The sequence below is a fragment of the Kitasatospora sp. NPDC056138 genome (genome assembly GCF_042264695.1).
Taxonomy (GTDB): Bacteria; Actinomycetota; Actinomycetes; order Streptomycetales; family Streptomycetaceae; genus Kitasatospora.
In genome coordinates this window covers 36,608-94,278 of sequence record NZ_JBHJVK010000024.1, presented here as the reverse complement: position 1 = coordinate 94,278, position 57,671 = coordinate 36,608, and the positions used below count along the sequence as shown (strand labels likewise).

At 71.5% G+C, this 57,671-nt stretch carries 53 protein-coding genes and 2 pseudogenes (1 of these 55 cut by a window edge); 47 read left to right on the top strand and 8 right to left on the bottom strand.

All coding sequences use genetic code 11. The features are described from left to right. From ACFC1R_RS17360 to ACFC1R_RS17350, 3 genes are all read left to right on the top strand, one after another. On the top strand, positions 1-219 hold the end of the coding sequence (locus ACFC1R_RS17360) for a lysophospholipid acyltransferase family protein (protein ID WP_375939357.1). Its footprint begins 642 nt before the window's first position; 219 of the gene's 861 nt are visible here — the last part of the coding sequence; its start codon lies off the left edge, out of view; its stop codon occupies positions 217-219. Next, a complete protein-coding gene (locus ACFC1R_RS17355; protein WP_375939355.1) occupies positions 216-1,217 on the top strand; it encodes an NAD(P)H-dependent glycerol-3-phosphate dehydrogenase in 1,002 nt (333 codons plus the stop codon). Before ACFC1R_RS17360 ends, ACFC1R_RS17355 begins: the two co-directional genes overlap by 4 nt. A 101-nt stretch (positions 1,218-1,318) precedes the next feature. Continuing rightward, positions 1,319-2,470 carry a D-alanine--D-alanine ligase family protein gene (locus ACFC1R_RS17350; protein WP_375939353.1) on the top strand — a complete coding sequence of 384 codons (1,152 nt, stop codon included), beginning with the start codon at positions 1,319-1,321 and terminating at the stop codon, positions 2,468-2,470. Between the two features lie 24 nt (positions 2,471-2,494). Here ACFC1R_RS17350 and ACFC1R_RS17345 read toward each other — a convergent pair whose 3' ends face one another. Together ACFC1R_RS17345 and ACFC1R_RS17340 are read right to left on the bottom strand one after the other, a co-directional pair. Further along, positions 2,495-3,019 carry a DUF3515 domain-containing protein gene (locus tag ACFC1R_RS17345; RefSeq protein ID WP_375939351.1) on the bottom strand — a complete coding sequence of 175 codons (525 nt, stop codon included), beginning with the start codon at positions 3,017-3,019 and terminating at the stop codon, positions 2,495-2,497. A 19-nt stretch (positions 3,020-3,038) separates the two neighbouring features. Beyond that, complete coding sequence (locus tag ACFC1R_RS17340) at positions 3,039-3,272, bottom strand: Lrp/AsnC family transcriptional regulator (protein ID WP_375939349.1); 234 nt, start codon at positions 3,270-3,272, stop codon at positions 3,039-3,041. A gap of 224 nt (positions 3,273-3,496) precedes the next feature. Between ACFC1R_RS17340 and ACFC1R_RS17335 the strand changes: the two genes are divergently transcribed. The 3 genes from ACFC1R_RS17335 (at position 3,497) to thiD (ending at position 6,674) form a co-directional block, all read left to right on the top strand. After that, a complete protein-coding gene (locus tag ACFC1R_RS17335) occupies positions 3,497-4,465 on the top strand; it encodes a thiamine-phosphate kinase (RefSeq protein ID WP_375939347.1) in 969 nt (322 codons plus the stop codon). A 299-nt stretch (positions 4,466-4,764) separates the two neighbouring features. Next, positions 4,765-5,790, top strand: coding sequence for a 6-phosphofructokinase (locus ACFC1R_RS17330; protein WP_375939345.1), 1,026 nt, complete (start codon positions 4,765-4,767; stop codon positions 5,788-5,790). Positions 5,791-5,864: 74 nt separating this feature from the next. Beyond that, positions 5,865-6,674, top strand: a complete 810-nt coding sequence (gene thiD, locus ACFC1R_RS17325) for a bifunctional hydroxymethylpyrimidine kinase/phosphomethylpyrimidine kinase (RefSeq protein ID WP_375939343.1) — start codon at positions 5,865-5,867, stop codon at positions 6,672-6,674. Positions 6,675-6,794: 120 nt separating this feature from the next. Here thiD and rpmB read toward each other — a convergent pair whose 3' ends face one another. Next, positions 6,795-6,980 carry a 50S ribosomal protein L28 gene (gene rpmB, locus ACFC1R_RS17320; protein ID WP_014138233.1) on the bottom strand — a complete coding sequence of 62 codons (186 nt, stop codon included), beginning with the start codon at positions 6,978-6,980 and terminating at the stop codon, positions 6,795-6,797. A gap of 310 nt (positions 6,981-7,290) precedes the next feature. Here rpmB and ACFC1R_RS17315 point away from each other — a divergent pair, with 310 nt between their 5' ends. From ACFC1R_RS17315 to mutM, 10 genes are all read left to right on the top strand, one after another. Then, positions 7,291-8,931: a DAK2 domain-containing protein gene (locus ACFC1R_RS17315; protein WP_375939341.1), complete on the top strand. Its 1,641-nt coding sequence runs from the start codon at positions 7,291-7,293 to the stop codon at positions 8,929-8,931. Positions 8,932-8,967: 36 nt separating this feature from the next. Further along, the gene (gene recG, locus ACFC1R_RS17310) at positions 8,968-11,184 is read left to right on the top strand and encodes an ATP-dependent DNA helicase RecG (RefSeq protein ID WP_375939339.1); all 2,217 of its coding nucleotides are present in this window, start codon (positions 8,968-8,970) and stop codon (positions 11,182-11,184) included. A 115-nt stretch (positions 11,185-11,299) separates the two neighbouring features. Next, positions 11,300-11,812: a hypothetical protein gene (locus tag ACFC1R_RS17305; RefSeq protein WP_375939337.1), complete on the top strand. Its 513-nt coding sequence runs from the start codon at positions 11,300-11,302 to the stop codon at positions 11,810-11,812. Between the two features lie 168 nt (positions 11,813-11,980). Then, positions 11,981-12,565 (top strand): 16S rRNA (guanine(966)-N(2))-methyltransferase RsmD, encoded by a 585-nt coding sequence (rsmD, locus tag ACFC1R_RS17300; RefSeq protein WP_375939335.1) that lies wholly within the window; start codon positions 11,981-11,983, stop codon positions 12,563-12,565. A 28-nt stretch (positions 12,566-12,593) separates the two neighbouring features. Beyond that, the gene (gene coaD, locus ACFC1R_RS17295; protein ID WP_375939333.1) at positions 12,594-13,088 is read left to right on the top strand and encodes a pantetheine-phosphate adenylyltransferase; all 495 of its coding nucleotides are present in this window, start codon (positions 12,594-12,596) and stop codon (positions 13,086-13,088) included. 223 nt (positions 13,089-13,311) lie between these two features. After that, positions 13,312-14,565, top strand: coding sequence for a cell division initiation protein (locus ACFC1R_RS17290; RefSeq protein WP_375939331.1), 1,254 nt, complete (start codon positions 13,312-13,314; stop codon positions 14,563-14,565). A 172-nt stretch (positions 14,566-14,737) separates the two neighbouring features. Further along, positions 14,738-15,382, top strand: coding sequence for a DUF177 domain-containing protein (locus ACFC1R_RS17285; RefSeq protein ID WP_375939329.1), 645 nt, complete (start codon positions 14,738-14,740; stop codon positions 15,380-15,382). Positions 15,383-15,384: 2 nt separating this feature from the next. Then, positions 15,385-15,558 carry a 50S ribosomal protein L32 gene (gene rpmF / locus ACFC1R_RS17280; protein ID WP_030275709.1) on the top strand — a complete coding sequence of 58 codons (174 nt, stop codon included), beginning with the start codon at positions 15,385-15,387 and terminating at the stop codon, positions 15,556-15,558. 19 nt (positions 15,559-15,577) lie between these two features. Further along, complete coding sequence (rnc, locus tag ACFC1R_RS17275; protein WP_375939327.1) at positions 15,578-16,351, top strand: ribonuclease III; 774 nt, start codon at positions 15,578-15,580, stop codon at positions 16,349-16,351. Positions 16,352-16,361: 10 nt separating this feature from the next. Further along, positions 16,362-17,225: a bifunctional DNA-formamidopyrimidine glycosylase/DNA-(apurinic or apyrimidinic site) lyase gene (gene mutM, locus ACFC1R_RS17270; protein ID WP_375939325.1), complete on the top strand. Its 864-nt coding sequence runs from the start codon at positions 16,362-16,364 to the stop codon at positions 17,223-17,225. 201 nt (positions 17,226-17,426) lie between these two features. Here the strand turns inward: mutM and ACFC1R_RS17265 are convergent, their stop codons facing one another. Next, positions 17,427-18,347, bottom strand: a complete 921-nt coding sequence (locus ACFC1R_RS17265) for a hypothetical protein (protein WP_375939323.1) — start codon at positions 18,345-18,347, stop codon at positions 17,427-17,429. A 166-nt stretch (positions 18,348-18,513) separates the two neighbouring features. On the opposite strand from ACFC1R_RS17265, the gene ACFC1R_RS17260 reads away from it, so the two are divergent. The 6 genes from ACFC1R_RS17260 (at position 18,514) to ftsY (ending at position 26,855) form a co-directional block, all read left to right on the top strand. After that, on the top strand, positions 18,514-19,863 hold the full coding sequence (locus ACFC1R_RS17260) for a hypothetical protein (protein ID WP_375939321.1): 1,350 nt from the start codon (positions 18,514-18,516) through the stop codon (positions 19,861-19,863). 144 nt (positions 19,864-20,007) lie between these two features. Beyond that, on the top strand, positions 20,008-20,496 hold the full coding sequence (locus ACFC1R_RS17255; RefSeq protein ID WP_375939319.1) for a winged helix-turn-helix transcriptional regulator: 489 nt from the start codon (positions 20,008-20,010) through the stop codon (positions 20,494-20,496). A 29-nt stretch (positions 20,497-20,525) separates the two neighbouring features. After that, entirely contained in the window at positions 20,526-20,819 is a 294-nt protein-coding gene (locus tag ACFC1R_RS17250) for an acylphosphatase (protein ID WP_375939317.1), read from the top strand. Between the two features lie 403 nt (positions 20,820-21,222). Continuing rightward, a complete protein-coding gene (locus ACFC1R_RS17245) occupies positions 21,223-21,426 on the top strand; it encodes a hypothetical protein (protein ID WP_045301185.1) in 204 nt (67 codons plus the stop codon). Between the two features lie 276 nt (positions 21,427-21,702). Continuing rightward, positions 21,703-25,365 (top strand): chromosome segregation protein SMC, encoded by a 3,663-nt coding sequence (gene smc / locus ACFC1R_RS17240; protein ID WP_375939314.1) that lies wholly within the window; start codon positions 21,703-21,705, stop codon positions 25,363-25,365. Positions 25,366-25,628: 263 nt separating this feature from the next. Next, positions 25,629-26,855, top strand: coding sequence for a signal recognition particle-docking protein FtsY (gene ftsY / locus ACFC1R_RS17235; protein ID WP_375939313.1), 1,227 nt, complete (start codon positions 25,629-25,631; stop codon positions 26,853-26,855). 282 nt (positions 26,856-27,137) lie between these two features. On the opposite strand, the gene ACFC1R_RS17230 is transcribed toward ftsY, so the two are convergent. After that, the gene (locus ACFC1R_RS17230) at positions 27,138-27,827 is read right to left on the bottom strand and encodes a bifunctional DNA primase/polymerase (protein WP_375939311.1); all 690 of its coding nucleotides are present in this window, start codon (positions 27,825-27,827) and stop codon (positions 27,138-27,140) included. 577 nt (positions 27,828-28,404) lie between these two features. Here ACFC1R_RS17230 and ACFC1R_RS17225 point away from each other — a divergent pair. From ACFC1R_RS17225 to ACFC1R_RS17195, 7 genes and pseudogenes are all read left to right on the top strand, one after another. Continuing rightward, on the top strand, positions 28,405-29,859 hold the full coding sequence (locus ACFC1R_RS17225; RefSeq protein ID WP_375939309.1) for a hypothetical protein: 1,455 nt from the start codon (positions 28,405-28,407) through the stop codon (positions 29,857-29,859). A gap of 381 nt (positions 29,860-30,240) precedes the next feature. Continuing rightward, positions 30,241-31,662 carry an ammonium transporter gene (locus tag ACFC1R_RS17220; protein ID WP_375939308.1) on the top strand — a complete coding sequence of 474 codons (1,422 nt, stop codon included), beginning with the start codon at positions 30,241-30,243 and terminating at the stop codon, positions 31,660-31,662. After that, positions 31,659-31,997, top strand: coding sequence for a P-II family nitrogen regulator (locus ACFC1R_RS17215; protein WP_375939306.1), 339 nt, complete (start codon positions 31,659-31,661; stop codon positions 31,995-31,997). The genes ACFC1R_RS17220 and ACFC1R_RS17215 overlap by 4 nt, the downstream gene beginning before the upstream one ends. A gap of 153 nt (positions 31,998-32,150) precedes the next feature. Further along, positions 32,151-34,595, top strand: coding sequence for a [protein-PII] uridylyltransferase (locus ACFC1R_RS17210; protein ID WP_375939304.1), 2,445 nt, complete (start codon positions 32,151-32,153; stop codon positions 34,593-34,595). A gap of 343 nt (positions 34,596-34,938) precedes the next feature. Continuing rightward, positions 34,939-36,504: a signal recognition particle protein gene (ffh, locus tag ACFC1R_RS17205; RefSeq protein WP_375939302.1), complete on the top strand. Its 1,566-nt coding sequence runs from the start codon at positions 34,939-34,941 to the stop codon at positions 36,502-36,504. 203 nt (positions 36,505-36,707) lie between these two features. Next, entirely contained in the window at positions 36,708-37,253 is a 546-nt protein-coding gene (locus ACFC1R_RS17200; protein ID WP_375939300.1) for a GNAT family N-acetyltransferase, read from the top strand. A 36-nt stretch (positions 37,254-37,289) separates the two neighbouring features. Beyond that, positions 37,290-38,110: pseudogene (locus ACFC1R_RS17195) on the top strand (cell division protein FtsH); the annotation flags it as partial. Between the two features lie 174 nt (positions 38,111-38,284). On the opposite strand, the gene ACFC1R_RS17190 reads toward ACFC1R_RS17195, so the two are convergent. Beyond that, positions 38,285-39,118 carry a class I SAM-dependent methyltransferase gene (locus tag ACFC1R_RS17190; protein WP_375939298.1) on the bottom strand — a complete coding sequence of 278 codons (834 nt, stop codon included), beginning with the start codon at positions 39,116-39,118 and terminating at the stop codon, positions 38,285-38,287. Between the two features lie 218 nt (positions 39,119-39,336). Between ACFC1R_RS17190 and proS the strand changes: the two genes are divergently transcribed. From proS to ACFC1R_RS17100, 18 genes and pseudogenes are all read left to right on the top strand, one after another. After that, a complete protein-coding gene (gene proS / locus ACFC1R_RS17185; RefSeq protein WP_375939296.1) occupies positions 39,337-40,749 on the top strand; it encodes a proline--tRNA ligase in 1,413 nt (470 codons plus the stop codon). Positions 40,750-41,135: 386 nt separating this feature from the next. After that, positions 41,136-41,714 (top strand): hypothetical protein, encoded by a 579-nt coding sequence (locus ACFC1R_RS17180; protein ID WP_375939294.1) that lies wholly within the window; start codon positions 41,136-41,138, stop codon positions 41,712-41,714. A 653-nt stretch (positions 41,715-42,367) separates the two neighbouring features. Beyond that, complete coding sequence (gene rpsP, locus ACFC1R_RS17175) at positions 42,368-42,799, top strand: 30S ribosomal protein S16 (protein ID WP_375939292.1); 432 nt, start codon at positions 42,368-42,370, stop codon at positions 42,797-42,799. A gap of 2 nt (positions 42,800-42,801) precedes the next feature. Beyond that, positions 42,802-43,041, top strand: a complete 240-nt coding sequence (locus tag ACFC1R_RS17170; RefSeq protein WP_030275689.1) for an RNA-binding protein — start codon at positions 42,802-42,804, stop codon at positions 43,039-43,041. Positions 43,042-43,162: 121 nt separating this feature from the next. Continuing rightward, a complete protein-coding gene (gene rimM / locus ACFC1R_RS17165; RefSeq protein WP_375939290.1) occupies positions 43,163-43,789 on the top strand; it encodes a ribosome maturation factor RimM in 627 nt (208 codons plus the stop codon). 5 nt (positions 43,790-43,794) lie between these two features. Next, positions 43,795-44,613 (top strand): tRNA (guanosine(37)-N1)-methyltransferase TrmD, encoded by an 819-nt coding sequence (trmD, locus tag ACFC1R_RS17160; protein WP_375939388.1) that lies wholly within the window; start codon positions 43,795-43,797, stop codon positions 44,611-44,613. 153 nt (positions 44,614-44,766) lie between these two features. Then, a complete protein-coding gene (rplS, locus tag ACFC1R_RS17155; protein ID WP_045301282.1) occupies positions 44,767-45,117 on the top strand; it encodes a 50S ribosomal protein L19 in 351 nt (116 codons plus the stop codon). 443 nt (positions 45,118-45,560) lie between these two features. Then, positions 45,561-46,163 carry a signal peptidase I gene (lepB, locus tag ACFC1R_RS17150; RefSeq protein WP_375939288.1) on the top strand — a complete coding sequence of 201 codons (603 nt, stop codon included), beginning with the start codon at positions 45,561-45,563 and terminating at the stop codon, positions 46,161-46,163. Between the two features lie 106 nt (positions 46,164-46,269). Beyond that, the gene (lepB, locus tag ACFC1R_RS17145) at positions 46,270-47,199 is read left to right on the top strand and encodes a signal peptidase I (protein ID WP_375939286.1); all 930 of its coding nucleotides are present in this window, start codon (positions 46,270-46,272) and stop codon (positions 47,197-47,199) included. Positions 47,200-47,428: 229 nt separating this feature from the next. After that, positions 47,429-48,433, top strand: a complete 1,005-nt coding sequence (gene lepB, locus ACFC1R_RS17140) for a signal peptidase I (protein ID WP_375939284.1) — start codon at positions 47,429-47,431, stop codon at positions 48,431-48,433. A gap of 145 nt (positions 48,434-48,578) precedes the next feature. After that, positions 48,579-49,343 carry a signal peptidase I gene (gene lepB / locus ACFC1R_RS17135; protein ID WP_375939282.1) on the top strand — a complete coding sequence of 255 codons (765 nt, stop codon included), beginning with the start codon at positions 48,579-48,581 and terminating at the stop codon, positions 49,341-49,343. Between the two features lie 178 nt (positions 49,344-49,521). After that, on the top strand, positions 49,522-50,145 hold the full coding sequence (locus ACFC1R_RS17130; RefSeq protein ID WP_375939280.1) for an NUDIX hydrolase: 624 nt from the start codon (positions 49,522-49,524) through the stop codon (positions 50,143-50,145). Continuing rightward, positions 50,142-50,468 (top strand): DUF2469 domain-containing protein, encoded by a 327-nt coding sequence (locus tag ACFC1R_RS17125; RefSeq protein ID WP_045301221.1) that lies wholly within the window; start codon positions 50,142-50,144, stop codon positions 50,466-50,468. Before ACFC1R_RS17130 ends, ACFC1R_RS17125 begins: the two co-directional genes overlap by 4 nt. A gap of 160 nt (positions 50,469-50,628) precedes the next feature. After that, on the top strand, positions 50,629-51,108 hold the full coding sequence (locus ACFC1R_RS17120) for a YraN family protein (protein ID WP_375939278.1): 480 nt from the start codon (positions 50,629-50,631) through the stop codon (positions 51,106-51,108). A gap of 1 nt (position 51,109) precedes the next feature. After that, positions 51,110-51,841 (top strand): annotated as a pseudogene (locus ACFC1R_RS17115) (magnesium chelatase domain-containing protein); the annotation flags it as partial. Continuing rightward, positions 51,750-53,405 (top strand): recombinase family protein, encoded by a 1,656-nt coding sequence (locus tag ACFC1R_RS17110; RefSeq protein WP_375939277.1) that lies wholly within the window; start codon positions 51,750-51,752, stop codon positions 53,403-53,405. The pseudogene ACFC1R_RS17115 and the gene ACFC1R_RS17110, both read left to right, overlap by 92 nt. Before the next feature lie 462 nt (positions 53,406-53,867). After that, the gene (locus ACFC1R_RS17105) at positions 53,868-54,224 is read left to right on the top strand and encodes a hypothetical protein (protein ID WP_375939275.1); all 357 of its coding nucleotides are present in this window, start codon (positions 53,868-53,870) and stop codon (positions 54,222-54,224) included. Further along, a complete protein-coding gene (locus ACFC1R_RS17100; protein WP_375939273.1) occupies positions 54,218-55,657 on the top strand; it encodes a phage/plasmid primase, P4 family in 1,440 nt (479 codons plus the stop codon). Before ACFC1R_RS17105 ends, ACFC1R_RS17100 begins: the two co-directional genes overlap by 7 nt. A 96-nt stretch (positions 55,658-55,753) precedes the next feature. On the opposite strand, the gene ACFC1R_RS17095 is transcribed toward ACFC1R_RS17100, so the two are convergent. Continuing rightward, positions 55,754-56,410 (bottom strand): hypothetical protein, encoded by a 657-nt coding sequence (locus ACFC1R_RS17095; protein ID WP_375939271.1) that lies wholly within the window; start codon positions 56,408-56,410, stop codon positions 55,754-55,756. Between the two features lie 229 nt (positions 56,411-56,639). Beyond that, entirely contained in the window at positions 56,640-57,224 is a 585-nt protein-coding gene (locus tag ACFC1R_RS17090) for a recombinase family protein (protein ID WP_375939269.1), read from the bottom strand. Between the last annotated feature and the right edge of the window lie 447 nt (positions 57,225-57,671).

Here is a 57,671-nt window from a genome sequence, read left to right as displayed (position 1 = left end):
GACGCCACCGACGACATCATGGCGGCGATCACCGCCGTCCTCGCCGACATCCGCGGCGAACAGGCCCCGGCCGAGCGTTACGACATGCGCAAGGCCGCCCGTGAGCGCGCCGCGGTCGCCACCGCCAAGCGCGAGCGGGCCGGCGGCGAGCAGGCCGGCAGCGGCCGGACCGCCGAAGAGAACGACGAAGGCCCCACCCCCGAGGAGAGTTCCAAGTGACCCGCTGCGCCGTCTTCGGGACCGGTTCCTGGGGCACCCCGTTCGCGATGATCCTGGCCGACGCCGGCTGCGAGGTGACCCTCTGGGGCCGCCGCCAGGAGCTGGTCGACACCATCGAGCGGACCCACGTCAACCCCGACTACCTGCCGGGGGTGCGGCTGCCGGACAGCATCCGCGCCACCACCGACGCCGCCGAGGCGCTGGCCGGTGCGGAGTTCGCCGTCCTCGCCGTGCCGTCCCAGACGCTCCGTCAGAACCTCGCCGCCTGGGCGCCGTTGATCGGTCCCCAAACGGTGCTGGTCAGCCTGATGAAGGGCATCGAACTCGGTACCGCCAAGCGGATGAGCGAGGTCGTCCAGGAGGTCGCCGGGGTCGGCCCGGAGCGGGTCGCGGTGGTCAGCGGACCCAACCTGGCCAAGGAGATCGCCAACCGGCAGCCGGCCGCGTGCGTGGTCGCGTGCACCGACGAGGTGGTCGCCAAGCGGCTCCAGGCGGCCTGCCACACCCCGTACTTCCGCGCCTACACCAACACCGACGTGGTCGGCTGCGAACTGGGCGGCGCGGTCAAGAACGTGATCGCGCTGGCGGTCGGCATGGCCGACGGGATGGGCCTGGGCGACAACAGCAAGGCCACCCTGATGACCCGCGGCCTGGCCGAGACCACCCGGCTCGGCCTCGCCCTCGGCGCCGACCCGCTCACCTTCGCGGGCCTGGCCGGGATGGGCGACCTGATTGCCACCTGCTCCTCGCCGCTCTCCCGCAACCACACCTTCGGCACCAACCTCGGGCGCGGCATGACGCTGGAGGAGACCATCGCGGCCACCCGGCAGACCGCCGAGGGCGTCAAGTCCTGCGAGTCGGTGCTCGATCTGGCCCGGCGCAACGGCGTCGAGATGCCGATCGTCGAGGCCGTGGTGGACGTGGTGCACCACGGACGGCCCACCCAGGAGGTGCTCGCCAAACTGATGGCGCGCTCGGCGAAGCCCGAACGCCGCTAGGGCCCAGGACGGGCCGAGCGGCGCCGAAGTCGAAGGACGCCCGATTCGAGCGGTCCGCGTGACTTTCCCGAAACCGCTCGCACGGTAGTCTCAAACGCGATATGAGCATCGAACAGGACTCTCCGAACCCGGGCGCCACGGGCGCCAAGCCGCGCGTCGCGATCGTCTTCGGCGGTCGCAGCTCCGAGCACGCCATCTCGGTCTCCACGGCCGGCAGCGTGCTCAAGGCCATCGACCGCACCAAGTACGAGGTGCTGCCGATCGGCATCACTCACGAGGGCCGCTGGGCCCTGGTCAGCGACGAGCCGTCCCGGATGGCGATCACCGACGGCAGGCTGCCCGCCGTGTCCGAGATCGCCGAGTCCACCGAGGGCCAGGTCCTGCTGCCGGCCAGCCCGGACAGCCGTGAGGTGGTCTGGACGACCACCGGCAACGCACCCAAGGACCTCGGCGAGGTCGACGTGGTGCTGCCGCTGCTGCACGGCCCCTGGGGCGAGGACGGCACCCTCCAGGGCATGCTGGAGCTCTCCGGTGTCCCGTACGTCGGCTCCGGCGTGCTGGCCAGCGCGGCCGGCATGGACAAGGAGTTCACCAAGCGGATCCTCCAGTCGCACGGCATCGGCGTCGGTGACTACACGGTCGTCAAGCCGCGCGAGTGGGAGTCCGAGCCGGGCCGCGCCGCGGCGCGCGAGCGGATCGCCGGACTCGGCCTGCCGCTCTTCGTCAAGCCCTGCCGGGCCGGTTCCAGCATCGGCATCACCAAGGTCAAGGACCTCGCCGACCTGGACGCCGCGATCGAGGAGGCCCGTCGGCACGACCCCAAGGTGATCGTCGAGGCCGGGCTCGAAGGCCGCGAGATCGAGTGCGCCGTGCTGGAGTTCGAGGACGGGCCGCGGGCCAGCGTGCCGGCCGAGATCCTGGTCGGCGGCGGTTACGAGTTCTACGACTTCGAGGCGAAGTACATCGACTCCTCCGAGGTGCGGATCCCGGCCGAGCTCACCGGGGGCGAGACCGCCGAGATCCGCCGCCAGGCCGTCGCGGCCTTCGAGGCGTTCGGCTGCGAGGGCCTGGCCCGGGTGGACTTCTTCCTGCTCACCGACGGCCGCTGGGTGGTCAACGAGATCAACACCATGCCCGGCTTCACCCCCATCTCGGCCTACCCGAAGATGTGGGAGGCCAGCGGCGTGGGGTACGCGGAGCTGATCGACCGGCTGCTCCAGGCGGCGCTGCGCCGCTCCACCGGTCTGCGCTGAGCCCGCCGGTACGGTCCCGGAGGGCTACAGGCCGTCCGGGACCGTCGACTTGATCGCGTCGGTGAGCGAGCTGAGCGGGTCGATGTAGTTCGGGTACGCGCCCTCGGGCACGGTGATCTCCACGTACGCCTTCCGCAGCGTGGTGACGAAGCGGTAGCCGCCGTGGCCGTCCGGTCCCATGCCGAACTGCACGTCGTTGACCTCGGGTGCGGAGGCCAGCGGATCGTCGTCGAGGTAGTCGGGGCGGTCGATGCCGCACTTCAGCACGGTGCGCGGCGAGCTGCCCCAGGCGGCGGTGTACGGCGAGGCGGGCGAGGGGTCCTGGCGCCGGTGGCCCAGGACGGTGTCGGGCAGTGCCTTGTCCAGGGCGGCGCAGAGCCGCGCCACGGCCGGCTTCGGCGTCGGCGGGGTGACCGGTTCCTCGGGCTCGCCCCAGCCGCCGAGCAGCAGCGCCACCCCGCCCAGCAGGGCGACCGGCGGCGCGGCCCAGCGCACCGGGGCGGGCAGCGACTTGAGGCGGGCGGCGCTCACAGGGGGGATACGGGACACCCGCCGATCGTAACCGGGACTACAGATGGACCACGGGGCAGGTGAGTGTGCGGGTGATCCCCTCGACCTGCTGGACCCGGGCGACCACCAGACGCCCCAGGTCGTCCACGGTGTCGGCCTCGGCCCGCACGATGACGTCGTAGGGGCCGGTGACGTCCTCGGCCTGCAGCACGCCGGTGATCTTGGAGATGGCCTGGGCCACCGCGGTGGCCTTGCCCACCTCGGTCTGGATCAGGATGTATGCCTGTACCACGGGAGACCTCCAGGCGAGGGGGGTGGGCTGACCGCCAGTCTGATCACCACGCTACCGCGCAGCAGGGCCGGGAGGGGAGACCTCGGCAGGGCCCGAGGGCGTACGCTGCGCGCGGGGGCGTGCGAGCGCGAGCAGGGACGGCGGCCGCGGGTCGCGACCGGGTGGGAGCCCGGACCGGACGCGGACCGGGGCAGTGCTTCAGTCATCAGTGGAGAGGACGGCAGATGCAGGGGACCGTGGGCGAGCTCGGCGAGTTCGGACTCATCAGGGAGCTGACCGCCAGGCTGCCGCTGACCCCGGCCGTCGAACTCGGTCCCGGGGACGACGCCGCCGTGGTCAAGGCGCCGGACGGTCGCGTGGTGGCCACCAGCGACGTGCTGATCGAGGGCCGGCACTTCCGCCGGGACTGGTCCACCGCCTACGACGTGGGCCGCAAGTCCGCCGCCCAGAACCTGGCGGACATCGCCGCGATGGGTGCCGTGCCGACCGCCATCCTGCTCGGTCTGGTCACCCCCGCCGACCTGCCCACCACCTGGGCCACCGAACTGATGGACGGCCTGCGCGACGAGTGCCAGGTGGCCGGGGCGGCCGTGGTCGGCGGCGACGTGGTGCGCGGTGACACCATCACCCTGGCGATCACCGCGCTCGGCGACCTGCAGGGCCGGGCCCCCGTACGGCGCTCCGGCGCGCAGGTCGGCGACGTGGTCGCGGTGACCGGCTGGCTGGGCTGGTCGGCCGCCGGACTGACCGTGCTGCAGCGCGGCTTCCGCTCCCCGCGCGCCTTCGTCGAGGCCCACCGGCGGCCCGAGCCGCCGTACCACGCCGGTCCGGCCGGCGCCGACCTCGGCGCCACCTCGATGGTCGACGTCAGCGACGGCCTGGTGGCCGACCTCGGCCATGTCGCCAAGGCCAGCGGCGTGGACATCGACCTGCGTGCGGCCGACTTCGACGTCCCCGCGCAGATGGCCGACATCGGCCAGGCGGTCGGGGTGGACCCGCTGGTCTGGGTGCTCTCCGGCGGCGAGGACCACGCGATCGCGGCCACCTTCCCGAGCAGCGTCCAGCTGCCCGCGCGCTGGCGGGTGGTGGGCAGCGTGGTCCGGGTCGCCGGTGCCGCCCGCGGCGGCCAGGTCACCGTGGACGGTGCTCCCTGGGACCGGGTCGGCGGCTGGGACCACTTCGGGGCGGAGTAGCGGAGCCACCGGGGGGCGGAACGGCCGGTCGGGGCACGGGGAACCGGTCGGTCGCTGCGGCGCGGGGTTGTCCGCGCGAGTCCGCGCGCCCCCCGAACGCTCCTTTCACCCGCCCTGCACCCACCGGAACGGCGGCCCGGAGGGCTGAGCGGGCCAGGCGGGGGAATGCCGTCCGGGAGGGGCCTCGACGCGTAGTCTTGCGCTGTCGGTCCTGACCGGGTTTGTCCGGTCTGCCCGGCCCGTACGGATCCATCTACTCGGGGGCGGTACCGCTCCTGGGGCGGGAGAGCGCAGCCACCATGCGAATCGGCGTCCTGACCAGCGGAGGCGACTGCCCCGGCCTCAACGCGGTGATCCGTTCGGTGGTGCACCGGGGTACCGATGTCCACGGCGACGAGATCATCGGCATCGAGGACGGCTTCCTCGGCCTGATCGAGGGCCGTGCCCGCCCGGTCTCGCACGACGACGTCACCGGCCTGCTCACCCTCGGCGGCACCATCCTGGGTTCGGCCCGGGTGCAGCGCGACCGGATCAACTGGGCGGTGGAGAACGCCCGGACGCTGGCCGGCAACATCGGTATCGACGCCCTGATCGCGATCGGCGGCGAGGGCACGCTGACCGCCGCCAGGATGTTCTCCGACGCCGGTCTGCCCGTGGTCGGCGTCCCGAAGACCATCGACAACGACATCGAGGCCACCGACGTGACCTTCGGCTTCGACACCGCCGTGCACGTCGCCACCGAGGCGATCGACCGGCTGAAGACCACCGCCGAGTCACACCAGCGGGTGATGGTGGTCGAGTTGATGGGGCGCCACACCGGCTGGATCACCCTGACCGCCGGGATGGCCGGCGGTGCGCACGGAATCCTCATCCCCGAGAAGCCGTTCGACATCGAGGCGGTCGCCAGGATGGTCGAGGAACGCTTCGAGCGGCACAAGAAGTTCGCCATCATCGCGGTCGCCGAGGGAGCCAGGCCCGCGCCGGGCACCCTCCGCTTCGACCACGGCTCGATCGACCAGTACGGTCACCAGACCTTCGGCGGGATCGGCAACCGGCTCGCCCACGAGCTGGAGGACCTGCTCGGCAAGGAGGCCCGCCCGGTCATCCTCGGCCACACCCAGCGCGGCGGCACTCCGACCGCGCGGGACCGGGTCCTCGCCTCCCGCTTCGGCTGGCACGCCGTGGAGGCCGTCCACAAGGGCGCCTTCGGGCACTTCACCGCACTGCGCGGCGCGGAGATCCGGCTGGTGCCGATCGCGGACGCCGTGGTCCGGTTGAAGACCGTGCCCGAGGACCGCTGGCTGGAGTCGGAGGCCGTGCTCTGAGCGGGCGGCGCCGGCCGCGGCCCGGACCGGGCGCAGCGCCGTGGCGCCGACCGGCGTTGGGTAGGTTGGCAGGCATGAGCCAGTCCGTACCCCCTCGCGTTCTCACCGTCGCCGGTTCCGACTCCGGCGGCGGTGCGGGCATCCAGGCCGACCTCAAGACCATGCTCGCGCTCGGCGTGCACGGCATGAGTGTGATCACCGCCGTCACCGCGCAGAACTCGGTCGGCGTGCAGGGCTACTGGGAGCTGCCCGCCGAAGCCGTCCGCGCCCAGTTCCGCAGTGTGGTCGACGACATCGGCGTGCAGGCCGTGAAGACCGGCATGCTGGCCTCCGTCGAACTGGTGGAGACCGTCTCCGAGCTGCTCGCCGGCGTCCGGGTGCCCGTGGTGGTGGACCCGGTCGGCGTCTCCAAGCACGGCGACGCGCTGCTCGCCGCCGAAGCCGTCGCCACGGTCCGCGAGCGGCTGCTCCCGGTCGCCACCCTCGCCACGCCCAACCTGCACGAGGTGGCGCAGCTCACCGGCATCACGGTGGAGCGGGAGAGCGACATGCCGGACGCGGCCAGGGCGCTGCACGACCTCGGTCCGCGCTGGGTCCTGGTCAAGGGCGGGCACCTGGCGGGCGAGGCCGCGGACCTGCTCTACGGCGGCAGCGGCGAGGAGTACTGGTACCGCGCCGAGCGCCACGACAACCGGCACACCCACGGCACCGGCTGCACGCTGGCCAGCGCGATCGCCGCCGAGCTGGCCAAGGGCCTGGCGATGCCGGAGGCGGTCGGCGAGGCCAAGGCGTACGTCACCGGCGCGATCCGCCGGGGCTTCCCGCTCGGCGCGGGTATCGGGCCGGTCGACCACGGCTGGCGCTGGCGCCCGGACGGGTATTGAGGCCCGGACACGTCCACGGCCCGGGGCGGGAGCCCCGGGCCGTACGGCAAGGCAAAACAGATAGCCGACCCACCCGAGGGTGGATCGGCTGTCCGGAGGACCGGCTTACCGGTCTGCGCGTCAGCGCGAGACCTTACCGGCCTTGATGCACGAGGTGCAGACGTTGAGCCGCTTCGGCGTCCGCCCAATCACAGCGCGCACCGTCTGGATGTTGGGGTTCCAACGACGGGGGGTACGGCGGTGCGAGTGGGAGATGCTGTTGCCGAAGCCCGGCCCCTTGCCGCAGACGTCGCAGTTGGCAGCCACAGGAGTCACTCCAAGACTTCAGATCATTTACGTTCGAAAACCCCGGCTGATCCTCCCGGGCCACTCGCGTGGTACGGATCGGTTCAAGGGGTGAGCCCGGGTTGTTCCAGGCAACCGGGAGAGCATACAACGCCTCCTCCGGTTCAACGAAACTACCATGCTCCGGACGATGATCGTTTCCGTCGCCCCCCGCTGACCGGCGGTGATCGCCCTGCGCGCGACCTGCGGACGGCCACCGATAACCTGCGGGTATCGCCCCTCGCCACCGCGTTCCGTCGTGTTCCCGTGGCGTTCACCCGGAGGAGAGCTGGTGCTGGACACGCTCGACGCCCCGACCGTCCGCACCTGGAGCCGCCTCGCCCTGACCGCCCTCGGGCAGGCCCGCGAGGAGATCGACGCACTCAACGTCTACCCCGTCCCCGACGGGGACACCGGCACCAACCTCTACCTGACCGTCGAGTCCGCCGCCGCCGCCGTGGAGAGCTGCTTCGCCGAACACCCGGAGGGGCCGGGCCTCGGCGCCGCCATGGCCGCCATGGCCAGGGGCGCCCTGATCGGGGCCCGCGGCAACTCCGGCGTGATCCTCGCCCAGCTGCTGCGCGGCATGGCCGAGGTGCTCGCCCGGGGCGGCGACCCCGTACTGCTCCGCCAGGCCCTCCAGCGGGCCGCCGAGGCCGCCTACCAGGCCGTCGCCGAACCCGTCGAGGGAACCCTGCTCACCGTCGCCGCCGAGGCCGCCAGGGCCGCCGCCAGGGCCGCCGGCGGCCTCGCCGAGACCGCCGACACCGCCTACCGGGCCGCCCGGACCGCGCTGATGCACACCCCCGAGCAGCTGGACGTGCTCGCCGAGGCGGGGGTGGTGGACGCGGGCGGCCGCGGGCTGGTGGCCGTGCTCGGCGCCCTCGCCGACGCCGTCGCCGGACAGACCCCGATGGGCCCGGTCGCGCTGCGCCAGGGGCTCGGCGGGCCCACCCCGGCCGAGACCGGCCAGCCGGACGGCTGCGAGGGCCACCGGCGCCCGGCGGGCCCGGGCCACCCCGCCTTCGAGGTGGTCTACCTGCTGGACGCGCCCGACGAGGCCCTGCGGCTGCTCCGCACCAGGCTCGCCGCCCTCGGCGACTCCCTGGTGGTCGGCGGCGGCGACGGCCTGTGGAACGTGCACGTGCACGTGGACGACGCCGGAGCCGCCGTCGAGGCCGGGGTCGAGGCGGGACGCCCGCACCGGATCCGGATCACGCACTTCGCCGAGGCCGCCGCCCGCGCGGGGGAACGCACCCGGGCCGAACCCGAGGGCCGCGCCGTCCTCAGCGTGGTCTCCGGCACCGGTCTCGCCGAACTCTGCGAACAGGCCGGCTCGGCGGTCCTGCTCGCCGACCCCGACCGCCCGCCCGCCAGCACCGAACTCGCCGAGGCCGTCCGCCGCTGCGCCGCCCGCGAGGTCGTCCTGCTGCTGAACGACCCCGAACTGCGCGCCGCCGCCGGGGCCGCCGCCGACCAGCTCCGCGAGGAGGGCGTGCGGATCGCCGTCCTGCCCACCCGCTCGCCGGTGCAGGGGCTGGCCGCGCTGGCCGTCCACGAGAGCGCCCGGCGCTTCGACGAGGACGTGGTCGCCATGACCTCCGCCGCCGGCGCCACCCGCTGCGCGGAACTCGCCGTCGCCGAGGGCGAGTCCTGGACGATGGCCGGGGTCTGCCAGGCCGGGGACGTCCTCGGCCTGATCGACGGCGACGTCGCCGTGATCGGCACCGGACTGGCCGAGACCGGCGCCGTGGTGCTCTCCCGGATGCTGGCGGCCGGCGGCGAACTGGTCACCCTGGTCCTCGGCGAAGGCGTACCCGCGGGCCTGGCCGACCAGTTGGTGGCACTCGCCCGCCGGCAGCGGCCGGAGGTCGACACCCTGGTCTTCCACGGCGGCCAGGAGGCCGCGCCGCTGCTCATCGGGGTGGAGTGACCCGGACTGTCGCAGCCGTGGTGTACACAGGGTGCGATGGGCGCTCTCGATGAACCACTGACCAAGCTGGTCGGCGACCGTACCGCGAAGGTGCTGGCCGACAGCCTCAAGCTGCGCACGGTCGGCGACCTGCTGCACCACTACCCGCGCCGCTACGTCGAGCGCGGCCAGCTCACCAGCCTGGACGAGCTGGAGGTGGACGAGCACGTCACCGTCCTCGCCCGGATCGAGAAGGTGACCCTGATCCCCTTCAAGGCGCGCAAGGGCGACCGCCTCGAAGTGATCGTCACCGACGGCCGCAGCCGGCTGTCGCTGGTCTTCTTCAACCAGGGCTGGCGGCAGAAGGAGCTGCGCACGGGCGCCCAGGGCCTGTTCGCGGGCAAGGTCGGCCTGTTCAACCGCACCCGCCAACTCGCCTCGCCCGACTACCAGCTGCTGGACGAGGAGACCGCCGCCGGTGACGACGCGGGCGGCGCCGCCCGGCAGTTCGCGGGCCGGCTGATCCCGGTCTACCCGGCCAGCGCCCAGATGCCCAGCTGGAAGCTGTCCATCTGCATCGAGACCGCCCTCACCAAGCACCTCGGCGACGTCGGTGAGCCGCTGCCCGCCGAACTGCGCGACAAGCACCGGCTGATCCCGCTGCCCGAGGCGCTGGAGCTCATCCACCGGCCGCGCAACCAGGCGGAGCGCGAGCGGGCCCAGAGCCGCCTGCGCTGGGACGAGGCGTTCGTCCTCCAGGTCGCCCTGGCCCAGCGCCGGGCCGCCGACGCCGCGCTGCCCGCGGTGCCCCGACAGGCCCGCCCGGACGGGCTGTTGGCCGCCTTCGACGCCCGGCTGCCGTTCACCCTCACCGACGGCCAGCAGAAGGTCTCCGCCGAGATCGCCGCCGACCTCGCCTCCGCCCACCCGATGCACCGCCTGCTCCAGGGCGAGGTCGGCTCCGGCAAGACGCTGGTCGCGCTGCGGGCCATGCTGACCGTGGTCGACGCGGGCGGCCAGGCGGTCCTCCTCGCCCCGACCGAGGTCCTCGCCCAGCAGCACCACCGCTCGATCGTCGAGATGATGGGCGACCTGGCCGAGGGCGGCATGCTCGGCGGCTCCGAGCTGGGGACGAAGGTCGCGCTGCTCACCGGCTCGATGGGCGCCCCCGCCCGCCGCCAGGTGATGCTCGACATGGCCTGCGGCGACGCCGGCCTGACGATCGGCACCCACGCCCTGATCGAGGACCGGATCCAGTTCCAGGACCTCGGCCTGGTCGTGGTGGACGAGCAGCACCGCTTCGGCGTCGAGCAGCGGGACGCGCTGCGCGCCAAGGGCGAACAGCCCCCGCACCTGCTGGTCATGACGGCCACCCCGATCCCGCGCACCGTCGCCATGACGGTCTTCGGCGACCTGGAGACCTCCGTCCTCGACCAGCTCCCGGCCGGGCGTTCACCGATCTCCAGCCATGTGGTGCCCGCCCTGGAGAAGCCCAACTTCCTGGCCCGCGCCTGGGAGCGGGTCCGCGAGGAGGTCGGCAAGGGCCACCAGGCGTACGTCGTCTGCCCCCGGATCGGCGACGAGCCGGCGGACCCGAAGAAGAAGCGCAAGGCCGTGCCGGACGACCCGGAGGACGTGGGCGCCTCCGCCGACGACCGCAGGCCGCCGCTCTCGGTGGTGGAGACCGCGGAGATGCTGACCAAGGGTCCGCTGGCCGGCCTCCGGGTGGAGATCCTGCACGGGCGGCTCACGCCCGAGGCCAAGGACGACGTGATGAAGCGCTTCACGGCGGGGGAGGTGGACGTCCTGGTCGCCACCACGGTGATCGAGGTCGGCGTCAACGTCCCCAACGCCACCGTGATGGTCATCATGGACGCCGACCGCTTCGGCGTCTCCCAGCTGCACCAGCTGCGCGGCCGGGTCGGCCGGGGCAGTGCCCCCGGCCTCTGCCTGCTGGTCAGCGACATGCCCGCGGGCAGCGCGGCCCGCGCCCGGCTGGACGCGGTGGCCGGCACGCTGGACGGCTTCGAGCTCTCCCGGATCGACCTGGAGCAGCGCCGCGAGGGCGATGTGCTCGGGCAGGCCCAGTCCGGGGTGAAGTCCTCGCTGAAGGTGCTCTCCGTCCTGGAGGACGAGGACGTCATCGCCACCGCCCGCGAGGAGGCCGCTGCCCTGGTCGCCGGGGACCCGTCCCTCGCCGACCACCCGGACCTGCGCACCGCCCTGGAGAGCCTCCTCGACGAGGACCGCGCGGAGTACCTGGAGAAGGGCTGACGAGAGGGTCGGCCGCCCGGTCGGGGCGGCCGATTGTCAGTGCCCCGGGAGAGAATGAAGGTGTTCGGGACGCACCTCAAGGTGCTTACCCGGCACGACATTTGGGGGTCCTGCCATGGCATTTCGTCATCTCAACGAGCTCCCGCTCGGCGACAAGATCTTCCGGATCGAGCTCGCCAGCGAGGACGACCGCGAAGTCACCCTCACCCTGACCGGCTGGCGCGAGGGGGCGTCCGCCAGCCCGCTCGCCGCCGGCAAGCTCCGCCTCCCGGTCGAGGACGTCGCCAGCCTCCGGATCGCGCTCAACCGCGCGCTGCGGGCGCTGTCCATCGTCGCCGACGTCGCCGAGCCCATCCCCGACCGTGACGTGCTGCGCGAGCTGTACCCCGGCCACGGCGCCCCGTGGGTGCCGCAGCACGAGGAGGAGCTGGTCCGCCGCTTCCACGAGAGCGAGACCATCGCCCGGATCGCGGCCCGCTTCGGCCGCACACCCGACTCGGTCCGCACCAAGCTGCGCGAGCTCGGCCACGACCCGCGCCGCCCCGAGTACTGCCCGCCCGACGGTTGCCTCTCCTGGTCCCGCTACGCCTCCCCGGCCCTGCTGGGCGCCGCGGCGCCGACCGAGTAACCGGTCGGCCCGGTGCCACCCCGGGCGCGGGGCCGCGCGGGCGGCCGGCCGGCTGTGCGGGCGGCCACCCCGGGGCAGAGCCCCGCGCCCGGGCGGCGGCACGAGTGGGCGCCCGGGGGGCGGGTCCATATAGCGTGGTGGCCGACCCACGAAAGGACCCTGCACCTCATGACCCGCGTGATCGCCGGTGCGGCCGGCGGCCGGCGCCTGGCCGTGCCGCCCGGCCGGAACACCCGCCCGACCTCGGACAAGGCGAGGGAGGCGATGTTCTCCACACTGGAGTCCCTGCGCGGGACGATCCACGGCGCCCGGATGCTGGACCTGTTCGGAGGTTCGGGCGCGGTGGGCCTGGAGGCGCTGTCCCGCGGTGCGGAGCACACCCTGCTGGTCGAGGCGGACGCGAGCGCGGCCCGCACCATCCGCGCGAACATCCGCACGGTCGACCTCCCGGGCGCCGAGCTCCGCGCCGACCGCGCCGAGCGGGTGCTCGCGGGCCCGGCTCCCGCCACCCCGTACGACCTGGTCTTCGTCGACCCGCCGTACGCGGTCACCGACGACGCGGTGCGGGAGATGCTGATCACACTCCTGGCCGGGGGCTGGATCGCGGACGGCGCACTCGTCACCGTGGAACGCAGCACCAGGGGCGGTGAGTTCGGCTGGCCCGAGGGCTTCGAAGTGCTGCGCTCACGCCGGTACGGCGAGGGCACCCTCTGGTACGGTCGCGCCGCTGCCGAGGTTGATCAAGACTCGTAGCACCGCACCCCACAAGGGAGTCCACGCCATGCGCCGCGCCGTCTGCCCGGGATCCTTCGACCCGATCACCAACGGCCACCTCGACATCATCGAGCGTGCGTCGAAGCTCTACGACGTCGTCCATGTCGCGGTGCTGATCAACCCCAACAAGCAGGGCATGTTCAGCATCGCGGAGCGCATCGCGCTGATCGAGGAGACCACCGCCCCGTACGGGAACGTGGTGGTCGAGTCGCACCAGGGCCTGCTGGTGGACTACTGCCGGGACCGCGGGATCCCCGCGATCATCAAGGGGCTGCGGGCGGTCAGCGACTTCGACTACGAGCTGCAGATGGCTCAGATGAACCACGGACTCACCGGCGTCGAGACGCTCTTCGTGCCGACCTCGCCGACGTACAGCTTCCTCTCCTCCAGCCTGGTCAAGGAGGTTGCCTCGTACGGCGGGGACGTCTCGCACCTGCTGCCCGGGACGGTCCACCGCCGGCTGACCGAGCGGATCGCCGAGCGGAACGCCGCGCAGGGGTAGACCGGCCGGCGGCGCCAACCCGGCCCGGAACCGGGCCGATCGGACGGTTCTGGCGGGCTGTCACCGCCGACGGCCGCCGCCCGGACGGCTCGACGGGCACGGCCGTTGTGAGCTGCGGGGTGAGTGGCCGTACAGTCAGTACTCCACTGCCCGGTGGCGATGCTGTGCCGTCCGGGCCTGCCTCCGCCGCACCTCGGCGGCACACGGAAAGACAGAAGCGCCCGTGGACGTGCAGAACAGACTCGACGCGATCGTCGCGGCGGTGGAGAACGCCCGCTCGATGCCCATGTCGGCGTCCTGCGTGGTGAATCGGGCCGAGCTGGTGGGCCTGCTCCAGGAACTGCGTGAGGCCCTCCCGTCCGAACTCGCCCAGGCCAAGTCGGTGATGGCCGACCACGAGCAGGTGGTGGCCGACGCGCAGGCCCAGGCCAACCAGATCATCCGGGGCGCGCACGACGAGCGCGGTTCGCTGATCTCGGACACCGAGGTGGTCCGCCGCGCCCAGAACGAGGCCGACCGGATCCTCTCCGAGGCCCGCGCCGAGATCGAGACCAAGCGTGCCGAAGCCGACGACTACGTGGACAGCAAGCTGGCCAACTTCGAGGTCGTGCTCACCAAGACCCTGGGCTCGGTCGGCCGCGGCCGGCAGAAGCTCCGCGGCGACGCCTTCGACACGGGCGCCGAGGGCGAGGGCGACGAGTTCCGTCCGCGCGGCACGCCGAGCCCCGAGGTGGACGAGTACGTCGATGTGAAGCTCGCCACCCTGGAGACCGTGCTCAGCGCGACCCTGGAGGCGGTCGGCAAGGGCCGCGACAAGCTCCTCGGCAAGGCCCCGATCGACGAGCTGGGCGCCTACCTGGCCGCCGCCGACGAGGCGCAGCAGCTCAAGGTCAGGGCCGAGGCGGTCGCCGCCGGCTTCGCCGAGGACGGCGAGGAGCAGCCCTGGTACCGCGAGGAGGTGCCGCAGCAGCAGAGCTGGCCCGAGCAGGCCCAGGCTCCGGCCGCGGCCGCGACGGGCTGGCAGGCGCCGGGCGAGGAGGGATACGACAACCACTTCGCCCCGGCCGCCGACTTCACCCCGCCCGCCGAGCAGTACGCCGAGGTCTACAACGGCGGTTTCGACCCGGCGGGCCAGCCGCAGACGGATCCGTACGGCAACCCGTGGGGGCACTCCCAGCCGGAGGGCGGCGGCTACCCGGCGCAGCCCGGCTACCCGCCGCAGGACCCCGGACTGCACGACCCGTACGGCGTTCCGCAGGTCTACGCGCAGCAGCCGGTGTACCAGGAGCAGGGCTACGACGCGTGGGGCAACCCGCTGCCGGAGGCCGGTGGTGGCTACCCGCAGCAGCCTCCGCAGCCCCACCAGCCCCCGCAGGCACAGCTGCCCCACCAGCAGCAGGCGGGTCTGGACGAGACCAGCTTCTTCGACACCAGCATGATCGACATGACCAGGCTGAGGGAGCTCGGCGGACGGTAGCCGATCGCCGGAGTTGGGCCAGGCCCCAGTGTCCGGTAGTCTGACCACTCCGGCCTGCTCAGCGCCGGATCGTCCGGCTGCTCGCTCGTAACCCCGGCGCGGTGCCGCACATCGTACGAACCCATTTCGCGACTCGCAGGGATGCGTGTCGCCGCCAGGAAGTCAGGAAACCTTGAACCGCCTCGACCACCGCGACCCGCTCGTGTTCGACACGCACGAGCTCGGCCGCCGCGCGGGATCGATGCGCAGGATCTCCCGGACCCTGGAGGCCCCGGAGGGCCTGGGCATCATCGATGTGATCGCCGTACCGGAGAAGAGCGAGCTCAAGCTGGAGCTCCGCCTGGAGTCGGTGGTCGAGGGCGTGCTGGTGTCCGGCACCGCCGAGGCCCACGTCGAGGGCGAGTGCGTTCGCTGCCTGGAGCCCATCGAGGACGACCTCGACGTGGACTTCCAGGAGCTCTACTACTACCCGGAGTCCGACGAGCGCCACCGCGCCCGGACCGCCGGGGCCGAGGACCTCGACGAGGACTCGGACGAAGAGACTTACCGCCTGGAGGGCGATTTCTTCGACCTCCAGCCGGTGCTGCGTGACGCGGTGGTGCTCGCACTGCCGCTGCAGCCGGTGTGCCAGGAAGACTGCCTGGGTCTGTGCTCCGAGTGCGGGGCACGCCTGAGCGACGACCCGGACCACCACCACGACGCCGCCGACCCTCGGTGGGCGGCTCTGCAGGGACTCTCCGCCGCCCCCGGCGACGAGGGTGACGAGAACAAGAACAGCGACACCCGTGAGGGTCTCGCCGAGAACCAGGAGAAGTAGCCGTGGCTGTTCCGAAGCGGAAGATGTCGCGCAGCAACACGCGCCACCGCCGGTCCAACTGGAAGGCCGTTGCTCCGGCCCTCGTGGCGTGCGACCGCTGCCACGAGCCGAAGCTGGCGCACATCGCGTGCCCGAGCTGCGGCACGTACAACCGTCGCCAGGTCCTCTCGGTCTGATCGGCGGGTGTACGGATCGATGTCGGAGAGCAACTCTTCCCGCAAGTCCGCTTCCAACGGGAGTAAGGCCGGCGGGCCGGCTTCGACCGAATACGACGTCCTGGAAGGGCGCCTCGGGTACTCACTTGAGCGCGCCCTTCTGGTACGTTCGCTGACCCACCGCTCGTACGCGTACGAGAACGGTGGGCTGCCCACCAACGAGCGCCTGGAGTTCCTCGGCGACTCGGTGCTGGGCCTGGTGGTGACCGACACCCTCTACCGCCTCCACCCGGAGGTCGCCGAGGGCACGCTCGCCAAGCTGCGCGCCGCGGTGGTCAATTCCCGTGCGCTCGCCGAGGTCGGACGCGGTCTCGAGCTCGGCACCTTCATCCGGCTCGGCAAGGGCGAAGAGGGCACCGGCGGCCGGGACAAGTCGTCGATCCTCGCCGACACCGTCGAGGCCGTGATCGGCGCCATCTACCTGGACAAGGGCCTGGAGGCGGCCACCGAGTTCGTCCACCGGCTGTTCGACCCGCTGATCGAGGAGTCCTCTCAGCTCGGCGCCGGACTGGACTGGAAGACCAGCCTCCAGGAACTCACCGCGGCCGCCGGTATCGGCGTCCCCGAGTACGTCGTCACCGAGTCGGGCCCCGACCACGAGAAGACCTTCGACGCGGCCGCCCGGGTGGCCGGCGAGGACTTCGGACACGGCAGCGGCCGCTCGAAGAAGGAAGCCGAGCAGAAGGCCGCCGAGAGCGCCTGGCGGGCCATCAAGGCCAAGTACGCCGACCAGCTGCCCGGCAACGCGGCCTGAGGCCGCGGGAGTGCCCGAGCTTCCCGAGGTCGAGGTGGTCCGGCGCGGTCTGGCCCGCTGGATCACCGGTCGGACCGTCGCCGAGGTGCAGGTCCTGCACCCGCGCGCGGTGCGCCGCCAGCCCGGCGGCGCCCCCGACTTCACCGCCCGGCTGACCGGCGCCACCTTCGGCCAGGCGCAGCGGCGCGGCAAGTACCTCTGGGTCCCGCTCGGCACCGGTTTCTCGATGATCGGGCACCTGGGCATGAGCGGTCAGCTGCTCGTCCAGGACTCCGCCGTGCCCGACGAGACCCATCTGCGGGTCCGCTTCCGCTTCACCGACGGCGCCCGCGAGCTGCGCTTCGTCGACCAGCGCACCTTCGGCGGCCTCGCCGTCGAGGAGGCCGAGGCGGACGACCCCGAGGGCACCCCGGTCTCCATCGCGCACATCGCCCGCGACCCGCTCGACCCCCGCTTCGACGACGGCGCCTTCATCGCCGCACTGCGCGCCAAGCGCACCACGGTCAAGCGCGCCCTGCTCGACCAGACCCTGATCAGCGGCGTCGGCAACATCTACGCCGACGAGTCGCTGTGGCGCGCCGGACTGCACTACGAGCGGCCCACCGCGACGCTGACCCGCCCGCAGACCGCACTGCTGCTGCAGCACGCCCGGGACGTGATGAACGCCGCCCTCGCGGTCGGCGGCACCAGCTTCGACAGCCTGTACGTCAACGTGAACGGTGAGAGCGGCTACTTCTCCCGCGACCTGGACGCGTACGGGCGCGAGGGCGAACCCTGCCGCCGCTGCGGCACTCCGATCCGCCGGGCCGCCTGGATGAACCGCTCCAGCTACTTCTGCCCGCGCTGCCAGCGCCCGCCCCGCGCGCTGCGCTGACCCGACCCCGCGCGCTGCACCGAGCCGACCCGGCACCGGAGGGGGCCGACTCCTCCCGGGGCACCGGGAGCCGTGCGAGCAGTCGTGCACCGCCCGGCCGGCCGGTACGACCAGCGGCGCGGGGAACCGCGCGGGAACGGCTTCCCACGCGGCTCCCCGCACCCCTGAGGAGTCCGCGGAGCTTCCCCGGGAGGGGCCCGCCTAGCGGTGGGCCGGCTCCGGGATCTTGGGCTGGGCGCCGTGGGTCTCGGCCTCCTCCTGGCCGAAGTAGGCGACACCGACCGCGCTGACCACCGCGAGGAGGAAGCCGAAGACGGCCAGCCAGCCCAGGCCGGCCCGCGAGGAGTCGCCCAGCCACAGCACGCCGACGGCGCCGGGCACCACGGTCTCCCCGACCACCAGCGCGGCCGTGGCACCGTTGACCGAGCCGACCTGCAGCGCGACGGTGTGCAGGTACATCCCGCCGATCCCGCCGACCAGGATCGCGTACAGCGCCGGGTCCGAGGCCAGCTCACCGAGGCCGAAGGGCTCGACGCCGTTCAGGATCCGGACGCCGATGCCCAGGGCGCCGAAGCCCAGGCCGGAGAGCAGACCGGCGACGATCGCCCCGCTCGAACCGAGCCGCCGGACGATCAGGCTGCCGCCTGCGATCAGCACCACCGACACGCCCAGCAGCCACCAGTGCACCGCCATCTCGACGTGGTGGCCGCCCTCCGGCCCCGCGGCCGTGGCGAGCAGCACCAGTGCACCGCAGAGCACACCGATCGAGGCCCATTCGAGGTTCTTCAGACGCAGGCCGAGCAGCTTGATGCTCAGCACGGCGGTGATCACCAGGTTGGCGCTGATGATGGTCTGGGAGAGGAAGAGCGGCAGCAGCCGGGCGGCCAGTGCGCCGAGCCCGAAGCCGACGAAGTCCAGGACGGTGCCGAGGATGAACTCCCAGGTCACCACGGCCTTGGCGGTGGAGGAGAGGCTCGGTCCGCCGTGTTCGGTGACCCCGGCGCCGGAGCCGGCGGCCGCCGCCTCCTCACGGGCGGAGCGGCGTGAGCCGACCGCCTGGAGCACCGAACCGGTGCCGTAGCAGGCGGACGCCGCGACGGCGGTGACAAGACCGAGGATCACCAAAAGCTCCGATCGGATCTGGCAGGACTGATCAGCACAACTATGCCTGCTGCGAGGAGGCGCCGAGTCACCCGTCGGGAGGAACCCGTGCCGAGCCGCTCGGCGGGGGTGACGTGCACCTGGGGCAGGTCCCGTCGCGGTGGCCCGGCCAGGTAGCGTCTCTCCCATGAGAACTGTGCTCCGCCGTTCCCCGGCCGCCAGGCCCGCCGCCCGCTCGGCGGCGATGCTGGCGGGCCTGCTGGGGCTGCTCCTCCTGCTGGTCGCGCCCACCGCCTCGGCGGCGGGCGGCATCGACGAGGCCGCGACCGCACTGAAGAAGAGCCAGGTCTACGTCGATCCGGCGATGACCAGCCGCTTCTCCGAGGACCAGGCAGCGGCCCTGAGCCGGAAGCTCGAGGACGCCGACAAGCCGATCTACGTCGCGGTCGTCCCCGACAACGCTCAGTACCCGAGCGCGACCGTCGCCCGCGACCTGCGGACCAGGGTCGGCGTGGTCGGTGTCTACGCGATCTGGCACGGCAGCCAGTTCAAGGCCTTCCCGGACCGGGCGGCACTCTCCCCGAACACCGCGGCCAACATGGCCGGCGCCGCGTTCCGCGCCCACCCGGGAGACATCGACGCGACCCTGAACGACTTCGTGGACCAGGCCGTCGGCCAGGTCAGGGGCCACGCCGCCGAGTCCGGCTCCGGCGGGGTCAGCACCGCCGCGATCGTCATCCCGCTCGCCCTGCTGGCACTGGCGGGCGGCGGGGTCCTCCTGCTGTTCCGCCGGGCCAGGAAGCGCCGGGAGGAGCAGGCCCGCGCCGAGCTCGCCCAGCTGCGCACCGTCGTGGACGAGGACATCACCGCCTTCGGCGAGGAGCTCGACCGCCTCGACTTCAACCCCGGTGCGCCCGACGCCGACGACGCCCAGCGCGCCGACTACTCGCACGCCCTCGACTCCTACGAGCGCGCCAAGCAGACCATGGACGCGGCCGAGCGGCCCGCCGACGTCGCGCCGGTCACCGAGGCGCTGGCGGACGGCCGGTTCTCACTGGCCACGCTGGCCGCCCGGCGGGAGAAGCGTCCGCTGCCGGACCGCCGCCCGCCGTGCTTCTTCGACCCGCGCCACGGCCCGTCGGTGGAGGACGTCGACTGGGCGCCCGAGGGCGGCGCGCCGCGCACCGTGCCCGCCTGCGGGACGGACGCCGCCCGCCTCGCCAGTGGCCGGCAGCCGGACATCCGGACCGTGCAGACCGAGTACGGCCAGCAGCCGTACTGGAACGCGGGCCCGGCCTACAGCCCGTGGGCCGGTGGCTACTTCGGCGGCGGCCTGCTGCCGGGTCTGCTGGTCGGTACCGCGCTCGGCTCGGTCATCGCCGGGCCCGACACCGCCTGGGCGGCCGGTGACGGCCACGGCTCCGGCTTCGAGGGCGGCGACGTCAGCGGCGCGGACTTCAACAGCTCCGACTTCGGCGGTTTCGACGACGGCGGCTTCGGCGGTGGCGGCGACGGCGGCGACTTCGGCGGCTTCTGACCCCACCACGGCCCCGCTCGCGACCCACCGCACGGCGGCCCCGATCCACCACCCGGCCCCGGTGACCTGCTCGGCAGGTTCGCCGGGGCCGGTGCCGTCCACCGGCCCGGGGCCGGAACCCCGGCGCTGTGGCAGGCTGGCGCGGTGACCTCCCACGCCGCCGAGAACCTCCCGGGCCGCCCCTGCTCGATCGCCGCCGCGCTGCTGGTCGTCGGGGAGAAGTGGGCGCTGCTGGCCGTCCGCGAACTCCTCTACGGGAACCACCGCTTCGAGCGGATCGTGCAGAACACCGGTGCCCCGCGCGACCGGCTCACCGCCCGGCTACGGGCACTGGAGGAGGCCGGAGTGATCGAGCGCCGCCCGTACCAGGAGCGCCCGTTGCGGTACGAGTACCACCTCACCGAGGCCGGCCGGGAGCTGGTGCCCGTCACCCAGGCGCTGCTCTCCTGGGGCGACCGCTGGCTGCTGCCCGAGCCCCCGGTCACTCTCGACCACGCCCCCGCCGGCCACCACCCGCACCCGCTCGATCCCGCCTGGACCTGCCGCACCTGCGGCGAGGAGGCCACCGGCCCGGACCTCACCCTGCGGGTCAACAGCCCGGGCTGGGACCGGCACGGGCCGGTCGTCGAATGAGGGTTCGACTGCCGGATAGGGTCGGGGCCATGCACGGTCACGACAGCACCCGGCCGGTCCGGGCCACCATCTGGGTACGGGGCAAGGTCCAGGAGGTCGGGTTCCGCTGGTGGACCAGGGCCCGGGCGATGGAGATCGGTCTGACCGGGTACACCAGCAACCTCGGCGACGGCCGGGTCCAGGTGGTCGCCGAGGGCTCCCACGCCGACTGCGAGCGGCTGCTCGCCCTGCTGCGCGGGCCCGACACACCCGGCAGGGTCGTCGGCGTCACCGAGATCTGGAGCACCACCGGCGACGGTTACGACAGCTTCGCACTCCGCTGACCTGCGGCTGGGGCGGGCGTAGGGCAACTGCCGGTGTCATACGGTTGCCTTCTGGGCAGACTCGTGGTTGACTCCGCAGCGAACAGTGATCCATCCCGGGTTCGAGCGGTGCCGTTCCCGATGGCCCGATCGTCCCCGTGGCGTGACAATCCCGCCATGCAGGTGACAGGCGCGCGGTAGCGTGCGGTGATCGTGTTGACCCGTACGGTCTTTGGTGAGACGCTGAAAGCCCGCGCACCAGTCTGCGTTCTCCCGGCAGGGTCATGTTTTCGTGGGCGCAGCTCATGGCGGCATTCCGGCGGTGCCCAGTCGGCACTTCCGGCGCGCTGACGGGTGCGTACCCCCCTTCCCCCTAGACCTAAACCGTTTCGGTTCGGTCACTCAGCGTGGAGGACCATTCATCATGGCAAAGGCGCTTCTCGGGTACGTCGGCGGCCCCGACCCGCGAATGCTCTCCGAGATGCGACGGCTGCAGCAGCGCGTTCAGGACCTGGAGGCGGAACTCCTCCGGGTGCAGGCCGAGAACGACGCACTCACCGCTGTCGCTGACGAGCACTCGCTGCTCAGCAGCATCGAACTGGATCAGCGGGAGCCCGCACTCACCTGATCCTGACCCGATCCTCACCGATCGACGCTGCTGCGCTTGAGCTTCCCGTATACGCGGATGCAGCCGTATATGGGACGCAGCTTCCGAGGGACGCCCGGGTGGCGTCCCTTCGTCGTGTCCGGGGACCGACGTCCCGGGGCGCCGCGCCGAGGACGCGCCGTCGAGGGGGAGACTGCCCTTCCTCCGGCGTGGTCAAACCGCCGCCTGGCGGGTTGCTGTGCGTACGGCCGGATACAGTCGGCCAGCGGACATCTGCCGAGGCCAGGAAGAGGACGCGTGCACCTGAAGAGTCTCACGCTGCGCGGGTTCAAATCCTTCGCCTCGGCCACCACGCTGCGCTTCGAGCCGGGCATCACCTGCGTGGTCGGACCGAACGGCTCCGGCAAGTCCAACGTGGTCGACGCGCTCTCCTGGGTGATGGGGGAGCAGGGGGCCAAGTCGCTGCGCGGCGGCAAGATGGAGGACGTCATCTTCGCCGGGGCCGGCGGGCGTGCGCCGCTCGGCCGGGCCGAGGTCAGCCTCACCATCGACAACACCGACGGCGCGCTGCCCATCGACTACTCCGAAGTCACCATCACCCGGACGATGTTCCGCAACGGCGGCAGCGAGTACGCGCTCAACGGCAGCGTCTGCCGCCTGCTGGACATCCAGGAACTGCTCTCCGACTCCGGCATCGGCCGGGAGATGCACGTCATCGTCGGGCAGGGGCAGTTGGACTCGGTCCTGCACGCCGACCCGATGGGGCGGCGGGCCTTCATCGAGGAGGCGGCCGGGGTGCTCAAGCACCGCAAGCGCAAGGAGAAGGCGCTGCGGAAGCTGGACGCGATGCAGGGCAACCTCAACCGAGTCCAGGACCTGGTGGCCGAACTCCGCCGCCAGCTGGGGCCGTTGGGCCGACAGGCGAAGATCGCCCGCCGGGCCGCCGGGATCCAGGCCGAGCTGCGCGATGCCAGACTGCGGCTGCTCGCGGACGACCTGCTCACGCTGCGCCGGGCCGTCGAAGCCGAGATCGCCGACGAGTTGGCGCTGGGGCTCCGCCGTTCCACCGTGGAGCAGGAGCTGGCCAGGGCCCAGCAGCGCGAAGCCGTCCTGGAGGCCCAGGTCGAGCAGCTCGGGCCGCAGCTGGAGGCCGCCCGGCAGTCCTGGTACCGGCTGTCCGCCCTCATCGAACGGGCCCGGGGCACCATCGGACTGGCCGAGGCGCGCGTGCGGCACGCGACCGGCGGCGGCCAGGGGGAGGAGCGGCGCGGGCGTGACCCCGAGGAGCTGGAGCGGGAGGCCGCCCGGGTCCGGGAGGAGGAAGCCGCCCTCGCCGAGGCGCTGGAGCAGGCACAGTACGCGCTCGCCGAGGCGGTCGAACGGAAGTCCGGGTTCGAACGTGAACTGGCCCTGGAGGAAGCGCGGTTGAAGGCCGCCGCCCGCGCCCTCGCCGACCGGCGGGAGGGCCTCGCCCGGTTGCAGGGCCAGGCGGCGGCGGCCCGTTCCCGGGCGGCCGGGGCGCAGGCCGAGATCGGGCGGCTGACCGAGGCCGGGGACGCGGCACTGCTGCGCGCGCAGGCTGCGCAGCAGGAGTACCGGCAGCTCCGGGAGCAGGTCGACGGCGAGGCGGCGGGGGACCGGGAGCTGGACACCGCGCACGAGCGGACGAGGGGGGCGCTGGCCGAGGCCGAGCGTGAACTCGCCGCCGTGCGCGAAGCCTCGGGTCTGGCCGAGCGCGAGCGGGCCGCGCTGGCGGCGCGGCACGAGGTGCTGTCCCTCGGGCTGCGGCGCAGGGACGGCAGCGACGCGCTGCTCGGCGCGGGGGACCGGCCGGCCGGACTGCTCGGCCAGGCGGCGCAGTTGCTGCGGGTCACGCCCGGGTACGAGGCCGCGATCTCGGCGGCGCTCGGCGCGGCGGCGGACGCGGTCGCGGTGGACGGCGTGGACGCCGCCGCACGGGCGCTGCGACTGCTGCGCGAGCAGGACACGGGCCGGGCCGCGCTGCTGATCGCGGGTTCCGCCGTGCCCGTGCCCGTGGCCGAGCGCGGTGGGCTTCCGCACGGCGCGCGCTGGGCGGCCGAGTTGGTGGAGTCGCCGAGCGGGCTGCGCGCGGCCGTCGAAGCGCTGCTGGCCCGGGCGGCCGTCGTCGCCTCCCTGGACGAGGCGCGTCAACTGATCTCCGAGCGGCCCGATTTGACCGCGGTCACGGCCGAGGGGGATCTGTTCGGCGCCGGTTTCGCCCAGGGCGGTTCCGCCGGTACGCCGAGCCTGCTGGAGACCCGGGCGGCGGTGGCCGAGGCGGACGAGCTGCTCGGTGAACTCGGCGCCCGGTGCGCGGAGCTGGCCGAGCGCACGGAATCGGCCAAGCGGCGGCACGGAACGCTGGCCGCCGAGGTCGAGCAGCTGGCGGTACGGCGGCGGCAGGCCGAGAAGGAGCAGGCCAGGACCGCCGGCACGCTCGGACGCCTCGGCGGCCAGGCCAGGGCGGCGGCCGGGGAGGCCGAACGACTGGCGGCCGCGGTGGCCGGGGCGGAGCAGGGGCTGGCCGAGGCCCTGGCGGCGGCCGACGAGCTGGCCGAGCGGCTGGCCGTCGCCGAGGAGGCGGCCGGGTCCGGTGAGGACGAGCCGGACGGCTCCCGGCGCGAGCGGCTCGCCGAGGAGGCCGTCCGGGCCCGGCAGACCGAACTGGAGGCCAGGCTCTCGGTCCGTACGCACGAGGAGCGGGTCCGCAACCTGGCCGGGCGGGCGGACCAGCTCGACCGCGCCGCACGGGCGGAGCGCGAGGCCCGGGCCCGCGCGGCCGAGCGCCGCGAGCGGGCCCGGCACGAGGCGTCCGTCGCCGCCGCCGTCGCGGCCGGGGCCCGGCAGCTGCTGGCCCGGCTGGAGCATTCGCTGGTCCGGGCCGCCACCGAGCGGTCGGAGGTCGAGCAGGCCCGCGCCGAACGCGAGGCGGAGCTGCGGGCGGGCCGCGAGAGCGGCCGCGAACTCAAGTCCGAACTGGACAGGCTGGTGGACGCCGGGCACCGGGACGAGGTGCTGCGGGCGGAGAAGCGGCTGCGGATCGAGCAGTTGGAGGCCAGGGCGCTGGAGGAGTTCGGCATCGAGGGCGGCGAACTGCTCGCCTCGTACGGCCCGGACCAGCCGGTGCCGCCCGCGCTGCCGGAGGACGGCGGGGAGCCCGGCGAGCCGAGGCCGTACGAGCGCGGCGAGCAGGAACGGCGGCTCAAGGCGGCCGAGCGGGCGTACCAGCAGCTCGGGAAGGTCAACCCGCTCGCGCTGGAGGAGTTCGCGGCACTGGAGGAGCGGCACCGGTTCCTGGGCGAGCAGCTGGACGACCTGAAGCGGAGCCGCCGCGACCTGCTGGACATCGTCCGGGACGTGGACGCCAGGGTCGAGCAGCTCTTCACCTCGGCCTACCAGGACACGGCGGCCCAGTTCGAAGGCGTGTTCTCGCGGCTCTTCCCCGGCGGGGAGGGGCGGCTGGTGCTCACCGAGCCGGAGTCCATGCTGACCACCGGGGTGGAGGTGGAGGCCCGGCCGCCGGGCAAGAAGGTCAAGCGGCTCTCGCTGCTCTCCGGCGGCGAACGCTCACTGACGGCGGTGGCGCTGCTGGTCGCCATCTTCAAGGCGCGGCCCAGCCCGTTCTACGTGATGGACGAGGTGGAGGCGGCGCTGGACGAGACCAACCTGCGGCGGCTGATCGCCATCATGGAGGAGCTGCGGGAGAGCTCCCAGCTGATCGTGATCACCCACCAGAAGCTGACCATGGAGTCGGCCGACGCGCTGTACGGGGTCACGATGAAGGGCGACGGCATCTCGCAGGTGATCAGCCAGCGGCTGCGCGACGAGCACCGCGAGCGCGGGCGGGCCCCCGCGCCCCGGCAGCCGGCGACCGGGCCGACGGGCGGGGAGCTCGTCGGCGGACGGGCGGTCACGGGTCCGGTCGGCGGGCCGGGCTGATCCACCGGCCCGGCTCCCGGGGCTTCTGCCCGTATCGGGGGGCCGGTCACGGATACTGGACAGGTTGTGAATCCTCCCCCTCACGGACGAGGGGGCTTCTCACTCGGTCGTTGTGATCACCTCATGGCGGCCAGGTCCCGACCGGTCCCCGATGACCCGGCCGGGGCGCAGCAGTGGAGCGGCAGCGCGGTGCGCCTAGCCGACCGAAGGATCACTGTCACCCCTCGGCCGTCCGGTCGGGGGATCCAGCAAGGGAGATCTATGTGGAATACGTGATCCTTGCCGTCGTCATCGCCGTGATCGCCATCGGTGCGGTCGCGGGGCTCGTCGTCAACGGCAGACGGCAGAAGCAGCTGCCTCCGAAGTCCGAGGCACCCGTCATCACCAGGCCGGCCGAGCCGAAGGCCGAGCCGACCGCCGCGCCGACGGCCGCTCCGGAGGCCGAGCCGGGCGAGGCCCGGGTCGGTGAGCAGGCCGCGCCGACGGTGGCGGAGCCCGCCGGGACGGTCGAGGAGGTGGAGCTCCCGGCGGCCGCCGAGGAGGCCCCCGCCCTCGAGGTCCCCGAGCCCACCGCCGGCCGCCTGGTCCGGTTGCGCTCCCGGCTCTCCCGCTCGCAGAACTCGCTCGGCAAGGGGCTGCTCACGCTGCTCTCCCGGGAGCGGCTGGACGAGGACACCTGGGAGGAGATCGAGGAGACCCTGCTCACCGCCGACGTCGGTGTCGCGCCCACCCAGGAGCTGGTGGACAAGCTGCGCACCAGGGTCAAGGTGCTCGGCACCCGTACGCCGGAGGAACTGCGGGGGCTGCTGCACGAGGAGCTGGTCGCGCTGATCGGCGCGGACGCCGACCGTTCGCTGAAGACCGCCAAGCACGAGGGCGGCCGACCGGCCGTCGTCCTGGTGGTCGGCGTCAACGGCGTCGGCAAGACCACCACCTCCGGCAAGCTGGGCCGGGTCCTGGTCGCGGACGGCCGCAAGGTCGTGCTCGGCGCGGCCGACACCTTCCGTGCCGCCGCCGCCGACCAGCTGCAGACCTGGGGCGAGCGGGTCGGCGCGCAGACCGTGCGCGGGCCCGAGGGCGGCGACCCCGCCTCGGTCGCCTTCGACGCGGTCAAGGAGGGCATCGCCGAGCAGGCGGACACCGTCCTGATCGACACCGCCGGCCGGCTGCACACCAAGACCGGCCTGATGGACGAGCTCGGCAAGGTCAAGCGGGTCGTCGAGAAGCACGGCCCGGTGGACGAGGTGCTGCTGGTGCTCGACGCCACCACCGGTCAGAACGGCCTGGTCCAGGCCCGGGTCTTCGCCGAGGTCGTGGACATCACCGGCATCGTGCTCACCAAGCTGGACGGTACCGCCAAGGGCGGCATCGTGGTCGCCGTCCAGCGCGAGCTGGGTGTCCCGGTCAAGCTGATCGGGCTCGGTGAGGGTGCGGACGACCTGGCGCCGTTCGAGCCGGGCGCGTTCGTGGACGCGCTGATCGGGGACTGATCGCCCGGTAGGCCGTCACCCGGTAGCCCGCCGACCGAAGGGCCCGCCCCACGCAGGGGCGGGCCCTTCGGCGTGTGCCCGGACGCAGCGACCGCGTTCCTCAGGGGCCGGAGCGAGCGGAGGCACAGGCGTGGGGAACCCCGCAGCTCCGTCGGGCGTCTCGCGGGTTCGATCCTGCGGTGGCGCCGGGCGCGGGATCGGGGCTCCGCCGACCGCCGGGCGCGCACCTCCCCGCGCCCCGGCTCCGCTCACCCTCCGCCTCGAAGGGCCGTCCCCCGAGGCTCAGGAGGCGAGCCAGGCGGGTTCGGCCGAGCGTTCGCGGCTGCGGTGGCAGGCGTAGGCGAGGGTGCCGAGCAGCAGCCGGGCCTCCGGGGGGCAGCCGGCGCTCTCGCGGGACGGGCGGCGCAGCCAGCGGACCGGCCCGAGCGAGCCGAGTGAACTGGGCGGTGCGGCGATCCAGCTGCCCTCGCCGTGGCAGGCCAGGTCGAGGGCGGCGTCGTCCCACCCCATCCGGTACAGCAGTTCGGGCAGCCGCTGGGCGGTGCCGACCGCGACGAAGAAGAGCAGCCGGCCGGTCGGGAGGGCGAGCACCGGGCCGACCCGGGTGCCCATCCGCTCCAGCCGGACCAGTGCCTGCAGACCGGGCTGCGCCGGTACGTCCAGGACGTCGAAGGAGCGCCCGGCCGGAAGGAGCACGGGCGCGTCGCCGGCCCAGAGCTCGCGCAGTGCGACGGCGGGGGGTCCGGCCTCCGGGCGGGGGCTGACGGTGTGCTCCGGGCCGACGGCGGTGTGCAGGCCGGGCGCCGCGCAGTGGGCTTCCCGGCAGCCGCAGCGGCCGTCCGCCGGGGTGCGGCCGGAGCCGACGGCGACCGTCCAGCCCCAGCGGCCGGTGTACTCGGCGGCGGCCTGGAAGACGGTGGTCCGAGTGCGGCGGCGGGCACCGAAACGGAGATCGCCGAAGAGGTTGTCCATGCCTCCCCCAACAGGTTGTGTTTGCGGGTGGTTACGGGACTGTGACGGTACGTCGATTGTCCGATGTGGAGCGCGTTGTGTGTCGGCGGCGCGCGCTGGACGGCGTGCTCCGATTCGGGTCGCTCGTGCGAGGAACCGCCTTGCCCCGGCGCGCCGGATGCCGGATCGTCGTTGCTGCACTGGGTGTCTCCGTCCTCTGTCATGGCCGGTGTCACGGCCGACAGGGCCCGTTGTCGTGGCGGACGGGGCCCGTGTCGTCCATGGCCGACAAGGCCCTTGTCGTCGAAGCGAGTTGACCGTGGAGCGGGCGAATGCGGGCCGATCGGCGGGGGCGGAGCCGGGCTGACTTCCAGTGAAGCGTGGTGCGGTGCCGATTAGTTCACTCGTAGGGGTGGCGAAAGGTGGCGTTTCCTCGCTGGTGCTCCCCCGGATGGCGGAGAGGGCGTTACGTTCGGCACACGGAACGCAGCGGACCGTCCACCTGGGGGCGGGAGCCGAGACGGACGCCGCCAGGTACGGCGGTCAGGTCATATGACAAACGGGGCCCCGTGGGGCCGGGCGGGATGGGGACGTTCCCATGGCAGAGAAGCAACCGAACGAGAAGCTGACGTCCTGGTTCGGCCGCAGCGGCTGGTCCAAGGGCGAGCTGGCCCGCCAGGTCAACCGCCGGGCGCGCCAGATCGGCGCCCACCACGTCAGCACCGACACCTCGCGGGTGCGCCGCTGGTTGGACGGTGAGCAGCCGCGCGAGCCGATCCCGAAGATCATGTCCGAGCTGTTCTCCGAGCGCTTCGGTTCGGTGGTCTCGGTCGAGGACCTCGGGCTGCGCACCGTGGTCCCGGTGAGCACCGTCGGCGGCGGGGTGGACCTGCCGTGGAGCGGTGCCCAGACCGTCCAGCTGATCAGCGAGTACTCGCGCAGTGACCTGATGCTCAACCGCCGTGGATTCCTCGGCACTTCGCTCGCCCTGACCGCCGGTGCCGCGCTGATCGAGCCGATGCAGCGCTGGCTCACCCCCGGCCCGAGCGGCACGCCCACCCCGATCCTGGCCGCTGCCAACGGCGGGGAGCCGCACACCGGCCGGCTCTCCGAGCCGGAGCTCCAACTGCTGGAGCAGACCACGGTGATGTTCCGCCAGTGGGACGCGCAGAACGGCGGCGGGCTGCGCCGCAAGGCCGTGGTCGGCCAACTCCACGAGGTCACCGACCTGTTGCAGGAGACGTACCCCGAGCAGACCACCAAGCGGCTGTTCCGGCTGACCGCCGAACTCGCCCACCTGGCCGGGTGGATGTCGTACGACGTCGGCATGCACCCCAGCGCCCAGAAGTACTACGTGCTGGCGCTGCACGCCGCCAAGGAGGCCGGGGACAGGCCGTTCGGCGCGCTGATCCTCACCGACATGAGCCGCCAGATGATCCACCTCAACCGGGGCGAGGACGCCCTGGAGCTGATCCACCTGGCCCAGTACGGCAGTCGGGACACCGCCACCCCGCGCCAGCAGGCCCTGCTGTACGCGATGGAGGCCCGCGCGTACTCCAACATCGGCGAGGTCAACCGCTGCGCCCGCGCGGCCAGACTGGCCGAGGACACCTTCAGCGACTGCCGTCCCGGTGACAACGACCCGAACTGGCTCAAGTTCTTCTCCGAGGCGGAGCTCAACGCGGAGAACGCGCACTCCTTCCGTGACCTCGCCTACAACTCCACCCGCAGCCCGCTCTACGCCTCGATGGCGGCGCCGGTGATGGAGCGCGCCGTGGACCTGTTCCGGCAGGACGGCGACCACGTCCGCAGCTACGCCTTCAACCTGATCGGGATGGCCAGCGTCCATCTGCTGCAGAACGAGCCCGAGCAGGCCGTGGTGATGGCCGAGCAGGCCGTGGACATCGCCCGGACGGTCCGGTCCGAGCGGCTCAACACCCGGGTGCGCAAGACCTCGGCGGCCGCGTCGCGGACCTTCAAGGGCCTGGACGCGGTCGACCGGCTGGCCGAGCGGGTGGTGCACGACATCCCGGAGTTCGCCCCGTCCGTGTGACCGCCGTCCGAGCGGCCGCCGTCCGGGTGAGGCCGCCCGGTGGCGACCCCGGCGTTTCGGCCGTCCCGGGCCTTCCGCCGCGACCGCGGACACCCGCGGTTCGCGGCCGGCCGGGCTTCCCCCGGCCCCGGAACCCAAGGGGCGCCACGGTCGGTGAGCCGTCGGCTGCACCCGGTGCTGTGCGGCCGCACGGTAGCGCAGCCCGGCAAGTGACGCGGCCGCAATTCACGTGCTCGTAACTCTCCCGTCAACGCCGTCACGCCGGCGAAACAACGAGCCGCATCGGCCGAAATCAGCCTTCGGCACTCTCCTCTTCATCGCCGACACCCCGGGTGGCACGGGACAGGGATCCCGGGGGCGGTTTCATCAGAGGAGACGCCGATGCCGGACGGCTTCAGCGCGGGCGATACCGCCTTTGTGTTCATCAGTGCGGCCCTGGTCATGTTGATGACCCCGGGCCTGGCCTTCTTCTACGGAGGCATGGTCAGGGTCAAGAGCACGCTCAACATGCTGGCGATGAGCTTCATCTCGCTGGCCGTGGTCAGCGTGCTCTGGGTGCTCTACGGCTACTCGCTCGCCTTCGGCCCCGACGCCGGCGCCGGTCTGATCGGCAACCTCGACTTCCTCGGCATGCGCGGCATCGGGCTGAACGACCTCAGCGGATCCATCCCGGTCACCGCCTTCGCCTCGTTCCAGCTGATGTTCGCGGTGATCACCCCGGCGCTGATCAGCGGTGCCGTCGCGGACAGAGCCAAGTTCTCCGCCTGGGCGCTGTTCGTGGCGCTCTGGGTGACGGTGGTCTACTTCCCGGTCGCGCACTGGGTGTTCTTCTTCGACAACGGTCACGGGGGCTGGCTCGGCGACCGCGCCGGCGTGATCGACTTCGCCGGCGGTACGGCGGTGCACATCAACGCCGGTGTCGCGGGTCTCGCGCTCTGCCTGGTGCTCGGCAAGCGGGTCGGGTTCAAGAAGGACCCGATGCGGCCGCACAGCCTCCCCCTGGTGATGCTCGGTTCCGGGCTGCTCTGGTTCGGCTGGTTCGGCTTCAACGCGGGCTCGGCGCTGGCCGCCAACGGCGTGGCCGGGATGGCCTTCCTCAACACCCAGGTCGCCACCGCCGCCGCGATGCTCGGCTGGCTCGCCTACGAGCGGATCAAGCACGGCGCGTTCACCACGCTGGGCGCCGCCTCCGGTGCGGTGGCCGGCCTGGTCGCCATCACCCCGGCCTGCGGTTCGGTCTCGCTGCTCGGCGCGATCGCGATCGGCCTGATCGCCGGGGCCGTCTGCGCCGCCGCGATCGGCCTCAAGTACCGTCTGGGTTTCGACGATTCACTGGACGTGGTCGGCGTGCACGCGGTCGGCGGCATCGTCGGCTCGCTCGCGGTGGGACTGTTCGCCACCGGCCACGTCGGGCAGACTGCCCAGGGCCTCTTCTACGGCGGCGGGTTCGGGCAGCTCGGAAAGCAGGCGATGGGCGTCGCCGTGGTCGCCGCCTACTCGTTCGTGCTCTCCTGGCTGCTCGGTACGGCGATCCACAGGACCGTCGGCTTCCGGGTCGCCGAGGAGGTCGAGGTCGCCGGCATCGACCAGGCCGAACACGCCGAGTCGGCCTACGACTTCAGTGCGGTCGGGGCCAGCCTGGCCCGGGCCCTGTCCGCCCCCGGAACCGACCGGCCCGCGGCGAAGCCCGCCGGGAAGCCAGCCGGGAAGCCCGCCGCCAAGGCCACCGACAAGACCGCTGCCAAGCCCACCGACAAGACCGCTGAGAAGCCTGCAAAGAGGACCGAGGTCGACGCCCGATGAAGCTCATCACCGCCGTCATCAAGCCGCACCGACTGGACGAGGTGAAGAACGCGCTGCAGTCCTTCGGCATCCAGGGCCTCACCGTCACCGAGGCCAGCGGCTACGGCCGCCAGCGCGGCCACACCGAGGTCTACCGCGGCGCCGAGTACACCGTCGACCTGGTCCCGAAGGTCCGGATCGAGGTCCTGGTCTCCGACGAGGACGCCGACGAACTCATCGACGTCCTGGTCAAGGCCGCCCGCACCGGCCGGATCGGCGACGGCAAGGTGTGGAGCGTCCCGGTCGACACCGCCGTCCGGGTCCGCACCGGGGAGCGCGGCCCCGACGCACTCTGACCCCCGGGGGACCGGGGAACCGCACGGCTGGCCACGCACCCCGGTGGTGGGCCGGTCGCCGGTTCCCCGGTCCCCGTCGGCGCACCAGCGCCTAGCATTCGGCACAGAGCCCAGCTCATCGGCACCACCCGCACCACGGATGGGGACCTTGACGTGACGACCCCCGACACCTCTCCCGCCGAAGACCCGGCCGGTCCGTCCGCCTTCGCCGCCGCCCGCGCCCGCCTGCTCGCCGAGCCCGGCCACCACGGCGCGGAACGCAGGACGGCCCTCGCCGCGCTGGCCGACGACTGGCTGGCCGAGCTGTACGAGGAGTCCGGCGCGCCGTCGGGAACCGCTCTGGTGGCGGTCGGCGGCTACGGTCGCGGCGAGCTCTCGCCGCGCAGCGACCTGGACGTCCTGCTGCTGCACCAGGGCACGCTCGACGCCGCCCTGCCCGAGCGGATCTGGTACCCGGTCTGGGACGGCGGCGCCGCGCTCGACCACTCCGTCCGCACCCTGTCCGAGGCCCGTGCGGTCGCCGCCGAGGACCTCAAGGCGCAGCTCGGCCTGCTCGACGCCCGCCACCTCGCGGGTGACCGGGAGCTGACCGCCGAACTGCGCTCGGCCGTACTCGCCGACTGGCGCGCCGCCGCCCCCAGGCGGCTGCCCGAACTCCACCGGCTCTGCCTCGAACGCGCCGAGCGGCACGGCGAGTTGTCCTTCCTGCTGGAGCCCGACCTCAAGGAGGCCAGGGGCGGTCTGCGGGACGTGGTGGCGCTCAACGCGATCGCCGCCAGCTGGCTCGCCGACGCCCCCAGGGACGGCCTGGACGCGGCCGCCGCGACGATCGCCGACGTCCGCGACGCCCTGCACCTGGCCACCGGACGGGCCACCGAACGGCTGAGCCTGCACGACCAGGACCAGGTCGCCGAGCGGCTCGGCGTGCTCGACGCCGACACCCTGCTGCGCCAGGTGTACGAAGCGGCCCGCACCATCAGCTACGCCGGTGACGTCACCTGGCGGGCCGTCGAACGCGTCCTCGCCGCCCGCACCGGCCGGGGCCGCCGGGTCGGCCGGCTGGCCTTCCCCTTCACCGGCACCGGGCGCGGCTCGGGCGCGGTGGCACGCGGAGCCGTCGAGCGCAGGCCGCTCGCCGAGGGCGTGGTCGAGCAGGACGGCGAGGTGGTGCTCGCCCAGGGCGCCCGCCCGGCGCAGGATCCGGTGCTGCCGCTGCGCGCCGCCGCGGCCGCCGCGCAGGCCGGCCTCCCGGTCGGGTACGCCACCGTGCGGCGGCTGGCCGCCGAGAGCCGGCCGCTGCCGGTGCCCTGGCCCGACGAGGCCCGCGAGCAGCTGATCACCCTGCTCGGCGCGGGGGAGTCCTGCCTGCCGGTCTGGGAGGCGCTGGAGGCGGAGGGCCTGATCACCCGCCTGCTGCCGGACTGGGAGCGGGTCCGCTGCCGGCCGCAGCGCAACGCCGTGCACCGCTGGACGGTCGACCGGCACCTGGTCGAGACGGCGGTCCGGGCGGCCGGGATGACCCGCCGGGTGGCCCGGCCCGACCTGCTGCTGGTCGCGGCGCTGCTGCACGACCTCGGCAAGGGCTGGCCCGGTGACCACTCCGAGGCGGGCGAGGTGATCGTCCGGGACGTGGCGGTCCGGATGGGCTTCGACAAGGCCGACACCGAGACGCTGGCCCTGCTGGTCCGGCACCACCTGACACTGATCGACACCGCCACCCGCCGTGACCCGGACGATCCGGCCACCATCGACCTGATGACCAAGGTGGTCGGCACCCTGCCGCACCTGGAGCTGCTGCACGCCCTCACCGAGGCCGACGCGACCGCCACCGGTCCCGCCGCCTGGAGCAGCTGGCGGGCGTCCCTGGTGGAGCGGCTGGTGGACCGGGTGGCGGCCCAGCTCGCGGGTGGCGACCCGTTCCCGGCCGAGGCCGAGCCCACCGTCGACCAGGAGCGCCTAGCGGTCGAGGCCTCCCGGACCGGCGAACCGGCGCTCGCCCTGCTCGCCCAGCCGCCGCAGGACGCCTTCGCGGCCGAGCCGACGGGCGTCGAGCTGACCCTGGCCATTCCGGACCGCCCGGCGCTGCTGAGCACGGCGGCCGGGGTGATCGCGCTGCACCGGCTGACGGTCCGCTCGGCGGCGCTGCGGCTGCTCGACCCGATCGGCGCCGGCCAGGTGCTGCTGATCCGCTGGAAGGTCGCCGCCGCGTACGGCGAGCTGCCCGAGGCGGACCGGCTGCGGGCGGATCTGCGCCGGGCCCTGGACGGCTCGCTGGACGTGGCCCGCAAGCTCGCCGAACGGGACGCCGCGGCCCCGCGCCGCCGGGGCATCACCACCCCGCCCCCGGTGGTCGCGGTCGCCCCCGGCGGCTCGTCCAGCGCCACCGTGCTGGAGGTCCGCGCGCACGACGCCCCCGGTCTGCTGCACCGGATCGGCCGGGCCCTGGACGCGGCGGGCGTCGTGGTCCGTACCGCCCATGTCAGCACGCTCGGCGCGGACGCGGTGGACGCCTTCTACCTCACCGGTCCGGACGGCCGCCCGCTGGCGCCCGAGCGGGCCCGGGAGGTCGCCGCCCAGGTGCAGACGGCGCTGTGCTGAGCGCCGGCGGGGCCTGCGCGGATCCCCGCCCGGGCCGACGGGGCCTCGCCGGGAGCCGGTCCGAGCGGGGCCCCGTCGGCCGGCCTGAGCGGGACCTCGCCGGTCCGCAGGCCGGAGCCCTCGGAGCGGCGGCCCCGAGCCGGGTGTCCATCCGGTCCCGGCGGCCGTCGGCGAGCGGCACGTGCCGGTGGTCACGGAGAGCGGTGCGGCCCTGGTCACCCGGGTGGCGGAGGGCCTCCCGGGCCGCGGCCGGGGGCGGGGTGGAGACCGTACCTGGGGCGGCCGGATACCCTGGGGGCGACGACAGTACCCGTACCGATGCCGCAAGGGACCCGCGACCGACGTGTTCGACACCCTCTCCGACCGCCTCGCAGCGACGTTCAAGAACCTCCGGGGCAAGGGCCGCCTCAGTGAGGCGGACATCGATGCCACCGCCCGCGAGATCCGGATCGCCCTGCTCGAAGCGGATGTCGCGCTGCCGGTGGTGCGGGCCTTCATCAAGCAGGTCAAGGACCGTGCGCTGGGCTCCGAGGTCTCCGGCGCGCTGAACCCCGCCCAGCAGGTCGTCAAGATCGTCAACGAGGAGCTCGTCAACATCCTCGGCGGCGAGACCCGGCGCCTGCAGTACGCCAAGTCCGGCCCGACGGTCATCATGCTGGCCGGTCTGCAGGGTGCCGGCAAGACCACCCTCGCGGGCAAGCTCGGCCACTGGCTGAAGAAGCAGAAGCACACCCCGCTGCTGGTCGCCTGCGACCTCCAGCGCCCCAACGCCGTCACCCAGCTGGGCGTGGTGGCGGACCGGGCCGGTGTCGCCTTCTACGGCCCCGAGCCGGGCAACGGCGTCGGCGACCCGGTCAAGGTCGCCCGGGACTCGATCGAGTACGCCCGGCAGAAGCAGCACGACATCGTCATCGTCGACACCGCGGGCCGCCTCGGTATCGACGCCGAGCTGATGCAGCAGGCCGCGGACATCCGCGCCGCGGTCAACCCGGACGAGGTCCTGTTCGTCCTCGACGCGATGATCGGCCAGGACGCGGTGACCACCGCGCAGGCCTTCCTCGAGGGCGTCGACTTCACCGGTGTGGTGCTGTCCAAGCTGGACGGCGACGCCCGTGGCGGTGCGGCGCTCTCGGTGGCGCACGTCACCGGCCGCCAGATCATGTTCGCCTCCAACGGCGAGAAGGTCGACGACTTCGACGCCTTCCACCCGGACCGGATGGCCTCGCGCATCCTGGGCATGGGCGACGTGCTCTCCCTGATCGAGAAGGCCGAGCAGACCTTCTCGCAGGCCGAGGCCGAGAAGATCGCCTCCAAGCTGCAGGGCGGCGGCAAGGACTTCACCCTCGACGACTTCCTGGCCCAGCTGGAGCAGGTCCGGAAGATGGGCTCGATCTCCAAGCTGCTCGGCATGCTGCCCGGCATGGGCCAGATCCGCGAGCAGATCAACAACATCGACGACAAGGACGTCGACCGGGTCGGCGCCATCATCAAGTCGATGACCCCGGCCGAGCGCACCGACCCGAAGATCATCAACGGCTCGCGGCGCGCCCGTATCGCCAAGGGTTCGGGCGTCCAGGTCGGCGAGGTCAACAACCTGGTCGAGCGGTTCTTCGACGCCCGCAAGATGATGTCCGCGATGGCCTCCGGCAAGGGCATCCCCGGTATGCCGGGCATCCCGGGCATGGGCGGCGGCGCCAAGAAGTCCGGCAAGAAGGCCCCGGCGGCCAAGGGGCGCAAGAAGTCCGGCAACCCGCTGAAGCGGGCGCAGGAGGAGGCGGCCGCCGCGCAGCGCAGGGCGCTCGGCCCCGGCGGCCAGCAGGCCCCGGCCGAGGGCGGCGCCTTCGGCCTTGGCGCGGGCAAGGGCCCGGCGGACTTCGAGCTCCCCAAGGAGTTCAAGGACCTGCTCTGAGTCCTCAGGTGCCCGGTGAAGCCCTTCCGGGGCGCGGGTAGGTCATCCAGGGGCGCGGGGAACTGCGCGACCGGTGCTCCACGGAGTGCCCGGCTCGTGGCGCGGTTCCCCGCGCCCCTCGGCGTTGCCCGGTCGGCCCGGTGTCCGTGGGCGTTGCCCGGCCGGCTCGGCGCCCGAAGGCGCCATGGCTGTGGGCCGTACGCATGACGGATGATGGGTGCGTGCGAGTGATGATCCGGGCCCCGAAGCCCGCAGACGTGGCCCTGTACGCCGAGGCGGTCCGTCGGTCGGCCGAGCACGTCGGCCGGTGGAACCCGGTCGAGCCGGACGGCCTGTCGGACCTGCTGGAGCGTCAGGGGCCCGGGTTGCGGACTTTCCTGATCGTGGACCTGGACACCGGTGGCCTGGTCGGCAAGTGCAACGTGGCCAACATCGTGATGGGCCGGTTCTGCAACGGCGCGCTGGGTTACGACTCCTACCTGCCGTTCGCCGGGACCGGCCGGATGAGCGAGGGAATGCGACTGGTGGTCGACCGCTGCTTCGCCCCGCCGGAGTGCGGCGGCCTCGGGCTGCACCGGCTGGAGATCAACGTCCAGCCGGAGAACGACCGTTCGATCGCGCTGGCGAAGCGGCTCGGCTTCCGGCACGAGGGCCACACGCCCCGGATGCTCTTCCTGGACGGCGCCTGGCGCGACCACGAGCGGTTCGCCCTGACGGCGGAGGAGTGGGAGCCGCTGCCCAGGGGGTAGCTGCGGCGCGGCGTTTCCCCGTCAGCCCGTCAGCCGGTCAGCACGCCGGACCGCGGTGGCCGCGAGGCCGTCCTGAGGTTCCACACCCGGGGGGCCGCTCTCCCTGCGCAGCGACCTCGACCGGCTCGCCGAGGTCACCCCGGGCATGACCGGCGTTGACCTGGTCAACCAGGTCAACGAGGCCGCCCTGCCGGCCGTCAGACGCAGGCAGGATCGGGTCGGCCCGGACGACCTCTCGGACGTCCTGGCGAAGGTCCAACTCGGTGCCGTGCGGCCGCTGGTGATGCCGCAGAGCGAGCGCGCCGCGTACCACGAGAGCGGCCACGCACTGCTCGGCATGCCGCAGCCGGGCGCCGACCCGGTCCGCAAGATCACCATGTGCCGCGCGGCCGGGCCCTCGGCGTCACCCTCTCCACCCCGACACCGACCGGTACTCCTACACCGAGCCGTACCCGCGCGGCCGGATCACCGGTGCTCTCGGCGGGACGGCCGCCGAGCAGGTCGTCTACGGGAGCATCACCACCGGCGCCGAGAGCGACCGGGAGCAGGTCACCAACATCGCCCGGGGCACGGCCGGGCGCTGGGGCATGAGCGAGCGGGTCGGCCGCCTCGCCGCCGTCCCGGGCGACAGCCAGGGGGCGTACGGGCTCTCGGCCGCCCCCACCACGCTGGACGCGGTCGACCAGGGGGCCCGGCGGATCGTCGCCGGGTGCCACGACGAAGCGCTCCGCCTCCTCACCGAGCAGCGCGCGAAGCTGGACGCCCTCGTCACGGCCCTGCTGGAGGCCGAGACCCTGGACGAGGAGGCCGCCCACCGGGCGGCGGGAGTGCCGCGCAGACAGCCCGACCCGCCCTGACGGCCGCCTGCGGCCGGGCGGGTCAGGTCAGGCCCGGTCCGGTGGCTGCGGCCCGGCCGTTGTGGTGGGACGGCCTCGGCCCGGCGGTTCCGGCTTCGGTGGCCCCGGTCCGGCGGCTGCGGCCGGAGTTCGGGTGCGGCCGGCGGGCTGTCGGACTGTCGGGTGGCCCTCCGGTCAGCGGACCCGCTCGGCGATCACGTACCGGAACAGGTTGGCCATCCGTACCGAGGCGTCCGGCTGGACGAACGGGTGCAGCGCCTCCTCCAGCTCCTTCTCCACCAGCGCCGCGCCGGAGTCCTCGATCGCCGCCTCGTAGACGCCCGTCGAGAGCATCCCGCGCACCGCGCTGTCCAGATCCGGGTAGGCGAACGGACAGTTCACCCGGCCGCTGCCCGCCGGGCGCAGTCCGGCGTCGGCCAGCAGCGCCTCCAGTGCGCCGGGCGTGCTCAGCGCGAACGGGTCGCAGCCGGACGCCGGGGCGGCGCGGCGGCGTGCCACGTCCAGGACGACGGCGCTCTGGCAGCGCTCCGGCGGGCCCCAGCCCGCCAGCACCACCTGACCGCCCGGGAGGGCCAGCCGGGCCGCCAGAGCCACCGACTGCTCGGGTTCGGCGGACGGCCGCAGGAACGGTGCCTGCCACAGTTCGAAGAGGGTCACCAGCGAGTAGGCCGTGCGGGGGAACATCCCGGCGGACCGGTCGCGGTGCCCGGGGCCGGACACCCGCAGCCGCCGGCCCTGCGCCAGCTCGCGCAGCTCCGTGTCCGGCTCAAGGCCGGCCGCCTGGGCACCTCGCTCCGCCGCCAGCAGCAGGGACAGCCCCGACCGGCAGCCGAGACCGAGCAGACTGGTCGCCGCGCCGACCTCCAGGCGCTCGTACACGGCCTGGTAGAGCGGTACGAGCATGCGCTCCTGGATCTCCGCCCAGTCGCGCGCCCGTCCGTGTGAACGCGCCCCACCGTGGGCACTGGGTCGCTGCGCGGTCGTACCGGTCACCTGCGCTGAAGCCATCGCGGCCTCCCATCCGGTTTTCTGGTCGTCCTGCCCGTGACACCCCCCGAAAAGTTCCACCCCGAGTCCAGCGAACAGCGGCTGGGGCCCGGCGTCCAGAGGGGTGCGCGGTGGTATCCGCGCGCGGCGGTCGTGCGCCCCCCGCTCCGCAGCGCTGAGTCCGAGACCCGACAAGGGCGATTCACGCTCAGAGCCCCGCTCCCCGTACCATCTGCCCCATGGCAAAGGCACCCGTTCTCACCCCCCAGGCGGACGACTTCCCGCGCTGGTACCAGGACCTCATCAACAAGGCCGAGCTGGCCGACAACGGTCCGGTGCGCGGCACCATGGTCATCCGACCGTACGGCTACGGCCTGTGGGAGCGGATGCAGCAGGAGATGGACACCCGGATCAAGAAGGCCGGCGCCCAGAACGCCTACTTCCCGATGTTCATCCCGCAGTCCTACCTGACCAAGGAAGCCGAGCACGTCGAGGGCTTCGCCCCCGAGCTCGCCGTGGTCACCCACGGTGGCGGCAAGGAGCTGGACGAGCCGATCGTCGTCCGGCCGACCTCCGAGACCATCATCAACGAGTACTTCTCCAAGTGGGTGCAGAGCCACCGCGACCTGCCGCTGCTGATCAACCAGTGGGCCAACGTGGTCCGCTGGGAGCTGCGCCCCCGCGTGTTCCTGCGCACCACCGAGTTCCTCTGGCAGGAGGGCCACACCGCCCACGCCAGCTACGAGGACGCGCACGCGTACGCCTCGATGATCCACACCGACGTCTACGGCGACTTCATGACCAACGTGCTGGGCATCGACGTGGTGCTCGGCCGCAAGACCGCCAAGGAGCGCTTCGCCGGCGCCATCAACACCCTCACCCTCGAGGGCATGATGCGTGACGGCAAGGCGCTGCAGATGGGCACCAGCCACGAGCTGGGGCAGAACTTCGCCAAGGCGTTCAACACCACCTACCAGCTCCAGGGCGCCGAGCGCGAGTACGTCTGGCAGACCTCCTGGGGCGTCTCGACCCGTATGGTCGGCGGCCTGATCATGTCCCACGGCGACGACAACGGCCTGCGCGTTCCGCCGCGTCTGGCCGCCGTCCAGGCCGTCGTCCTCGCCATCAAGGGCGACGACGCGGTGCTCGCCAAGGTCCGCGAGATCGGCGCCGCGCTGGAGGCCGCCGGCATCCGCGTCGTGGTCGACGACCGCACCGACACCCCGTTCGGCCGCCGGGCCGTCGACTGGGAGCTCAAGGGAGTGCCGCTGCGCATCGAGGTCGGTCCGCGCGACCTGGAGAACGGCACCGCGATGCTCGCCCGCCGCATCCCCGGCGGCAAGGAGCCGGTCTCGATCGACGGCCTGGCCGCGCTGCTGCCCGGCATCCTCGAGGAGGACCAGGCCCTGCTGCTCCGCGAGTCCCGCGAGCGCCGCGAGGCCCGCACCGCCGAGGTCAAGAACATCGACGAGGCCGTCGAGGCGGCCGCGACCGGCTGGGGCCGGATCTCCTGGGCCGAACTGGGCCCGGAGGGTGAGGCCAAGCTGGCCGAGCAGGGCGTCTCGGTGCGCTGCATCGTCGCGGCCGACGGTTCCGTCCCGCTGACGGACGACCAGGAAGGCAACGTCGCGATCGTCGCGCGCGCCTACTGATGTCCCGTTAACCGGTCTCGGTTCCGAGTCCGGCGGCGGCGATTGTTCCAGTAACCGCAGACTGCCAGTTGAGACTACTGACCAGTCAACTGCCGGTCCTATGGAACTAGCGGTACGGTATACGGCCCGTGGCTCTGTCAATTCCTGACATTGTCGCGGGCCGTCCGCCTTGGGGCGGCGCCGTGCCGATGCGTACGGGGCCCGGCCTCGAGGCAAATCCAAGAGCCCGGCGAGGCTTGTTGGGCCCACAGTTGCAGGGGGTTGGTCTTGCGTCAGATCCGAGCAGCGAAATTCACACAGCGATGCGCATTCCTGAGAGTTTCCTGGGAATTCCCCAAGCCGGGGAACACGCGGAACATCGGCTCTCACTCCATCGTTGGCATAGCGTGAGCACGACACAGCCCCTCGTCCTCGCGGCCGAACTGGCCGCCGCCTGGAGCGACATCCAGGCACACCACCAGGACCTCCCCGACCTCGCCTCGCCCGAGGCTCTGATCGGCGAGTCCTCCTCGGCCTGCGGCACGCGGCTCGGCTTCGAGCGACTGCTGCACGAGGCCGCCCACGGCCTGGCTGCCGCGCGAGACATCCGCGACACCTCACGGGCCGGTCGCTACCACAACCGCCGCTTCCTGATGCTCGCCAGCGAGCTCGGGCTGGCCCACCCGATCGAGCCGCACGCTAGCAGCGGCTTCTCCCAGGTGACCATGCTCAAGGAGACCCAGGAGCGCTACGCCCAGACCATCGAGCGGCTCGACCGCGCCCTCGGTGCGCACCAGCTGGCCGTGGCCGGCGAAGGCGGACAGCGTGCGTTCCGCGGGCCGGCCGCGCGGCACGGGTCCTCGGGCGGGGGCGTCCGGGTCAAGGCGGTCTGCGGCTGCGGCCGGAACGTCCGGGTGGTGCCCTCGGTGCTCGCCCAGGCGTCGATCGTCTGCGGTGCCTGCCAGCAGCCGTTCCGGATCGCCTGACGCACCCGTGTCGGTGGGGTCGGCGAACTCGGCCGGGTCGGCCGGGTCCGCTGCTCGAGGCGGTCGCGTTGGCGGCTCTCGGCTCGGCGAACTCGGTTGAGCGAGTCGGGTCGGCCGATCCGGGGCGGTCGGGTGATTTCTGCCCGTCCGGCCGGTCGGGTCGATCCGGTGGGCTTTCACCGGTCGGGTTGGTCGGACCGGTGATGGCGTACGACTCGTCGATTCGGTGTGGTCGGTGTGGCTCGTCGAAGTCGCGTCGGTCGCCCGGGGCGTCGGATGTCTCGCTTCGTCTCGCTCGTCCGGGTTCGGCTCAACCCGTTCGGAACGCCGTGGACAGCGGGCGTGCTGCCGCGGTCATCGGCTCTTCTGTCGCGGGGTCGAACCGTGGGGGGAGGCCGTTGCGGCGACAGGAGCTCGGCTCGACCGGGGGTGGGGGCCCTCGGTTCGGCCGACCGACAGTGCGTCGCCCGGCCGGGACGGAGGCCCGGGCGGGCCTCCCGGCCGGGGTGTGGCAGAATGGACAGCTGAGTACTCGGCAGCCGAGCAGGACCCCTCTCTCCTACGGCTGGCGTGTCCCTTGAACGGCCGACCCCGCAACCCCACGCGATGGCAGCGGCCGCTCACCCACGTCAACACCAGGAGAATCCACTCCCGTGGCAGTCAAGATCAAGCTCAAGCGTCTCGGCAAGATTCGCTCCCCGCACTACCGCATCGTCGTCGCCGACTCCCGCACCAAGCGTGACGGTCGTGCGATCGAGGAGATCGGCATCTACCAGCCGACCTACAACCCCTCGAAGATCGAGGTCGACAGCGACCGCGCCCAGTACTGGCTGTCCGTCGGCGCCCAGCCGACCGAGCCGGTTCTCGCCATCCTGAAGCTGACCGGCGACTGGCAGAAGTTCAAGGGCCTGCCGGCCCCGGCGCCGCTGAAGGTCGCCGAGCCGAAGGTCGAGGACTTCTCGCACCTGTTCGCCAAGGCCGTCGCCGGCTTCGAGGACAGCACCACCGGTGTTGCCATCACCCCGAAGGCCAAGAAGTCGGACAAGGCCGAGGCTGAGGCCGAGGCCGCTTCCACCGAGGCCTGATCGTGATCGAGGAGGCCCTCGACCACCTGGTGAAGGGCATCGTCGAGCACCCCGACGAGGTTCAGGTGCGTTCGCGCAACCTGCGGCGGGGTAACACCATCGAGGTGCGGGTGCACCCCGATGACCTCGGCAAGGTGATCGGCCGGGGCGGCCGGACCGCGCGCGCTCTGCGTACCGTGGTCGGCGCCCTCGGCGGTCGCAACGTCCGTGTCGACCTGGTCGACGTGGACAGCATTCGCTGACGCACAGCCGTCAGGCTTGGGGCCGGTCGGGACGCTCGTCGTCCCGACCGGCCTTCTTTCGTTTTTCCGTCCTTCCGGTCCTTCGCAGCGCAAGCTCAGCAACTTCAGGAGAGCGATCACCGTGCAGCTCGTCGTCGGCAAGATCGGCCGCGCCCACGGCATCAAGGGTGACGTCAGCGTCGAGGTCCGCACCGACGAGCCGGAACTCCGGCTCGGCCCCGGTGCGGTGCTGCTCACGGACCCGGCGTCGGCCGGCCCGCTGACCGTCGAGTCGGGCAAGGTGCACAGCGGTCGACTGCTGCTGCGCTTCGCCGGGGTGAGGGACCGGAACGGCGCCGAGGCGCTGCGCGGAACCCTCCTGATCGCCGAGGTCGACCCCGAGGAGCGCCCGGAGGAGGAGGACGAGTACTACGACCACCAGCTGATCGGCCTGGACGTGGTCCTGCTCGACGGCACTCCGGTCGGCGAGCTGACCGAGATCATCCACCTGCCCTACCAGGACCTCCTCTCCGTGAAGAAGGCCGACGGGGTGGAGGTCCTGGTGCCGTTCGTCGAGAAGATCGTGCCCACCATCGACCTGGAGAACCAGCGCGTCGTGATCGACCCGCCGCTCGGTCTGATCGACCTCGATCAGGCGGTGGTCGCTGCCGGCTCGGGTGAAGCCGACGCGGATGCCGATGTCGATGCCGGTGCGGGCACTGATGGTGCCGGTGCTGGTGAGGCCGGCGAGGGCAAGGCCGACGCATGAGCGAGATGCGGATCGACGTCGTCACGATCTTCCCCGAGTACCTGGACCCGCTGAACGTCTCCCTGGTCGGCAAGGCCCGCGCTCGCGGCCAGCTGGACGTGCACCTGCACGACCTGCGCAGCTGGACCACCGACATCCACCGCACCGTGGACGACACCCCGTACGGGGGCGGCCCCGGCATGGTGATGAAGCCCGAACCGTGGGGGGCCGCGCTCGACGCGGTGGTCTCCCAGGGGCCCGAGGGTACGGTGCCGACTCTGGTCGTACCCACCCCGAGCGGCCGCCCGTTCACCCAGGAACTGGCCCAGGAACTGGCTGCACAGCCCTGGCTGGCCTTCGCTCCCGCCCGCTACGAGGGCATCGACCGCCGAGTGATCGAAGAGGCCGCGACGCGGATGCCCGTGGTCGAGGCATCGATCGGCGACTACGTCCTGGCGGGCGGCGAGGTCGCCGTCCTGGTCATGGTCGAGGCGATCGCCCGCCTGCTCCCCGGCGTGCTGGGCAACGCGGAGTCGCACCGGGACGACTCGTTCGCCCCCGGCGCCATGGCCGACCTGCTCGAAGGCCCCGTCTACACCAAGCCCGCCGAGTGGCGCGGGCGGGCGGTGCCGGAGGTGCTGCTCAGCGGGCACCACGGCAAGATCGCCCGTTGGCGCCGTGAGCAGGCCTTCGCCCGGACCCTGGCCAACAGGCCGGACCTCGTCGAGCGCTGGCAGTACGGATCCTTTGACAAGAAGGAACGGGAGGCCCTCAGCATTCTCGGTCTGGTCTGGGACGAGAAGCTCGGCCGATTTCGGTCCGCAGCCGATGCTGTGGAAGAATAGGCGACTGTTGTCTGTCGCCGGACTCCTCTCGTAGGGGTCGGTGGCCCGGCGCCCTCGCCACGGGGGGAACGCCGAAGGCCGAAGCGGCCCGCAACACAACCCATTGAGACGAATTTCCGTAGGCGGCCCGTGGCGTCTGCGATGGAGAGCATCATGAGCAACAAGCTCGCTGCTGTCGACGCGGCCTCGCTGCGCACCGACATCCCGGCGTTCCGCGCCGGTGACACCCTGAAGGTTCACGTCCGGGTCATCGAGGGCAACCGCTCCCGTGTCCAGGTCTTCCAGGGCGTCGTCATCCGTCGCCACGGTGCGGGCGTCGGTGAGACCTTCACCGTCCGCAAGGTCAGCTTCAACGTCGGCGTGGAGCGCACCTTCCCGGTGCACACCCCGGTCGTCGAGAAGATCGAGGTCGTCACCCGCGGTGCCGTTCGCCGCGCCAAGCTGTACTACCTGCGTGACCTGCGCGGCAAGGCCGCGAAGATCAAGGAGAAGCGCGAGCGCTGATCCGCTCACCCTCGGCTCCGCCGGGGGTTGGGTACGCTCGGACCGGGCTGAGAACCTTAGGGATAAGCTCAGCCCCGATGAGCACGCACGAACCACTCGCGGACCGCGATGGCAGTCCTGCACCTCCGGGTGCGGACTCGCCGTCGCGGTCCGCAGTCGTCTCCGGCGAAGTTCGTCTTCCGGAAGGCCGGCTCCCGGGAGAGGCTGCTCCAGGGACGGGAGAGACCGAAGCCGGCGCGGGCGGAACCGACAGCAGAGCGGGAGGGGTTGAAGCCGGCCCGGGAGTCGAAGCCGACGCGAGCGACGGAGCCGGACCCGGTTCGGGAGCCCCGTCGGCCGGTACGGCACACTCCGACGGCGAGGAACAGCCGGAGGGTGGGGACCGGTGGTTCTCACGGACGCTCCTCCTGGGAGTCGGGATATGCCTGCTGACGCTCCTGCTCGTGAACTTCTTCGTCGCCCGCCCCTTCGCGGTGCCGTCCGAGTCGATGGAGGGCACGCTCCGCCCCGGTGACCGGCTCCTGGTCAACCAGCTGGCGTACGACTTCGGCAGGCACGTCCAGCGCGGGGACGTGGTGGTCTTCGACGGCATCGGCTCCTTCCTCCCGTATGCGTCCGAGCCCCCACCTGCGCAGCGCTTCCTCGCCGGGTTCGGCCTGTCCTCCGGTGCCGACTCGGTCTATGTGAAGCGAGTGATCGGGATCGGCGGGGACCGGATCACCTGCTCCGGCTCGGACGGTCGGATCAAGGTCAACGGTGTACCGCTGGACGAGTCGGAGTACCTGTATCCCGGTGACGCCCCCTCGACGGCGGGCTTCGACGTCGTAGTGCCGGCCGGGAAGTTGTGGGTGATGGGGGACCACCGGAGTGACTCCCGGGATTCACGGGACCACCTCGGCGAGCCCGGCGGCGGCTTCGTCCCCGAGGACAAGGTGATCGGCCGCGCGGACTGGGTGGTCTTCCCGATCGGACGCTGGACTTCGCTCGACCGTCCTTCCGGGTTCGCCGCCGTTGAGGGGACTGGTGGTCATGGGGGTCAGAGGTAGGGGCCGCCCGACTGTTGCAGAGTCGGCGTCGGGGACGGCGGCGGATTCGGATTCGGGGGCGGAACCGGCACCCGGCCCGGAAGCCGAACCGACCGTGGGCCGGGCGGTGACCGAGCTGGCTGCCGAGCCGGCTGCTGGACCGGGTATTGCCCGGGGCCGGGCCGAACGTCGACGAACGGCCCGCCGTGCCGAGCGCCGCAGGCGCCGCTCCCTGCTTCGCGAACTGCCGATGATCCTGGTGGTCGCTCTGGTGATCGCACTGCTGTTGAAGACGTTCCTGGTGCAGGTCTTCGTCATCCCTTCCGGTTCGATGGAACAGACCATCCGGATCGGGGACCGGGTGCTGGTGGACAAGGCCACGCCCTGGTTCGGCGCAAAGCCCGAGCGCGGTGACGTGGTCGTTTTCAAGGACCCGGGCGGTTGGTTGGAGTCGGAGCGGAAGCCCTCCCCGGACGGACCGGTGCTCCACGGTGTGAAGCAGGTCTTCGAGTACGTCGGCCTGCTGCCGTCGGAGAACGAGCAGGATCTGATCAAGCGGGTGATCGGTGTTGCCGGGGACACGGTGGAGTGCTGTGATGCCACGGGGCGGGTGAGCGTGAACGGCAAGCCGCTGGACGAGCCCTACGTCGCAGTCGGCAACGCTCCGTCGCGGCGGACGTTCAAGGTCACCGTCCCGGCCGGGCGGCTCTGGGTGATGGGGGACCACCGGGACGTCTCCGCAGACTCCCGCTTCCACATGGACAAGCCCGGTGACGGTACCGTCCCCGTCGACAATGTGATCGGCCGGGCCTTCGTGATTGCGTGGCCGATGGGACGCATGCGTCAACTTGACGTACCTGCCTCCTTTTCCACCCTGCCCTCGTCGGTGGACGCTACTGGTCCGCGGGCCCTCGGCAGCGGCACCGGTGCCGAGGAATCAGTCGGGGTCAACCCGGATCCAGTGGAACCTCCGCTCGTTATGGGTGTGTTGGGCGTCATTCCATTCCTCGCACGGCCGGGGCGGGCAGCGGTCCGGCCCGGATTGCCGGTCGGTTGATCGCCGCATCCGCCGTGTGGGAGCGGTGGGCTGATGTCCTGGAGTGATAGAGAAGTTCTGGAGCGCTCGGTGTACGTTCCGGTTGCCTCCGGAGGCTGTTCCGGTGTCAGGACCGCCCGTGCAGGGCAGGCCTGAAGCGGATTGACGGTCAGTCACAGAGCGTGGTGCCCGCTGTGCGGCACTGGTGAGCGCGGGCGTGCAGGCGTCCGCACAGCAGGGAGGAGATGTTGTGGGGGATCTGGTGATCGGCGCCCGCTCGGGGGCCCCCGAGCCCGAGGGCGCCGGCAGCCGTACGGTCCGGTCCACCGAGTCCGCACAACCGTCGGAGCCGGGCGAGGACGGGTCGGCTGCCGGAGCGGCGGGTGACTCGGACGGTGGTGGTTCGGGTAGCGAGGCCGCTCGGTTGAGCGGTGGCAAGGGCGGCGACGGGTCGGTGAGTTCTTCGGGCGAGGAACCGGAGGAGACTCCGGAACCTCCGAAGCAGCGTTCCTTCTGGAAGGAACTGCCCATCCTGATCGGCATCGCGCTGATCCTGGCGTTGGTGATCAAGACGTTCTTCGTCCAGGCCTTCTCGATCCCTTCGGGGTCGATGGAGAACACTCTGCGGATCGGTGACCGAGTCCTGGTGGACAAGTTGACGCCCTGGTTCGGCGCGGAGCCGGAGCGCGGTGACGTGGTCGTCTTCCAGGACCCGGGCGGCTGGCTGAACGACGAGCCCGCCCAACAGAGCAGCAACTCCCTCGTCCGGAGTATGCAGAACGTGCTCAGTTTCATCGGCCTGATGCCGTCGGCCAATGAGAAGGACCTGATCAAGCGGGTCATCGCGGTCGGCGGTGACACCGTCGAGTGCCAGGGCGACGGTCCGGTCAAGGTCAACGGGCTCGCGCTGAACGAGCCGTACATCTTCCCGGGCAACACCCCCTGTGGTGACAAGCCGTTCGGTCCGGTGAAGGTGCCGCAGGGGCGGATCTGGGTGATGGGTGACCACCGTGGGGACTCGCTGGACTCCCGGTTCCACCAGGACCAGCCCGGTGGCGGCACGGTGCCGGTGGGCAACGTCATCGGTCGCGCGTTCGTGGTCGCCTGGCCGATCAGCGACTGGTCGACGCTGCCGGTGCCCGACACCTTCGGCCAGAAGGGGCTGGCCGCCGCGGCGATGCCCCTGGCGCCGCCTGCCGCCGGGGCGGCGGCCGCGCTGCCGGTGGTCTGGTGGCTTCGGAGGTCTCGTCGCTGAGACCTCCCGGGTCTGTCGTTGGGTCTTGCGCGGGCCGTGGTACCGGCGAGTAATCTGCTCGCACGTGCCACGGCCCGTCGGCTTTTCCAAGCCCGCCGCGGCGTACTCGTGCGGTGCACGGGTCGACCTGGAAGGGGCGGTGGCGGTGAGCGGTGTCGTGGAGCACACGACTCCGGCGTCGGCTGCGGCCGGCAAGCCGGGCGCAGCGAACCGACGGAGTCTGGGATCGCTGCTGCACGGCCTGGTGATCGGCCTCGGCTTCGCCGCGATGGTCGGCGGATTCGTGGTGCTCGTGCTCAACTACCGTCCGTACAAGGTGCCGACCGACTCGATGTCCCCGACGGTGCAGTCGGGGGACACCGTGCTCGCCCGCACGGTGAAGGGTGGAGCTGTGGGTCGGGGGGACATCGTCGTCTTCCGGGACTCGCAGTGGGGTGGCCTGACGATGGTCAAACGGGTGGTGGCGGTCGGCGGTGACACCGTGGCGTGTTGCGACTCCAAGCAGCACCTGCTGGTGAACGGCAAGCCGATCGACGAACCGTACGTGGCGCTGCCGATGATGCCGGGCGCGGACTTCAAGACGACCGTCCCGGCCGGTCGCCTCTTCCTGCTCGGGGACTTCCGGGCGAACTCCCTGGACTCGCGGGCGCATCTCGATGTCGCGAGCGGTACCGTTCCCGATTCCGACGTGACCGCTCGGGTCGAGGCCACGGTCTGGCCCTACGGTCGGTTCGGTGCCACCAGGCGTACGGTTGCGTTCGACGGGCTCGGTGCGCCGCTTGCAGCAGAGCCGGGGCCGGTGGCGCCGGCGATGTACGCGATGGCCGGCGGTGCAGCGGTGGTCGTGGTCGCCTCGGCTCTCGGCGGGGTTGTCTCGCTCGGCCGCAGGCTCAGGCGCCGGAGCGCCTGAGCGTTCCGGCGGGCCGGCATCGGCCGGACGGCTGCGGGGACCGACGGGCTGCGTGGTGCGGTCCGCCGGGTACCCGTGGAAGCCCGCCGAGTGGGACACCGGCCTCCCGCGACTCCCGTGACTCCCGTGACTCCTGGGGGCAGCGGGACGGCTTCCGCGACGGGTGGAGGTGACGGGCATGGCCGAGCGTCGGCGCGCGGCGCGAGTCCTGCTCCTGGACGGAGCCGGGCGGGTTCTGCTCTTCCGTGGCATGGACCCGGCCGTCCCGGGCGTGACCTGGTGGATCACGCCCGGCGGCGGGCTGGAGCCGGGCGAGGAGCCGAGCGACGCAGCGTTGCGCGAGCTGGCGGAGGAGACCGGGTTGACGGACATCGAGCTGGGACCGGTGGTGGCGTACGACACGGTTGTCTACTCCTTCCAAGGGCAGCATTACGAGCAGGACCAGTCGTTCCACCTCGCCCGGCTCCGGGAGGTCGGACGGGGGAACGGGGAAGACGGTGGGCCGGGGACCGGATGTCACGGTCGGCCGGGGAGCGGGGCGGGGGTCGGCTCGGCGCACCAGTGTGCCGGGCCGTCGGCAGCTGCCCGAGAGGCAGCGGAACACGCGCAGTTGCTGAGCGCTCGCTGGTGGACCGTGCCGGAGTTGCGGGCCACCGAGGAGACGGTCTACCCCACTGCGCTGGCGGACTTGGTCGACCGTCTGCGGAGGGACGGCCCGCCAGTCCTGCCGGTAGGGCTCTCCGAGTGGGTGCGGTGGTCCACAATGGGGTGGACCAGACGAGTTGAGGGGACGCCTGAATGAGTGCCGAGGATCTCGAGAAGTACGAGACCGAGATGGAGCTCAAGCTCTACCGGGAGTACCGGGACGTCGTCGGCCTGTTCAAGTACGTGATCGAAACCGAACGACGTTTCTACCTGACGAACGACTACGAGTTGCAGGTGCACTCGGTCCAGGGCGAGGTGTTCTTCGAGGTGTCGATGGCGGATGCCTGGGTCTGGGACATGTACCGGCCGGCCCGGTTCGTCCGCAAGGTGAGAGTGCTGACCTTCAAGGACGTCAATATCGAGGAGCTGGCGAAGAGCGACCTGGAGCTGCCCTCCGACGATGCGGCGTTTGGCAGCTGACCTTGGTCCGAGGTTCGGATCGGTGTCCAGCGCTCCGCTCGATATTCACTCCTGTGAGTGACGCGGGTTATCCACAAGCCCGAGTTATCCACAGGAATTGAGAACCCTCTGGCCTGATTGCAGCAGGGACGGCAACCTCCCCGACACGGAGGTGATAGCCGTGCAGAGTTCCAACAACGGTCTCGGCCGTTACGGCGAAGAGGTGGCCGCGCGGTGGCTCACCGCAGGCGGTCTGAGAATCCTGGAACGCAACTGGCGTTGCGCGGAGGGTGAGCTCGACATCGTCGCCCTGGATGGCGACACGCTCGCGGTCTGCGAGGTCAAAACCCGGTCCGAGCACGGGTTCCAGCAGCCGAGTGAAGGCATCGACCGGACCAAGGCCGAGCGCCTGCGACACCTGGCCGAGCGCTGGCTAGGCGAACGCTGGCCGACCCATTTCGACGGCCTCGCCCGGTCCGTCGCGGTAGTCGCAGCGGAGCCTGGAGCACGCCCTGCGGCCGACCGTGAGGCGAAGGCACAAGCGGTACCGCAGGCCCGTCCGGTTCCCCTGCCGCCCGGTGGTGTCCGGATCGACCTGATCGCGGTGGTCAACCGGGTCAAGGGCGCCGCTCAGGTCGAGCACTACCGAGGGGCGGTGTGAGATGGCCTTCGCCCATACCTGTTCTGTTGCGCTGGTCGGCGTGGACGGCGTGGTGGTCGAGGTGCAGGCCGACCTCGAACCCGGCCTCGCGGCCTTCGCCCTGGTCGGTCTGCCGGACAAAGCCCTCACCGAGGCACGGGACCGCGTCCGCGCCGCAGTGGTCAACAGCGGGGAGAGCTGGCCGCAGCGGAAGTTGACGGTGGGCCTCAGCCCGGCCTCCGTGCCGAAGAGCGGCAGCGGCTTCGACCTCGCCGTCGCCTGCGCGGTCCTGGCTGCAGCCGAGCGGTTGGAGCCGGCCTCCATCGCCGATCTGCTGATCATCGGCGAGCTGGGCCTGGACGGACGGGTCCGTCCGGTCCGGGGGGTGCTTCCGTCCGTCCTCGCCGCAGCGGACGCGGGGTACAAACAGGTCGTCGTCGCAGAAGCGACAGCTGCCGAGGCCGCCCTTGTCCCCGGGGTCTCCGTGCTCGGCGTCCGCAGCCTGCGCCAACTGATCGCCGTGCTCACCCAGGCCCCGGTCCCCGACGAGGAGCCGGACCAACTGTTCGGGCGCCGCGAACCGTCGCTGTCGGGGCTGATGGTCCCCGGCGTCGGGATCCGTGGGCACCAGCGGGAGGACGCCGCCCGGCTGGACCTTGCCGATGTCACGGGGCAGTACGAAGCCCGCCGCGCCTTGGAGATCGCCGCCGCGGGCGGTCACCACCTCTATCTCAAGGGCCCGCCGGGTGGTGGGACATACTGTCCGAGATACAGGAGGACAAGTGCCCAACCCCATACGAGCGGCCATCTACCTGCGGCTTTCCCGCGACGCAGAGGACAGCACGTCCATCGCGTCGCAGGAACAGGACTGTCGAGACTTCTGCCGTCTCCGAGGCTGGGAAGTCGTGCAGGTGGCGAGTGATGTCGACGTGTCCGGGTCCATCCGGCCGGAGGACCGTACCGGTTTCGGCGAGATCCTAGACAACCTGTCCGCCGTAGACGTGGTGGTCGCCCGGTCAGTCGACCGGTTCTCGCGGGTCACGGCTCACTTCGCTGGACTGGTCGAGACGCTGACCAGCAAAGGGGCAACGCTCGCGGACGTCCATGGGCAGGTTGACCTGACCAGCCCCTACGGCAAGTTCGTAACCACCATCATGGTTGCCTTCGCTGAGATGGAACGGGAGACGATCAAGGCCCGAATCCTGCGGTCGCGCGGCGAGCTGAGGCGTCAGGGACGTTGGCTCGGTGGCGCTGCGCCGTACGGCTTCCGGTTGGTCGAGAAGGACGGTGGAAAGGTTCTCGATCGGGACGACTACGCCGCTGGAGTCCTTGGCGACGTGGTCGCCCGCATCATCAAGGGCGTGACCCTCTCTCAGGAGATCGACCGGCTGACCAGCAGCGGCGAAGCTTCCCCGGGCACGTACCGAAAGATCACGCGGGGTGAGTGGCACCCGCCGATGGTCTGGGAAGAGTGGACGTACTCCGCCTTGTACCAACTCCTCCGATCTGAGGTTCTGCGCGGGTACCGTGTGGTCGGGAAGCGCTCGGAGCGTCGCGCCGTCCGTGATGAGTTCGGCGCACCCGTCAGGGTCGGCCCTGCTCTGGTGGACGACGAGACGTGGTACGCGCTACAGGACGCACTAGACCGGGCAGGGCAGACCAATAGGCGCCCCCGGCGTAAGGCGACCCTCCTGCTCCACGTCGCGTGGTGCGACGACTGCGATGACACGCTGTACTACAACTCCCGCGTGTACAAGGGGAAGACGCTCGACCTCTACACGTGCGAGGCAGCCCGCAACAAGCGTGTGCGTGACCAGGGGCGCTGCTCCGGTATCTCCGTCAACGCTGCCCGCCTTGAGAAGCAGGTTGAGGAATGGCTCCTGACTCGCTTCGGGCGCATGGACATGAAGGTTCAGCGCCGGGTCGGCGGGGGCAATGATCGCAGGGTCAAGCTGGACCAGCTCAGGGCTGACATTGATGCGCTGGCCGCTGACCTGGCGGGGCTCAGGGGCGCTTCGAGGGCTGCCGTCCTCCGACAGCTTGAGGCCCGGCAGGAAGCCCTGGAAGAGATCGAGGCTGAGCCGGAAGTCCCCGAGCGCTGGGAGTGGGTTTCTACCGGCCGCACGGTGGCTCAGGAGTGGGAAGCGCGCGATACAGCGGAGCGGCGCCTGATGCTGCTGGACTTCAAGATCAGGGCAGCGGTAGCCCCGGCACAAGGACGTAGGGCCTGGAACCCTGAGCGGGTGCAGGTAGGCCGGTACGTCGAAGACCCCGAAGCTGAGATGCTGGAAGCCATAGCCCGCGAAGATCTCATGTAGCCCCCTGGGCACCCCTCTGGCGCCCTTTCAGCCCTCGTCTGGCCAACCGGCCCGGCGGGGGCTTTCTCGTGCCCGTAGACGGCCGCACAGGGCTTCGGCCGGCAGAGAGATGCGCAGGAAGCCCCTGCGTTCCAGTGCCCCCGCAGGGGAGAGGCGGCACCGGCGGAACGCCTCCCACCCCTTGAAAACTAACGACCAAACGATCGAGCAGCGCACGGCAACCCTTGCGCTCCATGGCAGATAGGGACACCAGCCGACCAACGGGGCACAGGAAGCCCTTGCGCTCTACCTGAAATGAGAGGCCCGCTGACGGACCCGCAGGGGTCTTCGACAGGCGGCAGGAACCCTTTGCTCCCTCTCACTTTTGAGGGCAGTTGCACGCCCCAGGGACCGCAGGGAATTCGCTGCGCTCTCCCCAGTCCACCACCCCAAGGCTCACCGAGCCGACTCAAGGAGAGGCACATGTACGATCCGCTGCCCTACTGGCAGGCCGCGCAGCTCGCCAACAAGCGAGCCAACGACCAACACAAGCAGCACATAGCCCGGCTCAATGGAGAAGCACCCGAACAGACCTACCCGGGGCCGACTCCCGCCAGCAGCGCCGAACAAGCGCACACGCGCATAGACGCGCTCATCGAGTGGGTGCAGAACCTGGCTGAGGAACTGAGCGACCATCCCGGCGTGCCACTGAGCAGCCAGGATCTCATCTTCAACGACCCATGCCCGCAGCCGGGAAGCCGTGCTCGCCGCAGGAGCCGGCGGGAGCAGCGCACTGACGTAGCAGCCGCCTACCAGGAAGACGAGGGCGAGAAGTGGTGACCACCGACCCTGAGAAGTGGAAGTCCCGTCTTGGCAGCGAAGACGGCGGAATCCGGCACGTGGACTACGCCCACCTGTGCGCCGAGCGGTTCGCCGGACGTCTGCGCTTCTCGCCGCACCTCGGGTGGCTCCAGTGGACCGGGAACGTCTGGCGGATCGGCCACAAGCAGGCCCCCGCGTTCGACGGCATGACCAAGGTCTCCAACGGTCTGCTGTCCGAGGCTGGCGAGACCGGCAGCGATTGGCTCGCCGGAGCGGCGATGAACCTGCGCCGGTCCCAGCAGCGAAAGGCCATAGCCGCCGAGCTGGAATCCCTGCCCGAACTGCACGTCTCAGCACCGGAGATGGACTCGCACCCGCATTTGCTGGCCTTCAAAAACGGCACGGTCGACCTGCGCACCGGGGAACTCAGGGAATCGCGCCCCGAGGACATGCTGACGCAGGAAGCGCCGACCAGGTACCGGCCGGATGCTGAGTGCCCCGCGTGGCTGCGGTTCCTCGCCGATGTCTTCCCCGACGAGCCGGAAGTCATCGACTACCTACAGACCCTGCTGGGCTACGCCATCACCGGGGAGAGCCGCGAGCACGCGTTCGCCGTCTGGTTCGGCAGCCACGGCCGGAACGGCAAGGGCACCATCGTGCGGGCGCTCAAGGCGGTGTTCGGCCCGGATCTCGTCAAGGACGTCGACTTCAGCGTGTTCGAGCGGGGCGGGAACGCCCACACAGAGGACGTGGCCAGGATGCGGACGGCGCGAATCGTCACCGCCAGCGAGGGCAGCGAGGGAACGCCCATGAACGACGAACTCTTGAAGCGCCATGCCGGCGGGGACTCCATCCAGGCGCGCCACCTGTACCGGGAAACGTTCGAGTATGTGCCCCGCTACCTGATCATCCTGCTGTCCAACTACCTGCCGCAGTTCCAGAGCCAGGGCGCGGCCATCTGGTCACGCGTGCGGGCAATCGAGTTCACGCAGTCCTTCGCCGGGCGCGAGGACCGAACGCTGGACGAGAAGCTAGCCGCCGAAGCGGAAGGAATCGCCGCATGGTGCGTGCGCGGCGCCGTGCGGTACTACAGCGAAGGGCTGATCTCGCCAGAGGCCGTCAGCGAGACCACCCGCAAGCACAAAGAGAAGGTGAACCCCCTTGCCCCGCTGATCGACGACCTCTTTGTGTTCGACTCCGAGGGGAAGGTTCAGCGATCTTCGTTCAACCATGAATTGAAGGAGTGGAAGACCAGCAACGGGATCGCCACGAACCGGTTCACCCCACAGTTCACCAAGTTCCGACTCGCGGAGTCCGGCGTCACTGAGGCCCGGATCAACGGCGTCTGGTACCTGCGGGGGATCCGACTCACCCCGGAGTACGGCGGGCCGGTGGCCGTACCCGACTCCCCGGCGGCCATCAGCGGACCCGGCATCTTCGCCGCCGAGTAGGCTCAGGGGGCAGATTCATGCTCCTTCCCCAAATCCCCTATATACGCGTAAGGGGTTTTGGGTGAGGGATACAAATCTGCCCCCGAGGAGCCGGCGTCAGTTCTGCGCCGGACCCAAGACGCGGAGAACGGGCTTGTAGTAACACACATTGCGCCCCTTCTTGGTGACGAAATCGACCCGCTCCATTTCAAGTGAGCAGAGCGCGTCGCCGTCGATGTTTTCAAGTAGTTTCTTGATATTAGGGAGTTGCTCCTCCATCGCCCACATGCCAGTCTGGAACTTGAACACGCCAAGTTCATAGTCATCCGCAAGCCGGAACCGGATGGTGATACTCGGAGAGGGGCCCCTGAAGTCCTTTGCTGCCTGCCTGCGTTCGGCAAGCAGAGGGGGGCACCCGCAGGGCTGACCGACCTTGTTCTCCGGACTCAGAAACTTCGCACCATCGCAGTGGTGGACAAGCTTGCTTCGGTTCCAGAGCTTCCAGTCCCCGTAGACCGCTGACAGGCCGTCCAGCACCACCGGCATAGCAGCCCTATCAGTATCGATGCTGATGACTTTTTCGGCATCGTTCTCGATCTCTTCCGGCGTGCCACCGAAGAGCCGAGCAACCGTCTCGGCGGTCCCTGGATTGTTGGTCGATATGCGCCACCTTGAGAGTGCCATGGGCATATTGTCCACGCTCTTGCCCATGAGGAACCGGCCGACAGTATCATCGGCAAAAGTACGCATCCCCATATGTACACCCTCCAGCAACTCGAGAATATTTTTGGGATCATAGCACTGACAACCTCGCGGATGGTCGCGATATCACCTTTCCGAGTGGATTGAGCAGGAAATCCTGCATGAACAATGATTGATGGCTATAGGCGCAGTTCCCCACCCGAAGCGCGCCGCTCGACTGCCTGGGCATGATCTGCTGATCCATGCGAAATGAGCCACCTGCCAGCATTGGCAGACGGCTCATTTGCTGCGCGCCTGCGCCCTACTCGGCTGTCAGCGCCCGGTACACGGTCGCCTGGCCGACTCCTAGAGCCTTGGCGATGGTCCCGTAGGACTCTCCGGCAGCCTTCCGGCGCTGCGCCGCTGCGAGCATGTCCGGCGTCATGGCCTTGGGCCGTCCACCGACCCGGCCCTGAGCCTTGGCGGCTTCCAGCCCGGCACGGGTCCGCTCAACGATCACGTCTCGTTCGAGTTCGGCGAACGCGACCATCATCGTGAAGAAGAACTTGCCCTCGCCCTTGGGCGAGTAACTACCGGCCAGCGTGCCGGTCAGAATCCGCAGGCTGATCCCGCGCTGGTGAAGGTCCTCAGCGATGGTCAGCACGTCCTTGGTGGACCGGCCGAGGCGGTCCAACTTCCACACGCAGAGCGTGTCACCCTCGCGCATGTAGTCCAGCGCTGCCATAAGCCCGGCCCGGTCGGTGTTCTTGCCGGACGCCTTGTCCTCGAAGATCTTGCCGGTGCATCCGGCTTCCCGAAGGGCGTCTTCCTGAAGCTGGGCATCCTGCGCGCTGGTGCTCACGCGCTTGTAGCCGATCAGGTGACCGGTGCTCTTGTGCGTCGTCATGCCCCCATCGTTCCAAAACTCATTCCGAAACGTCAAGGGGTGCAGGCATGTTCTGGAACGACGTTTGGAACGGATCTGAGCCCCGATCTGGGCGTGTTCGACAGTGTTCCGATAACCATCGTTTGTGGAACGCCTGTCGGTCGTGACCGTCCGTCACTCGTAGGTCTGGTGAGACCCCTGCCCGGACGCATGGGACACCGGGGCGGGTCAATCTCTGGGTGTAACGGGCGATGGGGACCCTGCCCCCAGGCCTGACACGCCGCCGCGAATTAGAAGGTGGGGGGTATGGCTCCATGCGCTGCTTGCGGGGCGTACCGGGGGGTGGGTCAATCTCTGGGCGCATGACCGTCCGGGACCCTGCCCCCAGGCCTGACACGCCGCCGCGAATTAGAAGGTGGGGGGTATGGCTCCATGCGCTGCTTGCGGGGCGTACCGGGGGGTGGGTCA

Bases quoted from the DNA above. Each gene is read 5' to 3' on its own strand.
- ACFC1R_RS17350 (WP_375939353.1), top strand. From the start codon at position 1,319: ATGAGCATCGAACAGGACTCTCCGAACCCGGGCGCCACGGGCGCCAAG.
- ACFC1R_RS17335 (WP_375939347.1), top strand. From the start codon at position 3,497: ATGCAGGGGACCGTGGGCGAGCTCGGCGAGTTCGGACTCATCAGGGAG.
- ACFC1R_RS17330 (WP_375939345.1), top strand. From the start codon at position 4,765: ATGCGAATCGGCGTCCTGACCAGCGGAGGCGACTGCCCCGGCCTCAAC.
- thiD (WP_375939343.1), top strand. From the start codon at position 5,865: ATGAGCCAGTCCGTACCCCCTCGCGTTCTCACCGTCGCCGGTTCCGAC.
- recG (WP_375939339.1), top strand. From the start codon at position 8,968: ATGGGCGCTCTCGATGAACCACTGACCAAGCTGGTCGGCGACCGTACC.
- ACFC1R_RS17305 (WP_375939337.1), top strand. From the start codon at position 11,300: ATGGCATTTCGTCATCTCAACGAGCTCCCGCTCGGCGACAAGATCTTC.
- rsmD (WP_375939335.1), top strand. From the start codon at position 11,981: ATGACCCGCGTGATCGCCGGTGCGGCCGGCGGCCGGCGCCTGGCCGTG.
- coaD (WP_375939333.1), top strand. From the start codon at position 12,594: ATGCGCCGCGCCGTCTGCCCGGGATCCTTCGACCCGATCACCAACGGC.
- rnc (WP_375939327.1), top strand. From the start codon at position 15,578: ATGTCGGAGAGCAACTCTTCCCGCAAGTCCGCTTCCAACGGGAGTAAG.
- ACFC1R_RS17260 (WP_375939321.1), top strand. From the start codon at position 18,514: ATGAGAACTGTGCTCCGCCGTTCCCCGGCCGCCAGGCCCGCCGCCCGC.
- ACFC1R_RS17250 (WP_375939317.1), top strand. From the start codon at position 20,526: ATGCACGGTCACGACAGCACCCGGCCGGTCCGGGCCACCATCTGGGTA.
- ACFC1R_RS17245 (WP_045301185.1), top strand. From the start codon at position 21,223: ATGGCAAAGGCGCTTCTCGGGTACGTCGGCGGCCCCGACCCGCGAATG.
- ACFC1R_RS17230 (WP_375939311.1), bottom strand. From the start codon at position 27,827: ATGGACAACCTCTTCGGCGATCTCCGTTTCGGTGCCCGCCGCCGCACT.
- ACFC1R_RS17225 (WP_375939309.1), top strand. From the start codon at position 28,405: ATGGCAGAGAAGCAACCGAACGAGAAGCTGACGTCCTGGTTCGGCCGC.
- ACFC1R_RS17220 (WP_375939308.1), top strand. From the start codon at position 30,241: ATGCCGGACGGCTTCAGCGCGGGCGATACCGCCTTTGTGTTCATCAGT.
- ACFC1R_RS17215 (WP_375939306.1), top strand. From the start codon at position 31,659: ATGAAGCTCATCACCGCCGTCATCAAGCCGCACCGACTGGACGAGGTG.
- ACFC1R_RS17200 (WP_375939300.1), top strand. From the start codon at position 36,708: ATGACGGATGATGGGTGCGTGCGAGTGATGATCCGGGCCCCGAAGCCC.
- ACFC1R_RS17190 (WP_375939298.1), bottom strand. From the start codon at position 39,118: ATGGCTTCAGCGCAGGTGACCGGTACGACCGCGCAGCGACCCAGTGCC.
- proS (WP_375939296.1), top strand. From the start codon at position 39,337: ATGGCAAAGGCACCCGTTCTCACCCCCCAGGCGGACGACTTCCCGCGC.
- trmD (WP_375939388.1), top strand. From the start codon at position 43,795: ATGCGGATCGACGTCGTCACGATCTTCCCCGAGTACCTGGACCCGCTG.
- rplS (WP_045301282.1), top strand. From the start codon at position 44,767: ATGAGCAACAAGCTCGCTGCTGTCGACGCGGCCTCGCTGCGCACCGAC.
- ACFC1R_RS17130 (WP_375939280.1), top strand. From the start codon at position 49,522: ATGGCCGAGCGTCGGCGCGCGGCGCGAGTCCTGCTCCTGGACGGAGCC.
- ACFC1R_RS17125 (WP_045301221.1), top strand. From the start codon at position 50,142: ATGAGTGCCGAGGATCTCGAGAAGTACGAGACCGAGATGGAGCTCAAG.
- ACFC1R_RS17110 (WP_375939277.1), top strand. From the start codon at position 51,750: ATGTCACGGGGCAGTACGAAGCCCGCCGCGCCTTGGAGATCGCCGCCG.
- ACFC1R_RS17105 (WP_375939275.1), top strand. From the start codon at position 53,868: ATGTACGATCCGCTGCCCTACTGGCAGGCCGCGCAGCTCGCCAACAAG.
- ACFC1R_RS17090 (WP_375939269.1), bottom strand. From the start codon at position 57,224: ATGACGACGCACAAGAGCACCGGTCACCTGATCGGCTACAAGCGCGTG.